Here is a 55,727-nt window from a genome sequence, read left to right on the forward strand (position 1 = left end):
ACAACGGCGCCAGCCGAGACCACTCCGCATCAGAGAGATCAACCGCCATGAGGGAGAACACTACCGCCCAACAAGATCCGTCAGACAGGCCCTAGCTCACCCTCGCGAGTGGCTTATGCCCGGTTGGCCGGGGGTATCGCGTGGTCTCCCGATGGAGAGGAACGCGCGCATGCAACCTGAAGGCGACGATTTGGCGCCCCAGGCTGACGATGATGCCCCGGCCGCCACGGAGTTCGGAAGCGGTACCGTCTCAGCCCCGCCCGCGGATGCTCCACCGCCCGCAAGCGGGGCGGCGGCTCCGGCGGTCAACGGCGCGCAATATCGGCCCGCCGGCGGCTCCTCATCGTCGCCGGCGGCGCTGGCCGGCCTGTGGAACGAGTCCGACCGGCAGCGGATCCGTGGCCGGTGGCAGGAGCTGCAGCTGCGCTTCATCGACGACCCGCACCTGGTCGCTGGGGAGGCGGAGCGGCTCGTGCAGGAGGCGGTGACCTCGCTCACCGCCTCGCTGGACGCCCGCCGGGGGCAGCTGCACCAGCAGCGGGCCGCCCGGGGCCTGGACACCGAGAACCTGCGTGCCTCCCTGCGCGACTACCGCGAGTTCCTCGACCGCATCCTCGGCCTGTAGACAGAGGAGAACCCATGAACTCCACGACGATCACGATCGGGCTGGTGGTGCTCGCCCTGGCGGTGGGCGGCTGGATCCTGCTGCGCGGCGGCAAGGACGAAGAAGAGGAGACCGAGGGTGCCGGCTCGGTCCCGGCCCAGCCGGTGCAGGCGGCCCCGGCCGCGCCGCGTCCTCCGGCAGCCGCGGGGGTGCCGCAGAGCGCTCCCATGTCGTCGGTGCCCTACGGCCAGCCCGGCATGGGTGGCGGCTACGGCGCGCCCCCCGCCGCGGCGCCCGGCACGTACGGCACCCCCAGCGGCCCGGCCGGCGGCATGTACGGCGGTGGTGGTGGCGGCGGCGGTGGCGGGCAGTTCCTGTCGTCGGCGCCGCTGACCAGCGAGGCGCACGCGTACGAGGTGCGCACCCGCTGGCAGGAGCTGCAGCTGCGCTTCGTCGACGACCCGCAGACCGCCGCCGGCGAGGCCGAGCGGCTCGTCGACGACGCGCTCGCCGGGGTGACCGCCTCGCTCAACGCCCGCAAGGATCAGCTCAGCTCCTGGCGCGTGTCCGGACGCGACGACACCGAGCAGCTGCGCGCGGCCGTGCACGGGTACCGCGACTTCCTCAACCACCTGGTCGGGACATGACGCCGGCCCTCGGCAGCGCCGGACGCTGAGGGCTCGCCCGCCGTGGGCGAGCCCTTTTCCGATCACCTACCCGGTGGTAACGTCCCGGTACTGCTGAGTACCAGTGGGCTGAGGTGACCGTATGACCCTGCATTTCGCGCGTTCGGGCTCGGGGGAGCCGCTGGTGCTGATCCACGGGATCGGGCACCATTGGCGGGCCTGGGAGCCGGTGATCGGGCCACTGTCGCGCCACCACGACGTCATCGCCCTGGACCTGCCCGGGTTCGGCCGCTCGCCCGCCTCGGAGGCGAACCGCGGGATGCCGACCGCCGTGGCCGCGCTCGGCGAGTTCTTCGCCGGGCTCGGGCTGGACCGGCCGCACGTGGCCGGCAACAGCCTCGGCGGCGCGATCGCGCTCGAACTGGCCGCCGCCGGGCTGGCCCGCTCGGTGACCGCGCTGGCCCCGGCCGGCTTCGGCACCGCGGCCCAGGTGCGCCGGGCCCTGGTCCGAAACGCGCTGCCCGCGGCCCGCCACGTGACGCTGGACGGCTGCGGCCACGTGCCGATGAGCGACGACCCGGGCACAGTGGCCCGGATCATCCTCGAGACGACCGCGGCGGTGCCCCTCAGAAGCGGATCAGCGTCCGGGCGCCTTGGCCCGACCGCATCCGGCTGAACGCCTCACCGACGCCTGCGAGGTCCGCCTCGTCGGTGACGAGCGCGGCCAGGTCGAGCCGGCCCGCCCGGTAGTGCTCCAGCAGCACCGGTACGTCCACGGCCGGGTCGGTGCTGCCGTACATGCAGCCGATGACGGTGCGGGCGAAGAAGGCGACCTCGAGCGCGTTGAACGTGACCGGGTCCTGCGCCGAGCCCAGGCCGACGACCGTGGCGGTGCCGCCGCGGCGGGTGGCCGACCAGGCGGCGCGGATCGTCTCGCCGCGCCCGACGCACTCGATCGCGTGGTCGGCGCCACGGCCGCCGGTCAGCGCCCGGATCTGCTTCGGCAGCCCGGCGTGCGGGGCCAGGAAGTGCGTGGCGCCCAGCGACAGCGCCAGCCGCTCCTTGGCCGGGGCCGGGTCGACCGCGATGATCGCCGACGCGCCGGCGATGCGCGCGCCCTGGACCGCCGCGAGGCCGACGCCGCCGAGGCCGATGACCACGACCGTCTGGCCGGGCCGCACCTTGGCCGCGTTGGTGACCGCGCCGACCCCGGTGAGCACCGCGCACCCGAGCAGCGCCGCCTCGGCGAGGGGAATGTCGGCCGGCACCGGGATGCAGGCGTGCGCGCCGACGACGGTCTCGGCGGCGAACGCCCCGGTGCCGAGGCCGGCGTAGACGGGCTCGCCGCCGCCGTCGGTGGCGAACGGCACGGCCCGGGCGTCGTCGGCGTGGGCGCACAGATACGGCTCGCCGGCCTCGCAGAACCAGCACGCCCGGCACGGCGGGGACCAGTTCAGCACCACGTGGTCGCCGGGCGCGACGTCGGTGACGCCCGCGCCCACCTCCACGACGACGCCGGCGCCCTCGTGGCCGAGCACGGCCGGCAGCGGCTGACGCAGGGTGCCGTCGGCCAGCGACAGGTCCGAGTGGCAGACCCCGGCCGCGGCGAGGCGGACCCGCACCTGGCCCGGGCCGACCGGGTTGAGCTCGATCTCCTCGACGGTGAGCGGGCCGCCGAGCGTGCGTATGACCGCCGCGAGCGTCACAGCTGGATCGCCTTCACCGTCGTGAACTCCTCGTAGCCGAACGTGCCCAGCTCGCGGCCGTAGCCGGAGGCGCCGACGCCGCCGAACGGGGCGACGGGGTTGAACGAGCCGCCGTTGATGTCGACCTGGCCGGTGCGCAGCCGCCGCGCGACGGCGACCGCACGCTCCCGCGACGCCGACCAGACCGCCCCGGCCAGGCCGTACCGTGTCGAGTTCGCGATGCGCACCGCGTCGTCCTCGTCACGGTACGAGATGACGGACAGGACCGGGCCGAAGATCTCCTCCTGGGCGATGGCGGCGTCCGGGTCCACACCGGCGAAGACGACCGGGGCGACGTAGTAGCCGACGTCCGGGACGCGGCCGCCGCCGAAGGCCATCGTGGCGCCGTCCGCGAGGCCGCGCTCGATGTGGCCGAGCACCCGGTCGCGCTGCGCGGCCGAGGCGAGCGGGCCCAGCCGGGTGGCCGGGTCCGCGGGGTCGCCGACGGTGTACTTCGCGGCCGCGGCGACGGCGAGCTCGACCGCCTCGTCGTGGCGGGACTCGTGGACCAGCATCCGGGACCAGGCCGTGCACGTCTGGCCCGAGTTGAGGTAGCAGTTGCCGACGCCGACCTTCACCGCGGCGGCGAGGTCCGCGTCGGGGAGGATCACGTTGGCGGACTTGCCGCCGAGCTCGAGCGCGACCCGGGTGACGTTGGCGGCGGCGAGCGCGGCGACCTTGCGGCCGGCGGCCGTGGATCCGGTGAACGAGATCAGGTCGATGCCGGGGTGGCCGGCCAGCGCCGCGCCGGTCGGGTCGCCGTAGCCGTGGACCACGTTGTACACCCCGTCGGGCAGGCCGGCCTGGCGTACCAGCTCGGCGAGCCGGGCCGCGGACAGCGGGGCGACCTCGCTGGGCTTGTGCACGACGGTGTTACCGGCCGCGAGCGCGGGGGCGAGCTTGGCGATCGTCTGGTGCAGCGGGTAGTTCCAGGGGGTGATCGCGCCGACGACGCCCAGCGGCTCCCGATGGATCGTGGAGTTGCCGACCGTCTCGGCGGTCTCGGGCTGTTCCAGGATGTCGATCATCGACCGCAGCACCGCGAGCGGCAGCCCGACCTGGACCTTCTTCGCGACCGGCAGCGGCGCGCCCATCTCGGCGCTGATCAGCGCCGCGAGCTCGGGCGCGGCGGCACTCATCGCGTCGAGCAGCGCGCCCAGGTGCGCGGCGCGCTCGGCACGGGGGAGCGCGGCCCAGCCGGGCTGGGCGGCGCGGGCGGCGGCGACGGCCGCGTGCACGTCGCCGGGCTCGACGGCCCCGATGACCCGCTCGGTGGCGGGATTGATGACGTCGATCACGGTGCTGCCCCTTACGCGAACGCGCTCACGCCGGGTGAGAGCGCGGCCGATGATGAGCTTCTGGATCTGGCTGGTGCCCTCGTACACGGTAGTGACCCGCGCGTCACAGGTCGACCTGCTCGGCGCGATCCCAGGCGGCGGCGTGCGGGATGATCTCGCGGTTCGTGCACTCGGCGGCCATGCGGCGAGCGGCCTGCTGCTCATCGCTGAGGGTCAGATCCATACCTGGTGTCCTTAACTAACGCTGTTAGTTTCTAGGATCGTAACCATGGTCCGTCCCCGAACGCCACTGCTGAGCCGCGAGCGCATCGTCGAGGTCGCCACCGCGATCGTCGACGCGGAGGGCCTGGACGCGCTGTCCACCCGTCGGCTGGCACGGGAGCTGGGCGTGCAGGCGCCGTCGCTGTACAACCACTTCGCCACGAAAGAGGAGATCATCGACGCGATCGGCGACGCCATCGTGGCCGGCGTGGACCTGTCGATGCTCGGCCGCGACCCGTGGCCGGCGGCGCTGAGGGCGTGGGCGCGGGCCTACCGGGCGGCGTTTCACGACCACCCCAACGTGGTGCCGTTCCTGGCCCGCGGCCCGGCGCGCCGCCCGTCGTCGCTGTGCCTGGCGGACGCGGTCTACGGCGCGCTGGTCGAGGCGGGCTGGCCACCGGCGCAGGCCACCCGGATCGGCGCGGTGATGCGGTACTTCGTGGCGGGTTCGGCGCTGGGCTCGTTCGCGCTGGGCTTCGTGGACGACCCGGCCCTGTATGCGGGCGACTACCCCCACCTGCGCGACGCCCACCGGCTCGCGGGCCGCCACGCCGAGGTCGACGAGAGCGCGTTCGAGCTCGGCCTGGACGCGCTCATCGACGGCCTGGAGCGCCGCTTCGCCGCCCTGTGACCGCCGTCCCTGTGACCGGGCACTGCGCCTATGCGGCGGTCGTCTCCGGCATGACCAGCAGCAGCTGCCCGCCCGGGCGGGTGCTCATGCGCACCGGCAGGTGCATCATGCGGCCGGCGCGGATCAGGACCGTCGCGGTGTCCAGGTCGGCGACGCGCAGGCCCGGGGAGCCGTTGCGAGCCGGGCCGGACACCATCAGCACGCCGCGCCACGCCGCCTCGGCGAGTTGCTTCGAGTGACGGACCTGGCGGGTCGAGCGCGGCTCGGCCGGGGCGCCGCACAGGTCGAGGTAGCCCTGCGCCCACGCCCGGTTCAGCAAGGCCGCGGCGTCGGCGTCGGTGAAGACGCGGAAGATCTCGTATCGGTGGCGGTTGCCCGCCGTGTAGCGGTGCACGCTCGCCTCGCGGCCGGCGGCGCTGAGCAGTTCGGCCAGCCGATGCGCGGCCACGGCCCGGTTGAACTCGGCCAGCACCCCGGACGGGGCCGGCACGGGACGTGCCCGGGCGCCCCCCAGCGCCCGGGCACGTCCTCCTCCACCACACACCCCGGTACATCGCACCAGCACGGCCGCCTCGAACGCGGCGACGGTCAAGGCGCGGTAACGCTCGCCGCTCGACACGATGCCCATACCGCACACCGTGGCAATCGCGGCCGGGCCGCGGGAACGACCGTCGCCGTTCCTTGAGGAACTCTTGAAGGTGGCGCTCCCGTACCATGAGCCCACGATGCGGGTGATGCTGGTGGAGGACGACGCACGGGTGGCGGCGGCACTGGCCGCGGCCCTGCGCCGGCGCGGGCACGAGATCGTGCACTGCCCGACGGCTCAGGCGGCGCTGGACGCGTTCGCCGGCGAGCCGTTCGACCTGATCCTGCTCGATCTCAACCTGCCCGACGGCGACGGCATCGAGGTGTGCCGCACGCTGCGGCGCAAGGACGAGAGGGTCGCCATCATCGTGGTGACGGCCCGCGCCGAGGAGCGCGACCGGGTCGTCGGGCTGCAGACCGGCGCCGACGACTACGTCGTCAAGCCCTACTCGATGGCCGAGCTCAACGCCCGTATCGAGGCCGTGCTGCGCCGCGCCTCCCGGGCACTGCCACCGCCGAGCGAGGTGCTCACGGCCGGGCCGGTGAGCGTCGACGTGGCCGCCCGGCGGGTCGTGTCCGGCGGGCGCGAGGTGGCGCTGACCCGCAAGGAGTTCGAGATCCTCGCGGTGCTGGCCCGCACGCCCGGCGTGGTCGTCTCCTACGACCGGCTGATCCTCGCGGTGTGGCAGACCAGCTTCGTCGGCCGGCACACCCTCGATGTGCACGTCGGCTCGCTGCGGGCCAAGCTCGACGTGCCGGGGCTGGTGCGGACCGTCCGCGGCGTGGGGTATCGCCTCGCGCCATGAGGGTCCGTCTCGGCGCCGTCTACCTGGTGCTGCTCCTGCTGGTGCTGGCGGCGCTCGAGGTGCCGCTGGCCACGACCATCGCCGGCCGGGACACGCAGCGCCTCGTCGCCGACCGGCTCGCCGACGCGACCCGGTTCGCCACGCTCGCCGAGCCCGCATTGCGCGCCTCCGACACCGCGGAGCTGGCCGCCGAGCTGACCCGCTACGACGACGTGTACGGCGTCGCCGCCATCGTCGTGGACCAGGACGCCCACGAGGTCGTCGCCTCCAACCCCGGCCTCCGCCTCGCCGACGCCGACGTGCTGCGCCAGGCCCACCGGGCCCTCGAAGGGCGGGAGGCCAGCGACGACGGCACGATCTGGCCGTGGCGGACCGACCCTCTCGTCGTGGCGGTGCCGGTCGGCCGCGGCGGCGAGGTCATCGGCGCCGTCGTGCTCGTCTCGCCGACGCGCCGCAACGCGGGCGGGGTCGGCACGTCGTGGATCATCCTCGCCGGCGGCGGGCTCGTGGTCCTCTTCGCCGGCATCGTGGCCGCGTGGTCGCTCGCGCGCTGGACCCTGCGACCGGTCGCCGAGCTCGACGCCGCCGCGCACGAGCTCGCCGCCGGCGACTACGCCGCGCGCGTCCCCGCCGCCGACGGCCCGCCCGAGCTGCGCCGCCTCGGCAGCGCGTTCAACGAGATGGCCGCGACCGTCGCCGACTCCCTGCAGCGGCAGCGCGAGTTCGTCTCGCACGCGAGCCACCAGCTGCGCAACCCGCTCACCGCGCTGCGGCTGCGGGTCGAGGACCTCGGCGCCGACCTCACCGAGCCGCAGGCGGTCGAGGGCCACCGGCTGGCGCTGGAGGAGGCCGAGCGTCTGGGCGACGTGCTCGACAGCCTGCTGACCCTGGCCCGCGCCGAGCGCGGCCGCTTCGAACTCGTCGACGTCGACGCCGGCGAGACCGCCTGGGCGCGCGTCGTGGCGTGGCAGCCGGTGGCCGGGAGGAAGGCCGTCACGCTGCGCTACGTCCGCCCGCCCCGCCCCCTGCGCGCCCGCGCCGTGCGCAACGCCGTCGACCAGGCGCTGGACGCCCTGATCGACAACGCGGTCAAGTTCTCCGGCCCCGAGACGACGGTGACGGTACGCCCATCGGCCGACGACGGCGGCGTGGCGCTCCACGTCGTCGACACGGGCCCGGGCCTCACCGAGCAGCAGCGCGAGCTGGCCACCGTGCGCTTCTGGCGCGCCCCCGACGCGCAGAACGTCGACGGCAGCGGCCTGGGCCTGCCGATCGTCGCCGTGCTGGTCGAAGCCTCGGGTGGCCGTCTCGACCTGCTGCCCAACACCCCGGCGGGCCTGCACGCCCGGCTGTGGTTCCCGGCCGCCCCGTAGCTCAGGCCTTCTGGGCGCGGTAGTAGCGGATCGCGCCGGGGTGCAGGGGCAGCGGCGGGGTGGAGATCGCCGAGCGGATGTTCAGGCGCGCCGCGGCCTGGTGGGTCTTCGCCAGATCGTCGCGGCCCTCGAACAGCAGCCGCGTGACGCCGTAGGCCAGCGGCTCGCTCATCGACAGGCGTACCACGAGATAGTTGGCGATGCCGATCGCCACCGTCGCGTTGATGCCGGCGTACGTGGAGGAGGGTACGACGCGCTCGGCGTAATAGTTGCCGTAGGCGTGGCGCAGCGGCTGCACCGAGTCGGCGAGGTTGAGCAGCCGGATCGGGAATTCCTTGGCCAGGTCGCCGATCGCGGAGACCGGCAGGCCGCCGGAGAAGAAGAACGCGTCGATCCGGCCGGCGCGCAGGGCCTTGACCGAGTCGTTCAGGCCCAGCTGGGCCCGCTCGACGGTGACGCTCATGACCCGCAGGACGCGGTCGGCGGTGATCGCGGTGCCCGAGCCCTGCGCGCCGACCGAGACGCGGTGGCCGCGCAGGTCGTCGAAGGACGCGATCGAGCCGCCGGCGGCGACCACGACGTGGATGTAGTCGTCGTACAGCCGGGCCAGTGCGGCCAGCTGCCTCGGATGGTTCGCCTCGTTGCCGGCGGCGATGTCGGCCTGGGTGAACGCCACGTCGGCGGTGTTCTCCAGCAGGTAGTCGACGTTGATCTGCGAGGCGGCGGTGGACAGCACGCTGGCGCGCACGCCGGGCAGGTAACGGCGGGCCAGCTCGGCGATGGCGGTGCCGTAGCGGTAGTAGACGGCGCCGGGGCTGCCGGTGGCGATGCGCAGCGTGCCGGTCGCCTCGTCGCCGTCGGACTCGCACGCGGCGAGCAGCGGCCCGCTCGCCAGGGTGGCGAGCAGCGCGCGGCGTCTCACGGGGCTACGCCGGGCAGCGGGCGCAGGGCGCCGGTGGTGGCGGCGGCGTCGCGGTGGTGGTACGCCATACCGCGCAGAGTAGTCACCCGGTGCCCCGTCGATCCAGGCCGTCGATCCGGACGGCCGTCGATCCGGGCGGTCAACCAAGGCGGTCGATCCGGTGAATCCGGGCGCTCAACCCAGGCGCGTCTCCTCGGCGAGGGCCAGCACCGCCTCCCGCTGCGAGCCGGCTCGGCGCTGGCGGGTCGCCGACGTGCCGCGTGTGCGCAGGGCGTGCAGCAGGTCCAGCGCCGTCTCCCACTCGCCGCGGGCCTCCAGCGCGGGGCGAGCGTGCGTGAGCAGCGCGTCGATGCGCACCCCGGCCGGCACGGCGGTGCGGGTGACCGGGTCGACGAGGTGGCCGCCGATGCCGGAGCGGGCCGCCCGCCACGTGGCCGCGCGCAGCAGCACCTGCGGCGCCTCGGGCAGCGGCCGCCCGGCGGCGTCCTGCTCGGCGGCGACGGTGACCAGGGCGCGGGCCAGCGCGGCGAGCAGCACCACGTCGTCGATGCGCGGGCAGGAGTCGGCGACGCGCACCTCGACCGTGGGGTAGCGCGCCGACGGGCGGGCGTCGAAGTACACCATGCCGGCGTCGCCGATCACGCCGCTGTCCACGAGCGTGGCGACGACCTGGTCGTACTCCGCGGCCGAACCGAGGTCGGGCGGCGGCCCGACGGTCGGCCAGCGTGAGGTGACGATCGTGCGGTAGGAGGCGTATCCGGTGTCCTGGCCGGCGAAGAACGGCGAGGACACGCTGAGCGCCAGCAGCGTCGGCAGCCACTCGCGGATGCGGCGCGTGATGCGTACCGCGAGATCCTTGTCGGGCACGCCGACCTGCACCTGGCACGCGGCCACCTGCTGCTCGTCGACGAGCCGGCGGTACTCCTGCGCCATCCGCTCGTAGCGCGCGTCGGGGTACACCCGGCTGGGCGTGCTCCCCGAGCCCGGCACGCTGCCGGCGGCGACGACCGCGAGGCCGAGGCGGCCGGACGCCTCGACCAGCGAGCGGCGCTTCTTGAGCAGGTCGGCGCGCAGCGCCGACAGCTCGGTCTGCACGCCGCTGGCGGTCTCGACCATCGAGCGGTGCAGCTCGGGCTCGGCGTCCGCGCCGCGCAGCACCCGGCGCGCGGCCGGCTGGAGCGCTCCGGTGCCGGCGTCGACGACGTGGAACTCCTCCTCCACGCCGACCGTGTCGCCGACGTTCACCATCGCTCGTGCACCGACCCGCGCAGCAGCTCGTCGTAGACGTCGCGGACGGCGGCGTGGGTCTCGGGCGTCAGCGGCGCCATCGCGGCCGCGCCGGCGTTGGCGCGGGCCTGCTCGCCGTCGCGGGCGCCGGGGATCACGACGGAGACGGCCGGGTGGTCGATGATCCAGCGCAGCGCGAACCGCGTCATCGTCATCCCGCCCGGCTTGAGCGCCGCGAGGCGGCGCACCGCCTCCAGCCCGGTGGCGTAGTCGACGCCGGAGAACGTCTCGCCCTGGTCGAAGGCCTCGCCGTGGCGGTTGTATGTGCGGTGGTCGTCGGCGCCGAAGGTGGTGTGCTCGTCGTAGCGGCCGGAGAGCAGGCCGCTGGCCAGCGGCACCCGGGCGATGATGCCGACGCCGGCCTTCTCGGCCGCGGGCAGCACCTCGTCGAGCGGCTTGAGCCGCAGCATGTTGAAGATGATCTGCACGCTGGCCACGTTGGGCCGGGCGATCGCGGTGAGCGCCTCCGCGGTGGTCTCGACGCTCACGCCGTACGCCTTCATCCGGCCTTCCTCGACCATGCCGTCGAGCTCGTCGAAGACCTCGTCGGTGCGGTAGACCTCGGACGGCGGGCAGTGCAGCTGCACCAGGTCGAGCGTGTCGACGCCGAGGTTCTCCCGGGAGCGGTCGTTCCAGGCGCGGAAGTTGCCGAGGTTGTACGCCGCCGGCTCCTGTGGCACCCGGCGCCCCATCTTGGTGGCCACGGTGACCCGCCGCCCCGGCGGCAGCGTCCGCAGGAACTGCCCGACGAGCCGCTCGCTGCGCCCGTCGCCGTAGACGTCCGCGGTGTCGACGAACGTCACGCCGGCCTCGTGCGCGGCGATCAGCGTCGCCAGCGCCTCGTCCTCGCCGACCCGTCCCCAGTCGGCGCCGAGCTGCCACGCGCCGAGCCCGACGACGCCGACAGGGACGCCGGTGCGCCCCAGAGTCCTCTCCCGCATGAGGTTCACCCTACGGCCGCGGCCGATCTCCCGCCGGGCGCCGCCGGCAAACGCTCAGCAGACCGTGGTGGTCAGGACGCCTCGTGGGCGTCACCGGGGCATCCGCCGACTATAGAACGAACGATCGTTCAGACACGGGTGGCGTTGAAGATCATGGTGGTCATCACCACGCCGCCGGTGTCCGCGTTCGTCAGCACCAGGCGGGGGCTCAGCGACGTGTACGGGTGGTCGGTGTCCACGAAGGTCGCCTTGCGGCCGCCGGTGGAGAACGCGGTCAGCTCGACCCCGCCGTCGGCGGCCGGCTTGCAGGTCACCTGTAGCGGCGTCGACGCCGTCGTGGGCGGTCCGGCGTTCTTCGGCCTCGCCGACGCGGCCACCCTCGGGTGCTGGTCGCCGGCGTGCTTGTAGATCTCGATGATGCCTTCGGCGGTGACCTCGAAGCTGTACCCGTTGCTCAGGTTCGCCCCGTCGTAGCACCCGGCGCCGATGCGCGCCCCGCCGGCCGACCTGCCGATCGCGGCGAACTCCAGGTCGATCGCGAACCCGCCGCCCGGCACGCTGAGCCGCTGGTCGGGACCCGGCGCGAGGCAGCGCACGCCCGGCTGCTCGGCGGTGACCCGCAGCGCGTCCGGGACCTCGATCCGGCAACCGCCGGCCGGGCCCCAGGCGGCCTTCTGCTGCAGCGCCGCCACCGTCCTGGTGCCCTTGAGCGTCCACGGGCCGACCGAGCCGAGCCAGCAGGCGATGACCGGCCGCGGCTGCCAGGCCTTGTCCAGACCGGGCGGCAGCAGCGGCGCCTCCACCGGCAGGAACGACTGGCCGAACGGCACGCCGAGGTAGTCGCCGTAGGACTGCTCGCACATGGCCCGCGACGCGGCCGCGACCGCCTTGGCGCCCGGGTCCACCGTGAACGGCAGGTGGCCCACGAACATGACCTCGCCGACGTGCGCGGCGTTGCACGGCGCCACGTAGCGCAGCTGCGAGGAGCCGCCGATCCAGTCGAAGCACTCGCCGGCCCGCAGCTCGAACTCCTCGCCGGCGTAGCTGTCGGCGGCCGAGGACGACGGCGCGGCGAGGGCCTTGGCGATGCGCTCGCCGTCGGCGTAGCCGGAGACCGGCAGCCCTTCGGCGAACAGCTGCCGCAGCGACGGCGACAGCCCGTCGACGCTCAGGCCGGTGTCGTGGACCGCCTGCCGGTGCGCCGGCGAGAGCCCGGCGACGACCACGACGTGCCCGTTCTCGGTGCGCAGGTAGTGCTCGAAGCCCAGCCAGTGCCCGGCGCCGACCGCGCCGAGCGGCACCGCGACCCCGACGGCGAGGGCGACGTAGCCGGTGGCTGTGCCCCAGGCCCGCCCGGCCGAGGCGGCGCTGACCGCGGCGGCCGCGGCGAGCACCCCGCCGAGCAGCGCGATCGCCCCGCCGCCGGACAGCACCAGGCGCAGCGGCTCGGCGATCAGGTAGCCGGCCAGGCCGCCGGCCCGGGAGGTGCCGCCGTCGAGCACGCCCGGGTTGCCGCGCACCAGCTGCAGCAGGCCGAGCGTGGCGAGCACCACGCCGGTGGCCCGGGTCAGCACCCGCTCGCGCAGGAAGGACAGCGTCGCCGTGGCGAGGGTGCGCAGCTCGCCGCCCGACCACAGCCGGCGGTCGGCGACCGGCACCAGCGGGATCCGCCACGGCCAGGGCTCCCGCGGCAGCCGGGGCAGCGGCCGGGCGAGCAGCAGCGGCAGGACCGGCAGGGCGTAGGCGGCGTAGCCGAGGAGGAACGTGGCCACCGCGCGGGCGGGGCCGTGCACCGGCAGTCCGGGTACCCACACCAGGACAGCCAGCACCACCGCGGCCGTGACGATCGCGGCCAGCCGGACCCACGACGGGCGCCGGATCTTCGGCCGCTGCGGCCGCCGCTCCTCGGCCGTCCGGGGCGGCGGCGCGGTGGCAAGGACGGCACGCCGGCGGCGGTGCATCCCGGACTCGGCGGCGGTCGCGCCCTGCCAGTCGGTGCGCGCGGCCCGCACCTGCTCGGCGGCGGCCAGGGCCAGCAGCAGCGCCACGACCAGGGTCAGCGCGATCCGCCAGGCCGGCGGCAGCGGTGCGAACCCGAGCAGTGTGGACAGACCGAGCATCGTCGCGGAAGCGAGGACCAGCAGGGCGACCGCGGGCAGAGCGGTGCGGGCTCGCCGACCGGCCTCGGGCATGGCTGGGAGCATGGCACCCGCGCTCGCGGGCTGGCAATACGCCTAAACCTGCCTTAAAACTTCCGGTCGCATCACGGCCAGCTTTCGGCCCGCACGGCCGCCGACAGGGTCTTTCGCCCGTTCGGGGTAGGTTGTGCCCCCATGGGCAGCTGGCGGGAGATCATCGACGGGATCGCCGAGGACGGGGACTTCGGCGCGGCCCGCCTGGTGCGCGACCCGCGGCGCAAGGGCGGCTGGACGCTCCTCGTCGAGGAGGTGCAGCAGTCGTACGTCGACATGCGCGACCCGACCCGCCTGTCCTTCGAGTACACCCGCCGCCTCGGCTCGATCGTCGACGCCGCCGCGCCGGCCGGCAAGCCGCTGCGGGTGCTGCACCTCGGCGGCGGGGCGTTCACGATGCCCCGCTACGTCGCCGCTACCCGGCCCGGCTCCGCGCAGGTGGTGGTGGAGCGCGACCGCCGGCTGGCCGCGTTCGTCCAGCGGGTGCTGCCGCTGCCGCCGGAGGCCGGGATCGAGCTGGTCTTCGGCGACGCCCGCGAGACCGTGGCCGAACTCGACCCGGCCGCCTACGACCTGGTGATCGGCGACGTGTATGAGGCCGCGCAGATGCCGGAGAGCGTCTCCGACGTCACGTTCGCGGCCTTGGTGGCCCGGCTGCTGGACCCGGACGGCATCTACGCGGTGAACGTCGCCGACCTCGCGCCACTGGCCTTCTCCAGGTCGCAGGCGGCCACGCTGCGCACCGCGTTCGCCGACGTGTGCCTCATCGTGCGCCCGGACCTGCTGCGCGGCCGCCGCTTCGGCAACGTGGTCTTCGCGGCGGCGGCGCGGGCCGACCGGCTGCCGCTGGACCGGCTGGCCGCGGTCGCAGCCCGCGACGTGCAGCCGGCGCGGGTCGTCAGCGGCGCCGGCCTGGATCTGCTGGCCGCGGGGGTCGAGCCCGTCCGCATCGACCCCTGAGGGCATCCGGCTCGCGTGGATCACTCACGCGGAGATCGGGCCCGATGTGTGATACATGTCACAGCCGACTGTCCGGCTTTGGTGCCCCGGGTGGGATTCGAACCCACACTGTCGGAGGTTTGAGCTCCGTTCCTCTGCCGATTGGGATACCGGGACAACTACGCCGCACCAGGGTACCCACTACTCTGATCGCGACGGTAATCGCCGTCGGACGAGTCGGATCGGATCGGGAGAGGCCAGTGGCCGAGGCACAGAGCCGTCGAGTGCTCATCGCGGAAGATGAGGCCCTCATCCGCCTCGACCTTCGGGAGATGCTCGTCGAGGAGGGCTACGACGTCGTCGGCGAGGCCGGCGACGGCGAGACGGCCGTGCGCCTTGCCGAGGAGCTCAAGCCTGATCTGGTCATCCTGGACATCAAGATGCCGATCATGGACGGGCTCGCGGCGGCGGAGAAGATCGCCGGCGGGCGGATCGCGCCGGTCGTCATCCTCACCGCGTTCAGCCAGCGGGACCTCGTCGAGCGGGCGCGGGCCGCCGGGGCGATGGCCTACCTGGTCAAGCCGTTCCAGAAGAGCGACCTGGTGCCGGCCGTGGAGATCGCGGTGTCCCGCTACGCGGAGCTGTCGGTCCTGGAGGCCGAGGTGGCCACTCTCACCGAGCGGCTGGAGACCCGCAAGGTCGTCGAGCGGGCCAAGGGCCAGCTGATGGCGACGTATGGAATGAACGAGCCGCAGGCCTTCAAATGGATCCAGCGCACGGCGATGGACCACCGCATGACGATGCGCGAAGTGGCCGATCGGATCATCGCGGAGACCAGCGGAGGTAACGGTCCGGTAACCGCGGAAAATTAACGGCAACCTTCAACGCGTATGACCGACGCCAAGGCGAAGAACATCGCCGGTGCCCACGTAATAGGTGCTGGGTAACGGTCGGATAAACGCCCCATCGAAGAATCTACCGCTCTGCCCGTGTGTGGGATAACGTCCCGCCCGCAGGCCGCAGACAACGGTTTGGCCCTTGCGTCGCGTGGTCCCGCTCACCCGCGGGAGCGAGCGCGAGGTCTTCGACGGAGGAGGGTTCGAAGCCTTGAGGCAACGACTGGTACGCGTGGTAGGTGGCATCGTGGCCGCTACGGCCATGCTCGCCGGAGCAGCTGCGTGCAACAGCACGAACGGCAACACCAGCAGCTCATCGGGCGGGGGCGACAAGTGCGGCCTTGAGCTCGCGTACTTCGGCGCGCTGACCGGCTCGGCGGCGAACCTCGGTGTGAACATCGCGCAGGGTGCCGAGCTCGCGATCAATCAGTACAACGAGAAGAACAAGGACTGCCAGGTCACCCTGAGGAAGTTCGACTCGCAGGGCAGTGCGGACGTCGCGCCCGGTCTCGCCCGGCAGGTGATCCAGAACAAGAAGATCATCGGGGTCATCGGCCCGGTGTTCTCCGGTGAGTCGGAGTCCGCCGACCCGATCTTCGAAGAGGCCGGCATCCCGCTGATCACTCCGTCGGCGACCCGGCCGACACTGTCGACCAACGGCTGGAAGGTCTTCCACCGCGCCGTCGCCAACGACCTCGCGCAGGGCCCGGCCGCCGGCAACTACATCAAGTCGGTCCTGAAGGCGGAGAAGGTCTTCGTCGTCGACGACCAGTCGGCGTATGGCTCCGGCCTCGCGGAGCAGGTCAAGAAGGTGCTCGGCGCCGCAGTCGTCGACACCGACAAGGTCCAGGGGGACGGCAAGCAGAACGACTTCTCGGCGACCGTCACCAAGATCACGTCGAGCGGCGCCACCGCGCTCTTCTACGGCGGCTACTACCAGAACGCCGGCCTGCTGCGTAAGCAGCTCACCGGCGCCGGCTGGAAGGGCGTCCTGGTCGCCGGCGACGGTGTCAACGACCCCGGCTACGTCAAGGCCGCCGGCAACGACGCCGCCGAGGGCTCGATCCTGACCTGCCCGTGCGCCCCGGCCGCCAAGGCGAGCGGCACGTTCGTCGCCGACTACAAGGCGAAGTGGAGCGTCGACGCCGGCACCTACAGCGACGTGGCCTACGACGCGGCGAACATCTTCCTGCAGGGCATCGACGCGGGCAACACCACGGCGGAGAAGCTCAACACCTACCTGGGCACCGTGAACTACAAGGGCGTCGCGAACACCTACAAGTTCACTGACAAGGGCGAGCTGGACTCGGCGCAGATCATCGTCTGGGCCTTCAAGGTCACCAACGGCGAGGTCGTCCCGGACGTCGAGGCTCCCAAGAGCTGACCTGATCGGCTGGGCACGTTTCAAACGCACGACGTCGATCGACCGGTGCGGCCGGAATCGAATTCCGGCCGCACCGACCGTTTCCAGCCGGGAGCCGTACTTGCATTACCTCTCCGAACATTTCAGCAGCCTGTTCCGGGACTTCGGACAACTGACCACCACCGGGCTGGCCCAGGGCGCCATCTATGCCCTGTTCGCACTCGGCTACACCCTGGTCTACGGCGTGCTGCGACTGATCAACTTCGCGCACTCCGAGGTCTTCATGGTCGGAACCTTCGGCGCGGTGCTGACCTGGAGCGCGCTCGGCCTGGACCAGAACTCCCACATCAACGGAGTCGGCTCCGTCGTGCTGTACCTGCTGGTGGGCCTGCTGGCCGCGGTGATCGCGTCGGGCGGCACGGCCATCGTGGTCGAGCTGACCGCCTACCGCCCCCTGCGGCGCAAGAACGCGCCGCCGCTGGTCTTCCTGATCACCGCGATCGGCGCCTCGACCGTGCTGTCCGAGCTCGTCGGCGTGCTGAGCGACCGCAGCGTGCGCAGCAGCCCGATCTTCGTGCAACCACACGAGCTGATCAGGGTCGGCAACACGTCGCTGACCAACGTGCAGCTGATCCTGATCGTCACCGCGCTGGTGATGATGGTGGCGCTCGACCTGTTCATCAACCGCACCCGGCTGGGCCGCGGCGTCCGCGCGGTCGCGCAGAACCCGGACAGCGCCGCGCTGATGGGCGTGAACAAGAACCGGGTCATCTCGCTGATCTTCCTGATCGGCGGGCTGATGGCCGGCGTCGCCGCGGTGATGTACATGATGAAGATCGGCACCACCCGCTACGACTCCGGCTTCTACCTCGGCATCAAGGCGTTCACCGCCGCGGTCCTCGGCGGCATCGGCAACCTGCGTGGCGCGCTGCTCGGCGGCCTGCTCCTGGGCCTGGTCGAGAACTACGGGTCCGGGTTCTTCGGCTCGCAGTGGCACGACGCCGTGGCGTTCGCCGCCCTCGTCCTGATTCTGCTGTTCCGCCCGACCGGCCTGCTCGGTGAGTCGTTGGGGAGGGCGCGAGCATGAGCGAGACCACCGCGGTGACCAAGGGGAAGCTGCGCAATCCGCTGCGCGGCTGGTATGCGAACCTGCCCCGGCCGGCGAGGTGGGCGGTGCTCGCCGCCGTCGCCGCGCTGGCCTACCTGCTGCCGTACGTCGCGCAGGTCCCCATCGTCGGGCCGCAGATCATCACGACCGGCATCGACTGGTCCAGCGCCCTGTTCAACATGTCGTACTACGTGCTGCTCGCCCTGGGCCTCAACGTCGTCGTCGGCTTCGCCGGCCTGCTCGACCTGGGCTATGTCGGCTTCTTCGCCGTCGGCGCGCTCACCGTGGCCGTGCTCACCTCGCCCGACAGCCAGCTGCAAACGAAGTGGCCGTGGCTGGCCGCGGTGCCGGTCGCGATCGCGCTGTCGCTGGTCAGCGGCCTGGTCCTGGGCTGGCCGACCCTGCGGCTGCGCGGCGATTACCTGGCCATCGTGACGCTCGGCTTCGCCGAGATCATCCGCGTGGCCGCGGACAGCACCGGGTTCCTGCGCGGCGACCGGGGCTTCTCCAAGCTGCCGCACCCGCCGGGCACGTACTCCGACGGCAAGCCCATCTTCGGCATCATCGACGCCACGCCGTACTTCTGGCTCGGCCTGACGCTCGTCATCCTCGTGGTGATCGGCGCGCGGAACCTCGAGCGCAGCCGGGTCGGGCGCTCCTGGCTCGCGATCCGCGAGGACGAGGAGGCCGCCGAGGTGATGGGCGTGCGGACCATCAAGTTCAAGCTGTGGGCATTCGCCATCGGTGCCTCGATCGGCGGCTTGGGCGGCGTGCTGTTCGCCGGTCAGCCAGGCTTCGTGAACTCCTCGTCCTTCCAGCTGCTGTTCTCGATCCTGGTGCTGGCGGGCGTCGTCATGGGCGGCTCGGGCAACATCCCGGGCGCCATCCTCGGCGGCGTGCTCATCTCCTACATCCCGGACCGGCTGCGCAACGTCGAGGTGTTCGGCAAGGACGCCTTCGAGTACCGCTTCCTGCTCTTCGGCCTGCTGATCATCCTGATCATGATCTTCCGGCCGCAGGGGCTGATCCCCAGCCGCCGGCGCGCCGCGGAGCTCAAGGACCGTGCGAAGGAGGTGCAGGCGTGAGCGAGACCCGGCGGGAGGAGCCCAGCGCCAGCGGGGCGGAGACCCTGATCGACTCGCCGGTGCCGACCGGCTCCAGTCCGGCCGCGTCGTTGCACGAGCGGCCCTTCAGCTCGGGCAAGCGCGGCGACGACATCCCTGACGGCGAGCCGCTGCTCGAGGTCGACCAGGTGACGCTGCGCTTCGGCGGCGTCGTGGCGCTCAACGACGTGTCGTTCACCCTGCGCAAGGGCGAGATCTTCGGGCTGATCGGACCGAACGGCGCCGGCAAGACGACCTGCTTCAACGCGATGACCGGCGTCTTTCGCCCCGCCTCGGGGCGGATCCGGTTCGCCGGCGAGACGGTCACCGGGCGCAAGAAGCACGAGATCACCCGGATGGGCATCGCGCGCACGTTTCAGAACGTGCGGCTCTTCCCGGAGATGACCGCGCTGGAGAACGTCATGGTCGGCGCCGACTCCCGGCACAAGACCAGTGTGTTCAGCGCCCTGTTCCGGCTGCCGCGGCACTGGCGCGAGGAGCGCGAGGGCCGGGCGAAGTCGATGGCGCTGCTGGAGTTCGTCGGCATCGCCGAGCGGGCGGACGACCTCGCGCGGAACCTGCCGTACGGCGCACAGCGGCGGCTGGAGATCGCCCGGGCGCTCGCCACCGAGCCGACCCTGCTCTGCCTCGACGAGCCGGCCGCCGGCTTCACCCCGGCGGAGAAGGTCGAACTGCTCGCGCTCATTCGCGCCATCCGGGCGCGCGGCGTGACCGTGCTGCTCATCGAACACGACATGCGCCTGGTCATGGGCGTCACCGACCGGATCGTGGTGCTCGAGTTCGGTAAGAAGATCGCCGAAGGCACCCCGGCCGAGGTCCGTGACGACCCGGCCGTGGTCGCGGCCTACCTGGGGGTGCCGGCAGATGCTGCTTGAGCTGGACAACGTCAGCCTGCTGTACGGCCGCATCCAGGCGCTGCACGGCATCAGCCTGGCCGTCGAGGAGGGCGAGATCGTCGCGCTCATCGGCGCCAACGGTGCCGGCAAGACCACGACGATGCGGGCCATCTCCGGGCTCCGGCCGATCCACGGCGGGGCGATCCGCTTCAACGGCGAGGACATCAGCCGGCTGCGCTCCGACCTGCGGGTCGTGCGGGGCATCGGCCAGTCGCCGGAGGGCCGGGGCCTCTTCCCCGGCATGACGGTCCGCGAGAACCTGGAGATGGGCGCCTATACACGCCGCGACGCGGCCGGCATCCGGGAGGACATGGAGCGGGTGCTGAACCTGTTCCCCCGGCTGCGGGAGCGCATCAAGCAGCCCGGCGGCACGCTCTCCGGCGGCGAGCAGCAGATGGTCGCCGTCGGCCGGGCGTTGATGACGCGGCCGAAGCTGCTGCTGCTCGACGAGCCGTCGATGGGCCTCGCGCCGATGCTCATCCAGCAGATCTTCTCGATCATCACCGAGATCAACCAGCAGGGCACCACCATCCTGCTGGTCGAGCAGAACGCGCAGCAGGCGCTGTCCCGCGCCCACCGCGCGTACGTGCTGGAGACCGGCCGGATCGTCAAGACCGGTAGCGGCGCCGACCTGCTCCACGACCCTGCCGTCGCTGAGGCGTACCTCGGCGTCGCGTGACATCGATGACGAAGAAAGAAGGCATCTCCGGATGTTTCTGACGCCCTCCCGGCGACGCGTGGCCGTCGGCCTCGCCGGCGCCGCCGCCCTCGTGCTCTGCATGGCCGCCTGCGGTGAGAAGAAGGACGAGAACACGCCCGGCGCCGGCGGGTCCGCGGCGGCCAGCGTCTCCTCCGACACCACGCTCGCCGACAAGGTGCCCGCGGCCATCAAGGCCGACGGCAAGATCACCGTCGGTACCGACTCGACCTACGCCCCGAGCGAGTTCCTCGACAACGACGGCAAGACCGTCATCGGCTTCGACGTGGACCTGTTCACCGCCGTCGCCGGCAAGCTCGGGCTGAAGGCGGAGTTCCAGTCGTCCAAGTTCGAGGACGTCATCCCCGGCGTGCAGTCCGGCAAGTACGAGGTGGGTGTCTCCTCGCTGACCATCAACGACGAGCGCAAGAAGCAGGCGCTGATGGTGAGCTACTTCTCCGCCGGCACGCAATGGGCGGCCAAGAAGGGCTCCACCATCAACCCGGACGACGCCTGCGGCAAGAGGATCGCGGTGCAGACCGGCACCGTGCAGGAGACCGACGATCTGCCCGCCCGGCAGAAGAAGTGCAAGGACGCCGGCAAGCCGGAGATCAAGGTCGACTCGTACCAGGCGCAGAGCGAGGCCACCGCGGCCGTCATCAGCGGCAAGGACGACGCGATGCTCGCCGACTCACCGGTCTGCGCGTATGCGGTGAAGCAGACCAACGGCCAGCTGGACCTCGTCGGCCAGATCTACGACTCGGCGCCCTACGGCTACGTCGTCAAGAACGACCAGCAGGCCTTCGCCGAGGCGATCCGCGACGCGGTCAAGGCGCTCATCGCCGACGGCACCTACAAGACGATCCTGGCCAAGTGGGGCGTCGACGCGGGAGCGTTGAGCACCGACCCGGCGATCAACCCGTAACCAGCGCGGATGGCACCCGATCCCGCTCCGGCGCCGGCACCGCCCGAACCTATCAAGGCGGTGCCGGTCCGGCACCCCTGGCGCTGGGTCCTCGTCGCGGTCCTGGCCGTGCTCACGGCGATGTTCATCCACCTGCTGGTCACCAACGACCGCTTCCAGTGGGCGTTCATCCTCGACAACGCGTTCCGGCCGCCGATCATCGCCGGGCTTCGCGGCACGATCCTGCTGACCATCTTCTCGATGGTCATCGGCGTGGTCCTCGGTGTGCTCATCGCGGTCATGCGCCTGTCGTCGAACCCGGTGCTGCGCGGGGTGGCGTGGATGTACACCTGGATCTTCCGGGCCATGCCCCGGCTGGTCCTCGCCGTGCTCTTCGGCAACCTGGGCATCCTGTGGGCACGGCTGGAGTTCGGTCTGCCGTTCGACACGCAGATCGGCCGGCTCTTCGGCATCGACGACCTGCGCGTGCGCATCTTCGGCGTGGACGCGCCGACGTTCCTGTCCGGCTTCGTCGCCGGCATGCTCGCCCTGGCGCTGTCCGAGGCTGCCTACATGGCGGAGATCGTGCGGGCCGGCATCCAATCGGTCGACCCGGGCCAGGCCGAGGCCGCCGAGGCGCTGGGCATGAGCCGAGGGCAGGTGCTGCGCCGCATCGTGCTGCCGCAGGCGATGCGGCTCATCGTCCCGCCGACGGGCAACGAGACGATCGCGATGCTCAAGGACACCTCGCTGGTGGCGTACACGCCGGTGACCGGTGAGCTGTTCTTCCAGCTGCAGGCGGTCGGCCACCGGACCTTCGTGGTGTTCCCGATGCTCGTCGCGGCGGCCGGCTGGTACATCCTGCTCACCAGCGTGCTGCTCGTCGTCCAGCACTACGTCGAGCGGTACTTCTCCAGGGGGTACAACCGGACCCAGAAGGCCCGCGCGCGCCTTCGTGACCTGGGCGCCGAGACCGGAGGCCGGGTGACGACCGTATGAGTACGGCGATGGTGCGGGCGGAGAACGTCCACAAGTCCTTCGGTCGCCTGGAGGTGCTCAAGGGCATCGACCTGGAGGTGCGGCCGGGCGAGGTGTGCTGCGTGATCGGCCCCTCCGGCTCGGGCAAGTCGACGTTCCTGCGCTGCATCAACCACCTGGAGCGGCTCAACGCCGGCCGGATCTGGGTCGACGGCGAGCTCGTCGGCTTCCGCGAGCGCGGCGGCCGGCTGTACGAGATGCACGACCGGGAGGTGGCGATCCAGCGGCGGAACATCGGCATGGTGTTCCAGCGGTTCAACCTGTTTCCGCACATGACGGTGCTGGAGAACGTCATGGAGGCACCGCTGCGCGTGCGCCGCGAGTCCCGGTCCGAGGTGCGGCAGCGCGCGCTGGCGCTGCTCGACCGCGTCGGGCTGGCGAACAAGGTCGACTCGTACCCGAACCAGCTCTCCGGCGGCCAGCAGCAGCGGGTCGCGATCGCGCGGGCGCTGGCCATGCGCCCGAAGCTCATGCTGTTCGACGAGCCCACGAGCGCGCTGGACCCGGAGCTGGTCGGCGAGGTCCTCGACGTCATGCAGGACCTGGCCCGGGAGGGCATGACCATGGTGGTCGTCACGCATGAGATCGGTTTCGCCCGCGAGGTCGGCGATACGCTGGTCTTCATGGACGGCGGCGTCGTGGTCGAAGCGGGCAACCCGCGCGAGATCATCGCCAGCCCGCAGCACGAGCGGACGAAGGCCTTCCTGGCCAAGGTGCTCTGAGCGCGGCCCGCCGGGCGGCACGGCACCGGCCGCGCCGCCTCGGGAGGGTTTCCGCGGCGCGGGGTCGCGGAAAAATGTCAGAGGGGGCGACTAGAGTCGCCAGGCGTGACGGGTTCGACTGACTCCAGGCTGCTGCTGCTCGACGGGCACTCGCTCGCCTACCGGGCGTTCTTCGCCCTGCCCACGGATAACTTCTCCACCGCCACGGGCCAGGTGACCAACGCCGTCTTCGGCTTCACGTCGATGCTGATCAACATGCTGCGCGACGAGCGGCCCACGCACATCGCCGTGGCCTTCGACGTCTCCCGGCACACGTTCCGGCTGGAGAAGTATGCGGAGTACAAGGCCAACCGGTCCGCCACCCGGCCCGAGTTCTCCGGGCAGGTCGACCTCATCAAGGAAATCCTCAACGCCCTGCGGATCCCTTTCGTGGAGAAGCCGGGCTACGAGGCCGACGACGTGATCGCCACGCTCGCCCGGCATGCCACCGAGCAGGGCTTGCAGACGTCGATCGTCACCGGCGACCGCGACGCGTTCCAGCTGGCCAACGACACCGTCACCGTCCTGTATCTCAAGCGCGGTGTCACCGAGATGGACCGCATGACCCCGGCGAAGGTCGAGGAGCGCTACGGGATCCCGCCGTCGCGGTATCGGGACAAGGCCGCGCTGGTCGGCGAGGACAGCGACAACCTCTCCGGCGTCCCCGGCGTCGGTGACAAGACCGCCGCCAAGTGGATCCTCCAGTTCGGCGGTCTCGACGGGATCATCGCCCGGGTCGACGAGATCAAGGGCAAGGCGGGGGAGAACGTGCGCTCCCACCTCGCCGAGGTCATGCGCAACTACGAGCTCAACCAGCTCGTCGACGACCTCGAGCTGCCCATCGGCCCGCAGGACCTGCGCTGGCACGGCTGGGACCGCGAGGCCGTGCACCAGGTGTTCGACGCGCTGGAGTTCCGGGTGCTGCGCGACCGGTTGTATCAGTATCTCGAAGCCGTCGAGCCCGAGGCCGAGTCCGGCTTCGAGCTGTCCGGCGAGGTGCTGCGCGGCGGCGTCGGGGCCTGGCTCGGCGAGCACGCCCCGCCCGGCATCCGGGTCGGCGTCGCCGTCGCCGGACGGTTCGGCCGCGGCACCGGCTCGCTGACCGGCATCGCGCTCGCCGCCGCCGACGGGCCGGCCGCCTGGTTCGACCCCACCGAGCTCGACGCGGCCGACGACGCCGCCGTCGGCGCGTGGCTCGCCGCCGATGATCGGTTCAAGGTGCTGCACGAGGTGAAGCCGGCCCGGCTCGCGTTCCTGGCGCGCGGCTGGGACCTCAACGGGGTGGCCTCCGACACCGCCCTGGAGGCCTATCTCGCCCGCCCCGACCAGCGCTCCTACGACCTCAACGACCTCGCCCTGCGCTACCTCAAGCGCGAGCTGCGCGTCGACGCGCCCGACAACGGCCAGCTCACCCTTGAGGGGCTGGGCGGTAACACCGGCGAGGCAGAGGAAAACCTGATGCTGCGCGCCCGGGCCACGCTCGACCTCGCCGAGGCCATCGACGAGGAGCTGCACCGCGACGGCGACTCCTCGGCCAGGCTGCTGGCCGAGGTCGAGCTGCCGCTGGTCAACGTGCTCGCGGAGATGGAGCGGGCCGGGATCGCGGCCGACACCGAATATCTCAGCGAGCTGGAGGCGCAGTTCGCGGCCGGGGTGAAGGGCGCGGCGCAGAGCGCCTACGACGTGATCGGGCGCGAGTTCAACCTCGGCTCGCCCAAGCAGCTGCAGGAGATCCTGTTCAACGAGCTCGGGCTGCCGAAGACCAAGAAGATCAAGACGGGCTACACGACCGACGCCGACGCGCTGCAGGGGCTCTTCGCGCAGACGCAGCACCCGCTGCTGGAGCACCTGCTGCGCCACCGGGACGTGGCCAAGCTCAAGACCACCGTCGACGGGCTGCTCAAGTCGATCAGCGACGACGGGCGCATCCACACGACGTATTTCCAGACGGTCGCCGCCACCGGCCGGCTCTCCAGCACCGACCCCAACCTGCAGAACATCCCGATCCGCACCGAGGAGGGGCGGCGCATCCGCCGGGCGTTCGTCGTCGGCGAGGGGTATGAGACGCTGCTGACCGCCGACTACAGCCAGATCGAGATGCGCATCATGGCGCACATGTCGAAGGACGAGGCGCTGATCGAGGCGTTCAACTCCGGCTTCGACTTCCACGCCGCCACCGCCTCGTCGGTGTTCTCGCTCCCCGTCGACGAGGTCGTCCCCGACCAGCGCCGCAAGATCAAGGCGATGAACTACGGCCTGGCCTACGGGCTGTCCTCCTACGGCCTGGGCACCCAGCTCGGCATCAGCCCGGCCGAGGCGACGGTGCTCATGGAGGAGTATTTCGCCACGTTCGGCGGGGTGCGCGACTACCTGCACCAGATCGTCGCCCAGGCGCGCCGCGACGGTTACACCGAGACGGTGCTCGGCCGCCGGCGATACCTGCCGGACCTCAACAGCGACAACCGCCAGCGTCGCGAGATGGCCGGGCGGATGGCGCTCAACGCCCCGATCCAGGGCTCCGCCGCCGACATCATCAAGGTCGCGATGCTGCGCGTCGACGCGGCGCTGCGCTCCAGCGGCCTGCGCTCCCGCATGCTCCTGCAGGTCCACGACGAGCTTCTGTTCGAGGTCGCCCCGGGCGAGCGCGAGGCCGTGGAGGCACTGGTGCGCGAGCAGATGGGTGGCGCCTACCCGCTGGACGTGCCGCTCGGCGTCTCCGTGGGCGTCGGCAGGGACTGGAACGCGGCCGATCACTGACGCGGGCCCCCTGCCCGCCTCCTTTGTCGGCTCTGCCGGGCAGTCGCGGGCCGGTCCGCCGGCGGCGAGTCCGGGCTGGTCCTCGCCGCGTGTGCCGCCGGCTGGTCCTCACGTGTGTGCCGCCGGCTGGTTCTTTCGTCGGGCGCGCCTCGGCTGGCCTTCGCCAGATGTGCGGTTTCGCCTTTGATCACGGAGTGCTCGTGTACCGGGGGGTACGCGAGCACTCCGTGATCATGGCAGCTGGTTCTTGGCCGGGCAGCGGCCGGTCGAGTGGCGCTTCCGGTGGGCTGGTCTCGCCGGCTGGTCGTGCTCGTGTCTTTCGCCGCCTACCCGGTGGCTTCGGCTCCGCTGTTTTCGTGTTTCGGCGGCTCGTTTTCGTGTTTAGGCGGCGGCGGACGCTGAAATTACGGTTTCATGCTGGTTTGGTGGCGACGAATATCGCCGTGCCCGGGAAGATCCGGCCGCGCAGGGGGCTCCATTGGCCCCATGTCTGCTGGTGGTGGTCGGGCCATTCCGGCTCGACGAGGTCGTTGAGCACGAAGCCGGCGGAGACCAGCTCGCGGACGCGGTCGCCCAAGGTGCGGTGCTGCTCGACGTAGGTGGCGATGTGGCGGTCATCCTCCTCGACGTACGCGCGGCGGTCGAAGTAGGAGTGGACCGCGACCAGGCCGCCCTCGCCCGGGTCGTCGAGGAACACCCAGCGCATCGGGTGGGTGACGGAGAAGGCCCAGCGGCCGCCGGGGCGCAGGACCCGGTAGACCTCGCGCATGACGCGGGCGGAGTCGGCCACGAACGGTACGGCGCCGAAGGCCGTGCAGGCGATGTCGAATACGCCCTCGGCGAACGGCAGGGCGCTCGCGTCGGCCTGCAGGAGGGGCACCTCGACACCCGATCGAGTGACGCCGTCGCGGGCGTGCCGGAGCATGCCGGCCGACAGGTCGGACGCCACGACGTCCGCGCCCTGGGTCTTGAGCCAGCGCGAGCAGGACGCGGCACCGCAGCCGATCTCGAGCACGCGCTTGCCGGCCACGTCGCCGAGCAGGTGGGCGTCGGCCTCGCGCAGCCCCTCCGGGCACCACACGAAGTCCACGTCGCCCAGGAAGGGACCGTGTTCCTCCTGGTAGGCGTCGGCGTCGTCGTCCCACCATCGCCGGCTGGCCCGGCGGCTCTCGGCGGGACTCACGGCACGTCGTGTGACGCCTGCGTCAGGTGACGATTCCATGGGGAGCAACGGTAGGCCCTGGCAAAGTCGGCAGATCGGGTCTGGGGGAGGGTTGGACCATGTGGTATTGCGCAGGGTAGGCTGATCGGTGCACTCGTGGGTTTGTGCGCCTCGGCATGGGGCAGGCTCACGGTCGCCGAACACATCCTGAGCTTCCAATGCACTGATCCTGCACTGCGACAGGCGGGTTGTGCCCGGCGACGGGTCCGCGGGAGCGCGCAGGTTCACCAGGCAAATCCACCGACCGGAGCAACAGCCCACATGACGAGCAGCATCGAGGCCACCTCGAGCGCCAGCAGCAACAAGGTCACCATCGACGACATCGGTTCTGAGGAGGCTTTCCTCGCCGCGATCGACGAGACCATCAAGTACTTCAATGACGGCGACATCGTCGAAGGTACCGTCGTCAAGGTCGATCGGGACGAGGTCCTGCTCGACATCGGCTACAAGACCGAGGGTGTCATCCCCTCGCGCGAGCTGTCGATCAAGCATGATGTCGACCCTGCTGAGGTCGTGTCGGTCGGTGACCACATCGAGGCCCTGGTTCTCCAGAAGGAGGACAAGGAAGGCCGCCTGATCCTGTCGAAGAAGCGTGCGCAGTACGAGCGCGCGTGGGGCACGATCGAGAAGATCAAGGAGGACGACGGCGTCGTCCGCGGCTCGGTCATCGAGGTCGTCAAGGGTGGCCTGATCCTCGACATCGGCCTGCGTGGCTTCCTGCCCGCCTCCCTGGTCGAGATGCGTCGGGTGCGCGACCTGCAGCCCTATGTGGGCCGTGAGCTCGAGGCGAAGATCATCGAGCTCGACAAGAACCGCAACAACGTGGTTCTGTCGCGGCGTGCCTACCTCGAGCAGACCCAGTCCGAGGTCCGCACCGAGTTCCTGCACAAGCTGCAGAAGGGCCAGGTCCGCAAGGGCGTCGTGTCCTCGATCGTCAACTTCGGTGCGTTCGTCGACCTCGGTGGTGTCGACGGCCTGGTTCACGTCTCCGAGCTGTCCTGGAAGCACATCGATCACCCGTCCGAGGTGGTCGAGGTCGGCCAGGAGGTGGAGGTCGAGGTCCTCGACGTCGACCTGGACCGTGAGCGCGTCTCCCTGTCGCTGAAGGCGACCCAGGAGGACCCGTGGCGGCAGTTCGCCCGGACCCACGCGATCCAGCAGATCGTGCCGGGCAAGGTCACCAAGCTCGTCCCGTTCGGCGCGTTCGTCCGGGTCGACGACGGCATCGAGGGCCTGGTGCACATCTCCGAGCTGGCCGAGCGCCACGTGGAGATCCCGGAGCAGGTCGTCCAGGTCGGCTCCGACGTCATGGTCAAGGTCATCGACATCGACCTGGAGCGGCGCCGGATCTCGCTGTCGCTCAAGCAGGCCAACGAGGGCTTCGTCGAGGGCGAGGAGCACTTCGACCCAACCCTCTACGGCATGTCGGCCACCTACGACGAGCAGGGCAACTACATCTACCCGGAGGGCTTCGACCCGGAGACCGCCGAGTGGATGCCCGGCTTCGAGAAGCAGCGGGAGGCGTGGGAGCAGCAGTACGCTGAGGCCCGCCAGCGCTGGGAGGCCCACACCAAGCAGGTGCAGACCGCCCGCCAGGCCGACGCCACCGCCGAGCCGGCCGCGGCCGCCCCGGCCACGGGCTCGGTGTCCACGTCGACCCCGACCGCGGCCCGCGCGCCGGAGGAGCCCTCGGGCACCCTGGCCACGGACGAGGCCCTGGCCGCCCTGCGCGAGAAGCTCGCCGGCGGCAAGAGCTGACACCAGCATCGCCATAGCGAAAAGCCCCGGCCCGCAAGGGTCCGGGGCTTTTCCCTTTCCCCGCCGCCCCTCGCCCTCGCCGGCGCCGATCGCCCCCGTGGTGGGCGGCGTGGCCGCGATGCGGCTGCGGTGCGGGCTGGGGTCGCGACGAGTGGCGGCCCTGGGCTCCGGCGCGGGGTGAGGCTATCCGCAGTGGCAGCGTGGCCGCGGCGCGGCGTCGGCCGGCTTCGGTGCGGCTGGACAGCGCGTTGACCAGCGGTGGGCCGCGGTGTTGGGGTTTGGGTCGAGACGAGCGGCGGGGCTGCGCGCATTGGCGAAACACCCGTATGTGCGTGGTTTCGCCGGACGCACACCCCAACCGCCCCGGCACCTGAGGGCGGCCGGAGGCGGCCGAGTGTGCGGATCCCTGGCGCTGGCGTGGCCCTGGTGGCCGCGCGGCGGGTGCGGTGCGCAGTTACTTCACGCCGGCTACGTCCATGGCTCGCAGTTCCTTCTTCAGTTCGGCTACCTCGTCGCGGATGCGGGCGGCCAGCTCGAACTGCAGCTCGCGGGCGGCGGACAGCATCTGCTCGTTCAGGTCCTGGATCAGGGTGGCGAGCTCGGCGCGAGCCATGCCTGCGCGGGTAGGGGCGGACTGGGCGCCGGCCGTGGCTGCCGCGCCCTTGGTGCCGCCGCCCTTCTGGCGGGCGCGGGTGCCCTCCGGGGACTTGCCGCGGCTCATCTGGCGGCCGCCGCCGATGACGACGGCGCCGCCCGGGCCGTGGCCGCTCACGGCGCCGGCCGTGTCCTCGGCCTCCCGGTAGATGTCGTCGAGGATGTCGCCCAGCTTCTTGCGCAGGGGCTGCGGGTCGATGCCGTTGGCCTTGTTGTACGCGACCTGCTTGTCGCGCCGGCGGTTGGTCTCGTCGATCGCCTTGGCCATTGACGGGGTCATCTTGTCCGCATACATGTGGACCTGACCGGAGACGTTGCGCGCCGCACGGCCGATGGTCTGGATGAGGCTGGTGCCCGAGCGCAGGAAGCCCTCCTTGTCCGCATCGAGGATCGCCACCAGGCTCACCTCGGGCAGGTCGAGGCCCTCGCGGAGCAGGTTGATGCCCACGAGCACGTCGAACTCGCCGCGGCGCAGCTCCCGCAGCAGCTCCACCCGGCGCAGCGTGTCGACCTCCGAGTGCAGGTAGCGGACCCGGATGCCGTGCTCGAGGAGGTAGTCGGTGAGGTCTTCGGCCATCTTCTTGGTCAGCGTGGTGACCAGGACCCGCTCGTCGCGCTCGGTGCGCAGCTTGATCTCGTGCATGAGGTCGTCGATCTGGCCCTTGGTCGGCTTGAGCACGATCTCCGGGTCGATCAGGCCGGTCGGCCGGATCACCTGCTCGACGAACTCGCCTTGGGTCTTGTCCAACTCCCACGGGCCGGGCGTGGCCGACAGATACACCGTCTGGCCGACTCGCTCCTCGAATTCGTCGAAGCGCAGCGGGCGGTTGTCCTGCGCGCTGGGCAGCCGGAAGCCGTGCTCGACGAGCGTGCGCTTGCGGGAGGCGTCCCCCTCATACATCCCGCCGATCTGCGGCACGGTGGCATGCGACTCGTCGATGACGGTCAGGAAGTCGTCGGGGAAGTAGTCGAGCAGGCAGTGCGGCGGGCTGCCGGCCTCCCGGCCGTCGATGTGGCGGGAGTAGTTCTCGATGCCGTTGCAGAACCCGACCTGCCGCATCATCTCGATGTCGTAGGTGGTGCGCATCCGCAGGCGCTGCGCCTCGAGCAGCTTGCCCTCCCGGTCGAGCTCGGCGAGCCGCTCCTCCAGCTCCGCTTCGATGGCGGCGATGGCCCGCTCCATGCGCTCGGGGCCGGCCGCGTAGTGCGTCGCGGGGAAGATCATCAGGGATTCGGTCTGGCGGATCTCGTCGCCGGTGAGCGGGTGCAGATAGGACAGGCGCTCGACCTCGTCGCCGAAGAACTCGATGCGGATCGCGAGCTCCTCGTAGGCCGGGATGATCTCCAGCGTGTCGCCGCGAACCCGGAACGTGCCTCGGTTGAACGCCAGGTCGTTGCGTGTGTACTGGATGTCGACCAGGCGCCGCAGCAGCTTGTCGCGCTCGATCTCCTCGCCGACGCTGACCTTCGCGGCCCGGTCCAGGTATTCCTCCGGCGTGCCCAGACCGTAGATCGCCGACACGGTCGCGACCACGATGACGTCGCGGCGGGTCAGCAGGCTCATCGTCGCCGAGTGCCGCAGCCGCTCGACCTCCTCGTTGATCGACGAGTCCTTCTCGATGTAGGTGTCGGTCTGCGGAATGTAGGCCTCGGGCTGGTAGTAGTCGTAGTAGCTGACGAAATACTCCACCGCGTTGTGCGGCATCAGATCGCGGAACTCCTTGGCCAGCTGCGCGGCCAGGGTCTTGTTGTGGGCGAGCACCAGCGTCGGGCGCTGCAGCCGCTCCACCAGCCAGGCCGTGGTCGCGCTCTTGCCGGTGCCGGTCGCGCCGAGCAGCACGGTGTGCCGGTCGCCGGTCCGCACCCGCTTGGCGAGCGCGTCGATCGCCGTGGGCTGGTCGCCGGAGGGCTTGTACTCGCTGACCACCTCGAAACGGCGGTCCAAGCGTGGGATGTCGAGCGCCATGACCCCAACCGTACGCGGGGGGTATGACACTTTTCCGGGTCCTCGCCCTGGGTGCTCGATCGTATTCAGCTTGACGATTGTGTGGGAAACATCACCGGTCTACCGTAGACGTCGTAGGCCGCTCGCGGCGGCCGACCGGAGAGCAGGCCGGCCCATCACGCCGGCCCTCCCGGCGCCCGGTTGCAGCCCCGGCCCGTCACGGCCGGCGAGCGCACCGAGGACGGATCGCGCGCAGCGCGCGACCGGCCGCCGCGAGCGCCTATGGTCTGAAGCCACACCAGCGCGTGGGGAACCACCCGAACCAGACGACGGACAGCACGCAGAGCGTGCATCACGAGGTACAACTGGCGGAAAATCGCGTCAGGCGGACCTGATGCGCTCCCACGCGGCCGCGACGGCCCGGTCCAGCTCCTCCGGCGTCCCGTCGTTGTCGATCGCGATGTCCGCGACCGCCCGGCGCTGTTCGTCGGTCGCCTGCTTGGCGATCCGCGCCATCGCCTCGTCCCGGCTCATTCCGCGCAGTCGCGTCAACCGGTCCAGCCTTGTCTCAAGCGCGGCGAAGACGACGATGACCAGCTCGTACAGGCCGGCCATGCCCTTCTCCACGATCAGCGGCACGTCGTTGACCACGACCGCGTCGCCGGGCGCCGCCGCGATGAGCTCGGCCGTGCGTTCTCGTACCAGCGGATGCGTGATCTCCTCCAGCCGCCGGCGGGCGTCGTCGTCGGCGAAGACCACCCGCGCCAGCGCGGCTCGGTCGAGGGAGCCGTCGGCGGCGAGCACCGACGGGCCGAACGCCTCGACGACCCGGGCCAGCCCCTCCGTTCCGGGCGCGACCACCTCCCGGGCCAGCCGGTCGGCGTCGACGATCACCGCGCCGAGCGCCGCCAACCGGGCCGCGACCGCGCTCTTGCCGGCGCCGATGCCGCCGGTCAGCCCAACCATCTTCATCAGGCAATCACACCGGAAGGTGAACCGGGCGCCCGCGCCGGGGTACTGCGGCGTGGTCAGCACGGATTGCAAGGTTTGTCAAGATATCTTCCGACTCTCGTGAGATCCCGCGGCCTGGGGCCTGGCGCGCCGCGACTGGGCAGGCTTCATGTCGCACGGTAGCGCTCCGGCAGCGGAAGGTCGCCGTCTCGCGCCGCGCGGCAGTGCCGCATGCGCACGAGACGGCGACCGGCCGCCGAGGCGATGGCGTTCCTCGCCACGGCGGCCGTGCTGGGCATACTCGCCGTGAGCGGCCGGTATACGGCCGCTGGCGCCACCGCGCTCATGCGGATGCTGGCACGCTGAGAGGGCCCTTTCTGCCGTGGCGCAAGCCGTGACGGTCAGCGATACTCTGCCGGGCAACTGCACATCTGCCAGGACCAGAAGGACGTGCTGCATGGAGCCGGGACACCCCCCACGGCAGGACCCGCCGACGGAGCACAGCCACGACCAGGTGAACGGTTCGCCACCCCGGCCCCCGAGCCGGCGCGGCTGGATGTCCGACTCACCGCTGGACGGGGGGTCCGGCTGGCCGACGTCGGCATATGCGGTCGTGCCGCGCCAGCCAGCCGCGCCGGTGGAAGAGGCCGCGCCGGCCCCGCCGCCGGCGCATGAGCCGGAAGCCGTGGCGCGCACCTCGCGGAAGGGGCGCATCGCCGTCCTGCTCGTCGGGCTGGTCGTCCTGGTCATCGCGGTCGCCGGTGGGGTGCTGGCGACGCGCGACGACTCCGCGAAGGACGGCACCGGCGCCGCCACGCAGTCGGAGGGCGCGACGACGGGGAAGTCGGCCGTGCCCGTGACCGACCCGGCCGCGATGCCGAGCGGCAGCGCCGAGGGCGGCGGCGTGGGTGGCGCCTCCGCGACCGCCGGCACCAGCGCGGAGCCGAGCGGCTCGGCGAGCGGCGCCGCGACGGGCCCGAGCGCGGGCGCCTCCACGCCCCCGGCCGCGCCGCTGGCCACCGGCGTCCTGCGCGCCGGGACGGCGCAGCTCGCCGTCCTGGCCGGGCGGCCCGACGAGGCGTATGACTTCGACAGCGGCAGCAAGCGGGCCGCCGGCGCGGACGTGACGGCCGGTGTCATCGGCCTGTCCGCCGTCAACGGTGCCAGGTTCGCGGTGCTGCTCACCGCCGACACCCCGTCGCTTTCCACCTGCTCGGCGGTGCCGGCGGGGCAGTGGACCGGCCAGGTGGTCCTGGCGAGCCTCCTGCCGAACTCGAAGGTCTGCGTGCGCACCAGCGAGGATCGGTATGCCTGGTTCATGACCCGCGCAGGCGAGGCGGTCAACGGCGCTGTCTACTCCGCGAACCTGGACTTCATCGTCTACAAGAAGGCCGGCGAATAGGGCTTGACCGACTAGGGCTCGACGTCGGTGAAGTGCTCCACGCGAGGCGCGCCGTCGAAGTACGGGCCGATGAGCCCGCGCCACTGGGTGAAGCGCTCGGTGGCCCGGAAGTTGTCCAGGTGCGCCTCCACCGAGTCCCACTCGACGAGCAGCACGAAGCGCGACGCGCTCTCGATGCCCCGGGTCATGCGCACCGAGCGCAGGCCGGGGGTGGTGGCGAGGATCTCGTAGGCCTTGCGGTACGCGGCGGCGAACTCGTCCTCGCGGCCTTCCTGCACGTCGATCAGAGCGACTTCCAGAACCATCCGATAAGGATAGGTCGTGCTCGACCGGCGGGCCTCCGAGGCCTGCCACGCCCTCCGGGGCGCGACTCGGCCTTCGGGGCGCGACTCGCCCGCGCCACTCGGCCCGGCGGCGATCCGCTGGCCGAGGGGTTCGATCTTGCGTCGCCGCTGCTCCCGGCCGGAGCACCCCGGAATTGTCGGGGGGTGCTGCTAACGTCCCGGCCATGACGATCGGCGGCAATATCACCTCGTTCGCGGGCCTTCCCGTGCGGCGCTTCGAGCCCGGCCCGGCGGGCCGCCGCGACGCCCGCCGGGCCGGCCAGGACGTCGCGTGGCGCATCGGCGTCGACTACGGCGACGGCGAGGAGCGGTTCGCCGCCACGCTGGATGCGCTGCTCGACGCGGTCGGCGGCGCGACGGTGCGGGCGCTGGTGATCGGGTCGTGGGGCGAGCCGCAATCCGATGGGCCGCCGCTGCGCCTGCTGATCGCCGCGCGGGACCGGCTGCCCAACCTGCGGGCGCTGTTCGTGGGCGAGATGACCTACGAGGAGTGCGAGATCTCGTGGATCAACCAGGGTGAGTACGCGCCGCTGCTGGGCGCGTTCCCGGCCCTGGAGGTGCTGCACATCCGCGGCGCCGACGGGCTGCGGCTCGCCCCGGTGCGCCACCGGCGGCTGCGCGAGCTGAGCGTGCAGAGCGGCGGCCTGCCGGCCGCGTTCGTCCGTGGCCTCCGCGACTCGTCGTTGCCGGCCCTGGAGGACCTCGAGCTGTGGCTGGGCGTGCGGGAGTACGGCGCCGACGCCACGGTCGAGGACTTCACGCCGATCCTGTCCGGCGCGGAGCTGCCCGCGCTGCGCCGCCTCGCCCTGCGCAACGCCGAGATCGCCGACCAGCTCGCGGAGGCGCTCGCCGTGGCGCCCGTCGTGGCCCGGCTGCGCAGCCTGGACCTGTCGATGGGCGCGCTGTCCGACGCCGGCGCCGAGGCGCTGCTGCTCGGCCAGCCGCTGACCCACCTGCGCTCGCTGGACCTGTCGCACCACTTCATGTCCGAGGACGTCGCCGCGCGGTTTCAGCAGGAGCTGCCCGGAGTCGCCGTCGACGTCTCCGACGAGCAGGAGGCCGAGGAGGACGGCTTCCGATACGTGTCGGTCACGGAGTGAGCATCATGACGACGCCGATGACGGTGGTCGGGGTCCGCGGCCACCAGCGGGTGGCGCTGTTCCGCGCCGCCGCCGTCGCGGCCGGGCTGCCCGAGCCCGCCTTCGTCGACTGGCGCGACGTATGCGCCGACCGGTTCGACATCGCGCCCGGCTCGACGGTCCGGCTGGAGTCGCCGGGCGAGGACGCCGAGGTCGACCGGCTGCTGCGCGGCGCCGACCGCCCGGCCGAGCACGGCGAGATCGTCGGCCTCGCCGCCTGGTATGCCGGCTTTCTCGAGGCGGCCCGGCGGGTGCGGCGCCGCGCGAGCGGCTCGCTGCTGCCGTCGGTCGGCGACCTGGCGGTCATGTTCGACAAGCGCCGCTGCCACGCGCTGCTGCGCGATCGGGGCGTGCCGGTGCCCGACGGCTTCGCCGCGCGGGACTACGAGCAGGTCCGCGCGGCCGGTTGGGGCCGGGTGTTCGTCAAACCGGCCCATGGCAGTTCGGCGTCGGGGGTGGTGGCCCTGGCCCTCGGCCCGGGCCGGGTGAGCGCCTACACCTCGGCGGCGCTGGACGGCGGCCGGCTGTTCAACGAGCTGCGGGTCCACCACTACACCGACGAGCGGCACGTCGCCGCGATCGTCGACCGGCTCGGCGCCGACGGGCTGCACGTCGAGCGATGGTTGCCGAAGGCGGCGCACGAGGGGCGGGTGTTCGACCTGCGGGTGGTCGTCATCGCCGGGCGGGCGAGCCACGTGGTGGCGCGCACCAGCCGGTCCCCGCTGACCAACCTGCACCTGGGTAACGCCCGCGGCGACCTGGCCGCGATCCGGGCCGCGGCGGGACAGCGGCGGTGGGCGGAGGCGATGGAGACCTGCGAGCGGGCCGCGGCCTGCTTCCCGGACAGCCTGCACGCCGGGGTCGACCTGATGTTCGCGCCGGGCTTCGGCTCGCACGCGGTGGCGGAGGTCAACGCGTTCGGCGACCTGCTGCCCGGCCTGCTCGTCGACGGGCGGGACACGTATGCGGCCGAGGTCGCGGCGCTTACGGCGGCGGTGGTCGCATGAGGTCGCTGCTCGGCAGCCACGACCTGCTGTTCGTCACCCTCGACACGCTGCGCTACGACGTGGCCGCCGACCTGCTCGCCCGCGGCCGCACGCCCAATCTGGCCCGGGTGCTGCCCGGCGGGGTGTGGGAGCGGCGGCACACCCCGGCGTCGTTCACCTACGCGGCCCATCACGCGTTCTTCGGCGGGTTCCTGCCCACGCCCGCCGCGCCGGGGCCGCACGAGCGGCCGTTCGCGGCGCATTTCCCGGGCAGCACCACCGTCGGCGCCGACACCTGGGTGTTCGACGCGCCGGACATGGTCACCGGCCTGCGCGCCGAGGGTTACCACACGATCTGCCTCGGCGGCGTCGGGTTCTTCGCGATGACCTCGGCGCAGGGCAAGGTCCTGCCGGGGCTGTTCGACGAGGCGCACTGGGAGGAGGCGTTCGGCGTGACCGACCCGGCATGCTTCGAGGCGCAGCTGGAGCGGCTGGCGCGGGTGCTGCCGCCGGCAGCTGGAGCCCTGCCGGTGTTCACGTTCGTCAACGTCGCCGCGATGCACCAGCCGAACCGGCACTACCTGCCCGGCGCGGTGCGGGACTGTCTGGCCTCGCACGGGGCGGCGCTGGAATACGTCGATCGGCACCTGCCGACGCTGCTGCACCTCGTCGCGTCGCGCGGCCGCCCGTGCCGCGTGATCCTCTGCAGCGACCACGGCACCGCCTACGGCGAGGATGGCCACACCGGGCACCGCTTCGCGCACGACGTCGTGTGGACCGTGCCGTATGCGGAGTTCACGCTGGAGGCCGGCGCATGGTGAAGCTCGGCTCGCCGTATCAGGGATACCTCTACGCCTATCCGCACAAGACCGCCTACCGGCCGCTCGACCCGCGGCCCCGCCTCGCCGACGTGTGGGCCGGGGAGGACACGGGCGCGCTGTTCCTCTACGCGCACGTGCCGTATTGCGAGATGCGCTGCGGTTTCTGCAACCTGTTCACGCGGGCCAATCCGCCCGAGGGACAGGTCGCCGCCTACCTGGCGCAGTTGCGCCGGCAGGCCCGCCGGGTCGCGGCCGCCGTCCCCGGCGCCCGCTACGCGCGGGCGGCGATCGGGGGCGGCACTCCGACGCACCTGAGCGCCGGCCAGTTGACCGAGCTGTTCGACCTGCTCGAGGACGCCACCGGCGCCGACCTGCGGGCCGTGCCGATGTCGGTGGAGACGTCGCCGGCCACCGCGACCGCCGAACGGCTCGCGGTGCTGGTCGAGCGGGGCGCCACCCGGATCAGCATCGGCGTGCAGAGCTTCCTCGACGCCGAGGCGCACGCCGCCGGCCGCCCGCAGCGGCGCGCCGAGGTCGACCGGGCGCTCGCCGCGATCCGCGCCGCTGGGGAGGCCGACCTCAACCTCGATCTCATCTACGGCATCCCGGGTCAGACCCGCGAGACCTGGGAGGCGTCGCTCACCGCCGCGCTGCGGTGGCGTCCCGAGGAGTTGTACCTCTACCCGCTGTACGTGCGGCCGATGACCGGGCTCGGCCGGCGCGCCGACGGCGGCGGAGACCCGCTGTGGGACGCGCAGCGGCTCGAGCTCTACCGCCACGCCGCCGCCCGGCTCGCCGGCGCCGGCTATGAGCAGCTGTCGATGCGGCAGTTCCGGCGCCGCGACACGGCGAGCGTCGAGCCGGCACCGGACGGGACCGGGTATTGCTGCCAGGACGACGGCATGGTCGGCCTCGGGTGCGGCGCCCGCTCGTACTCTTCGGCGCTGCACTACTCGTTCGACTACGCCGTCGGCGTGCGGCAGGTGCGCGGCATCCTCGAGGACTACCTGTCCCGGCCGGAGGGGGACTTCGACGTGGCCGAGGTCGGCTTCGCCCTCGACGGCGCCGAGCAGCGCCGTCGCTGGCTGCTCAAGTCGCTGCTGCGCGCCGAGGGGCTCGACGCCCATCGGTATCTGGCCCGGTTCGGCACCGCGGTCGACGACGACTTCCCGGCCCTGGCCCGGCTGCGCGACGCCGGCTATCTCGACGGGCACCGCCTCACCGCCGAGGGGCTCGCGCACTCCGACGCGATCGGGCCCTGGCTGATCTCCGCCGGTGTCCGCGCCGCCATGGCCGGGCACGTGACGCGATGAGGATGCTGTATCGGGGGCCGCTCGCGAGCTGCAACTACGACTGCCCGTATTGCCCGTTCGCCAAGCGCCGCGACCCGCCGGAGCGGCTGCGCGCCGACCGGGCCGCCCTGTCGCGGTTCGTCGCCTGGGTGCGGGACGAGTCGGCGGCGGTGGCCCGCGCACCGGTCGAGGTGCTGTTCACCCCGTGGGGGGAGGGACTCACCCGGTCGTGGTATCGCGACGCCCTCGTCGAGCTGTCCCGGATGCCGCACGTCGGCCGGGCGGCGATCCAGACCAACCTGTCCGCCCGCCTCGGCTGGGTCGCTGCCGCGGACCCGGCGAAGCTGGCGCTGTGGTGCACCTACCATCCGGGTCAGACGAGCCTCGAGCGCTTCCTGGCGGCGTGCGCGACCCTGCACCGCCACGGGATCCGCCACTCCGTGGGGATCGTCGGCCTGCCGGAGCACCTCGGCGACGCGGCCGCCCTCCGCAGGGGCCTGCCCCCCGAGGTGTACCTCTGGGTGAACGCCGCCGACGGCCACGCGTATACGGCCGCGGAGGAGGCGGTGTGGACCGCGATCGACCCGCTGTTCGGCTACAGCGTGCGACCGCACGAGTCGCTGGGCCGCGACTGCCGCACCGGCGACGACGTGATCTCGGTGCTGGGCGACGGCACGGTGCGCCGCTGCCACTTCGTGCCGGAGCCGCTGGGCAACCTGTACGACGGGTCGTGGACGGCTCGCCGCGGCGCCCGGCCCTGTCCCAACGTCAGCTGCGACTGTCACATCGGCTACGTCCACCTGCGCACGCTGCCGCTGTACGCCGTCTTCGCCGGCGGCGTGCTGGAGCGAATCCCGCACGATCGTCCACTGTGGTCGGTCCCGGCGGCCGCGCTCGCGGCTACCTCGGCGGGTCCCGGCCGATGAAGGCGAGCAGCTTCGTCTGTGGGTCGGCGTCCTCGGGCGCCTCGGCCCGTGCCGGCCCGCTGGAGCGCGGCAGGGCGTCCATCGGCAGCTTGCCCTCCGGCATCGTCGTGCACCGCCGCGGTCCAGGCGCCCGTCCTGGCCGGTGACCCGGGCGAGGTCCCACGTGTGCAGGAACACATCGGAGGTGGAGAAGGTCGCGATCGCGGCCGGTAGCGGCAGGGCGCCGGTGTGGGGGTCGGTCAACCTGACGGCGACGGCCCAGGCGTGCGTCTGCCAGGCCTCGACCGGGCCGGCGTCGAGGGGCGGCACGGCAGACGGCTCGACGCCGGCGCCGGAGCGCAGGAAGCCGGACAATCACTCGACCAGATGGCGCACCACGTCGCGGGCCGTCCAGCCGGCGCGGGGCGGGGCGGGGCGGGGCGGGGCGGGGCCTTCCAGCCGGTGGCGCCCCGCACGAGCTCGGTGCAGCGGGCGGCGGTGGTGCGGTGGTCGCCGGCGGGCGTGGCCGACTGGGCCTCCTCTGCGGACGGGTGCGACGCGGCGAGGGGCCATACTTGTCGCATGAGTTACTTGATCGCGTTCGCGTCGCGGCGGCTGGTGGAGGACGAGTCGCTGACCCCCGGATACGTGTACCACGACCCGGAGGACGCCACGTTGCCGCCCGCCCCCGACGGGCGCCGGGCCAGCGGCTGGAATCTGCTCGTCGGGGACGAGACCGACGAGCAGCTGGCCGACGCGGGGGAGCTGCTCATGCCCGACCTGGAGTGGCTCGTCGAGCGCTACCCGGCGTTCGGAAAGATCGTCAGCGCCGGCTCCGAGGGGCGGCAGTTCGAGTGGGACGCCGACGCCGGCCGTTACACCGACGTGGGCCCCTCGACGTTCGACGATCAGTAGTTGCCGGCGCGGCTGTGGTCCATCAGGTAGAGCACGTTCTGGACGTAGGTGCCGTTGGGGAAGGTGCCCATGCCGGGCTCAACGCCGCCCGTGCCCCAGTTGTAGGCTGAAATGACCGGTTTGAGGAGTTCCGGATTCAACGCGTCGTAACTGGGCGTTGTGCCGTGCTGCGTGGCGATCCTGTCACCGTAGTACGCGATGAGCCAGGCGAGGTAGTTCGCGCCGAGCATCACGTTGTCGGACGGTTTCGTGCGGTCCCAGGTGGTGCCGAAGCGGAAGTTCACGGACCCCTGGGTGTTCGGCATGATCTGCATGAGGCCCAGGCCGCCGTCGCAGGCCTTGATGTCGGACTGCCAGCCGCTCTCCTGCTCGGCGATCGCGTACAGCAGCCGCTTCGGCACGAGGATGTCCGCATACTCCACCTTGGTCTTGGTGCCCCAGAAGTGGGTGGCCGCCGCCTTGTCCAGGTAGCCCTTGACGGTCGTCTTCGGCAGCTGGTTGGGGCCCTTGCTCGGGGCGCAGCCGGGCGGGGTCGAGTGGTTCGGCGCCGGTGCCTGCGCCACCTCGGTCGCCTTCGGCTTCTTCGACGGTGACGGGGCCTGGCTGGGCGGTGCCGAGGACGTCTCGGCGAGCGCGGCCGGCGCCTCGGTCGTCGGCGGCGCGAAGGTCGACGCGATCGGCGTCGACGGGCTGCCCTTCGGTGCGCTCGCCGTCGGCGCCCGCTCGTGGCCGACGCCCTTGAGTAGCGTCGCCATCACCCCGCAGCCGACCAGGACCACGGCCATCGCGCTGGTGAGCAGGATCACGCCGAGCCGTCGCCTGGAGCGCGGTTGTTCGAACTCCGCGGCGTCATCTTCTTCGTAGAAGATGTCGTTCTCCTCGTGGAAGTCGCGGCTCATCGATATCAGTCTCCTCCCCGTGCCCATCAGGCTAGCCGTATGAGGAGACGCTCGCAGCCCCCCGAATCGATGACACGGCTCGTCAGGTCACATCGGCCGTAGCGGGGCACGGGCGGCGGAGGGTCCCTGGAACAATGGGGACATGCAGACCCGTTCAGACCTCCGCAACGTGGCCATCATCGCCCACGTCGACCACGGCAAGACCACTCTCGTCGACGCGATGTTGCGGCAGGCCGGCGTGTTCCATGCCCGCGCCGAGCTCACCGACCGGGTCATGGACTCCATGGACCTCGAGCGCGAGAAGGGCATCACCATTCTCGCCAAGAACACGGCCGTGCGCTACGTCCCGCAGGACGGCGGTGAGCCGGTGACGATCAACATCATCGACACGCCGGGCCACGCCGACTTCGGCGGCGAGGTCGAGCGCGGCCTGACCATGGTCGACGGCGTCGTGCTGCTGGTCGACGCGAGCGAGGGGCCGCTGCCGCAGACCCGGTTCGTGCTGCGCAAGGCGCTCAAGGCCCGGATGCCGATCATCCTGGTGATCAACAAGGTCGACCGGCCCGACGCGCGGATCAAGGAGGTCGTGGACGAGACGTATGAGCTGTTCCTCGACCTCGACGCCGACGAGGAGCAGATCGAGTTCCCGATCGTCTATGCCTGCGCCCGCGACGGCATCGCGTCGCTGTCCCAGCCCAAGGACGGCACCGTGCCCGAGGACAGCGACAACCTGCAGCCGCTGTTCCGCACCCTGCTCGACACCATTCCGGCGCCCGCCTACGACGAGGACGCTCCGCTGCAGGCCCACGTGACCAACCTCGACGCGTCGCCGTTCCTGGGCCGCCTGGCGCTGTGCCGGGTGCGGCAGGGCACGATCCGCAAGGGGCACACGGTCACCTGGTGCCGCGAAGACGGGGCGCAGACCAGCGTGCGGATCTCCGAGTTGCTGATGACCGAGGGGCTGGAGCGCAAGCCGGCCGAGCAGGCCGGGCCGGGGGATATCATCGCCGTGGCCGGCATCGCCGACATCATGATCGGTGACACGCTCGCCGACGCGGAGAACCCGGTGCCACTGCCGCGCATCACGGTCGACGAGCCGGCCATCTCGATGACCATCGGCACCAACACCTCCCCCCTATCCGGGAAGGTCAAGGGCGCGAAGGTCACCGCCCGGCTGGTCAAGGAGCGCCTCGAGCGCGAGCTCGTCGGCAACGTGTCGCTGCGGGTGCTGCCGACCGAGCGCCCCGACGCCTGGGAGGTGCAGGGCCGCGGCGAGCTGGCCCTGGCGATCCTGGTGGAGCAGATGCGCCGCGAGGGCTACGAGCTGACCATCGGCAAGCCGCAGGTGGTCACCCGGGAGATCAACGGCAAGATCCACGAGCCGACCGAGCGGCTCACGATCGACGCCCCGGAGGAGTATCTCGGCGCGATCACCCAGCTGCTGGCCACCCGCAAGGGCCGCATGGAGCAGATGGTCAACCACGGCACCGGCTGGATCCGCATGGAGTGGCTGGTCCCGGCGCGTGGCCTGATCGGCTTCCGCACCGAGTTCCTCACCGACACCCGCGGCACCGGCATCCTGCACCACGTCTTCGAGTCCTACGAGCCGTGGTATGGCGAGCTGCGCACTCGCGCCACCGGCTCGCTCGTCGCCGACCGTTCTGGCGTGGCCACGCCGTTCGCGATGATGAACCTGCAGGAGCGCGGATCGATGTTCATCGAGCCGGCGACCGAGGTGTACGAGGGCATGATCGTCGGGGAGAACTCCCGCGCCGACGACATGGACGTCAACATCACCAAGGAGAAGAAGCTCACCAACATGCGCTCGTCCGCGTCCGATGAGACCGAGAGGCTGATCCCCCCGCGGAAGCTGTCGCTGGAGCAGGCGCTCGAGTTCTGCCGCGAGGACGAGTGTGTGGAGATCACGCCCGAGGCGGTCCGCATCCGCAAGGTCATGCTCGACCAGAAGGACCGCGAGCGCGTGGCCCGCAAGCGGGCACACGCCTGAGGATCAGTCAGCAGGGGGTCGCTGGCCGGGCGGCTCCGCCGCGGCGTAGCGGCCGGACTCCATCGACCAGTCCACGTTGCCGCGGATCCAGTGGACCAGGTCGGCGATGCCGATGACGGCTGTGCGGTCGTCCCAGTAGCGGGTCTCGAGCCGGTCGCGGGCGACCTGAAACTCGAGCATCCGCTCGTCGTGTTCGGCGACGGCGGCGGCGACCGCGTCCGGCAGCGGTAGCCGCCGCTCGCGCTCGAACGCGAAGACGATGTTGTGGTGGTCGCCGATCGCGGCCTCCTTCGGCCACGAGATCAGGTCGTTGAAGATCCCGATGACCGTGCCGGCGGCCCGCCGCGCCGTGACGAAGTCGGGGTCGTCGAGCAGCGGCTGCGGCAGCTCGATGCCGTGCATCGGCTCGATCAGGTCGAAGAACATGTCGGTGGCCGCGCTGTGGTGGCGCATCCGGCGATACTCCTCCAGCAGCGGCGGGCGGTCCGCGGCCCGGTTGCCGGCCTCCCACAGCGTGCTGGCCAGATAGTCCGCGACGTGCGCGACGAAGCGCTCCCGCCACGCCGGGCCGACCCGCGGCTCGGTGCGCCGCCACACCTCGCCCAGCGCGCTGGCGAGCGGCCGGCCGATCGTGGTGAACAGGATCGGCGCCGGCTGCTGGTCGCGCAGCAGGCGCACGACCTCGGTGACCGCGGCCTGGGCGGGCTCGGGGTCGCGCACCAGGGCGCGCTCCAGCAGGTCGTCGAGGACGAAGATGCTGATCAGCCAGGCGGTGGCCAGGCGCAGCTCGGGCTCGCCGGCGTCCGGGTGCGCCCGGGCCATCAGGTTGGCGAACCGGGCCCGCGCGAAGGCCGCGCGGGCCCCGGGCCGGTCGAGCAGGCCGTGCCTGGTCGCCCAGTGCAGCGACCAGCGCTGCACGGCGTCGGCGTGCGGTGAGATCCGCGGCGCGAACGGGCACAACACCGCCGGGGTCGCAAGTTGGCCCCGCTGTGTCATTTCGTGCAAGATGCATCACCTGCCCGGCCGTGGTACCTCATACTCGCGCTGATTCACGCTCAGCGCGAGCCCCGACACGGCATTAGGACGGGTTGTGAGTTTTGTCGGGTTGTGCGGTCCCTGCACGCGCATCACGCTTCGACTTGACCAGCGAAGCGATGGTCGTGATTGCGAGGGTGCCGATGATGACGGCCAAAGACAGCTCGATGCCGATGTGTGGAGCCCACTCGACGGGCTCGCCGCCGTTGACGAACGGCAGGTTGTTGTCGGCCAGCGCCTCCAGGAACAGCTTCACGCCGATGAAGCCGAGCACCACGCTGAGGCCGATCGACAGGTACACCAGCCGGTCCAGCAGGCCCCCGATCAGGAAGTACAGCTGGCGCAGCCCCATCAGCGCGAACACGTTCGCGGTGAACACCAGGTAGGGCTCGGAGGTCAGGCCGAAGATCGCCGGGATCGAGTCGAGCGCGAAGATGAGGTCCGTGGTGCCGATCGCGATGAGCACCACGATCATCGGCGTCATGTGCAGGCGGCCCCGCTCGTCACGCGCCGTGAGCCGCGACTCCTGGTACTGCGCGGTCATCGGCAGCACCCGGCGCGACCACCGGATCAGCGCGTTCTCCTTGAAGTCGCCCGCATCGCTCTCGCGCTGCATGGCGAGCTTGACCGCGGTGTAGATCAGGAACACGCTGAAGATGTAGAACACCCATGAGAACCGGCTGATCGCCGCGGATCCGACCGCGATGAACCCGCCGCGCATGACCAGCGCGAGCACGATGCCGATCAGCAGGACCTTCTGCTGGTACTGCCGCGGCACCTTGAACCGCGACAGGATGATCACGAATACGAACAGGTTGTCGACGGACAGGCTGTATTCGGTCAGCCACCCGGCGTAGAACTCGCCGGCGTACTTGCCGCCCCACTCCAGCAGGACGAACAGTCCGAACGCGAGCGCGAGCCCGACGTACACCGTCACCCAGATTGTCGACTCTTTGATGGACGGCTCGTGCGGGCGGCGGGCCACGATCGCGAGATCGAACAGCAGAATGGCGCCCAGACCGATGAGAGTCGTCGTCCAGATCCAGCCGGCAACGTCCACGTGCAGAAACCTCCGGTAGGCACACCACAGACCGCGCCGACCCGCAGGGGCGCGCGGACTATGCAGTTGACACCGGAGGTCTCTTCTATCACCCGTGGTTACCGGGTGACCGACGACGCCGGGTGTGATCCCACGTCACCGTGGGGCACCGTGCTGACGACGACCGTCGCGAGGGAATACTCCCCTCCTGTTGCTTGGCAACCATTGTCCATCAGGTCGCCACGTCTGAACGCGCGGGGCCGGAAAACTGTCGTACCCCCCGTCTATCGTGCTGCCCGACAGCGGTTGATGGGGCGTTCTTTCAACGCTCACTCACGCCAGGCCGCCGAGGGGAGAGCGATCGTGTATCGGCAAGGTGACGTTCTGTTGATTCCCGTGCCTGTCGCGGAGGTGCCGGCGACCGCGGTCCCGGCCCCTCGCGACCGGGCGGGCCGCATGGTCCTGGCCCGAGGTGAGGCGACCGGCCACGCCCACGTGATCGTCGGCGCCGACACGGTCCTGCTCGCTGACCGCGACGACGTCGATCGGCTCTTCGTGAAGATCGTCAGCCGGGCCCGGGTCGTGCATGAGGAGCACGGCACGATCACCGTCCCCGCCGGGGCCTACCGCATCGTTCGCCAGCGCGAATACGTGCCGGGTGCCTACCGCTACGTGGCCGACTGATGACCGCCCCCACCGCCGCCGAGTCGCGGCCCGCCGCCCTCGGCGCCGTCTCCGCCAAGTGGCTCGCCGCCGGGCTGTCCACCGCCCCCGCCGACCGTCAGGCCGCCGCCGAGGCGGCCCGGCTGGCCTACCGCTCGGCCGGCCTGCCGGAGCCCCGCCACGTCGTCTGGTTCGCCTCGCCCCTCGCGGGCGCTCGGGCCGCGGCACTGCTCACCGGCCGCCGCGGCCTGCCCGGGGCCTCCCCCGACCCGGCCGAGGAGGCCATCGCCGCGCAGCTGCGCGGGCAGGGCTGCCCGCCGGTGATCGGCAGCGCCGGCGCCTCCGTGCGCGCGGCGGTCCGCACCGCCCCGTGGGCCGCGGCCAGGGCCGAGACCCACGACCTGCTCGGCCCCGACGGCTGGGCCGGCCTGTGGGCGGCGTGCGGGGCCGACGTCTGGCGGCTGGTCAACGACCGCATCGCGACCCCGCTGCGCACCCACCTGCGCGGCGAACTGCCCGTCCACGCCCGCGCCGTCCTGCTCGACGCCGTCGGCGGCCAGCACGACGCCGGGTGGCTGGCCGCGTTCGACGCCGCCGCCCCGGTTCCGGCCGTGTCCCCGGCCGCCGCGCACGGCACGCCCGCCGCGCACGGCACGCCCGCCGTGAACCCGGTTTTCAGTGCCGGCCCGGTGGCCGCCGCGTGGATCTCCGCCGAGGGCTCCGGCGGCGCCGATGCGGTCACTGGCTCGGCCCCGGGCTCCGGTGGGGCTCCGGTCTTCAGCGCCGGTCCGGTCGGTGCGGTCTGGGCGAACCTGGGCGCGGGGGAGGCGGCGCTGCACGCCGTCCAGCGGCTCGCGGGCCTGGCCGGGGTGGCGCGCTCCGCGTCGTGGTGGTGGCCCTACGCGAACGTGGCCATCCTGACCGACCGCCCCGACGCTCTGCACCGCGACAACATCGGTCGGCTGCACGCGGCCGACGCCCCGGCCGTGCACTACCGCGACGGCTACGCCCTGCACGCGTGGCGCGGCATGCCGATCCCGTCAGACCTGGTCGACCGGCTGGCGCACCTGACGTATCGCCAGATCGCCGACGAGCGCAACGCCGAACTGCGCCGCGTGATGCTGGAGCACTTCGGCTACGAGCGCTATCTGCGCGAGGCCGGCGCCCGCAAGGTGGCCCAGGACGAGTGCGGCGGCCTGTGGCGGCTGAACTTCGCCGACGACGAGCCGCTGACGATGGTCGAGGTCATCAACAGCACCCCGGAGCCGGACGGCACGAGCCGCGTCTACTGGCTGCGCGTGCCACCCCAGACCCGCACCGCCCGCGAGGGTGTGGCGTGGACGTTCGGCCTGACCGAGGAGGAGTATCGCCCCCTGATCCAAACCTGACCTCGGCGCGGGTGCCCGAGCCGTGCCCGATGTCACATCGTGCTGTCCGGGAGGCGGGGCAGGCGGACCTCGGCGCGGACGCCGGGGCGGGCGTCGATCAGCCGGACCGTGCCGCCGTGGCGGCGGGTCAGTTCGCGGACGATCGCCAGGCCCAGGCCGCTGCCGCCCGCGTCGCGTGCGCGGCCGTCGTCCAGGCGCGCGAAGCGGTCGAAGACGCGCTCGCGCAGCGGGGCCGGGATGCCCTCGCCGTCATCCGTCACCGTCACCAGGACCTCCGACGACCCCTCGGGGGAGGCGGCCAGGACCACGCGCGTCCGGGCGTGGCGCACCGCGTTGTCGACCAGGTTGAGCACGATGCGGTGCAGCGCGTCCGGGTCGCCCTCGGTCCACAGGGACTCGCCGGGCTCGACCGTGACAGTGTCGAACCGCTTCGCCAGCGACGTCAGCAGCGTGTGCAGTTCCACCGGCTCCAGCGCGCTGCGGCGGGGGTCGGACGCGTCCGCCCGGGCCAGCAGGAGCAGGTCGTCGACCAGGCGGCTCAGGCGGTCCAGGTCGGTGATGACGTCGTCGGAGACCGCGGCCCAGTCGCCGAGCTTCTGCGCCACCTCGATCTGGATGCGGATCGAGGCGAGCGGGCTGCGCAGCTCGTGCGCGGCGTCGGCGATGAACGCGCGCTGCCGGGCCCGGGACACGGCCAGGCGGTCGAGCATGTGGTTGAGCGTGATCGCCAGGCGCTGGATCTCGTCACTGGACGGCGGCACGGGCAGGCGCTCGTCGGTGGCGGCGCCGGTGATGCGCTCGGCGCCGAGGCGCAGGCGGTCGACCGGGGACAGGGCCGCGCCGACGACGCGCCAGGCGATGACGACGAGGACGAAGACCAGCGCGGGGTACGTCACCCACAGCGCGGTGCGCAGGAGATCCAGGCTGCGGTGGAAGTCGCCGAGCGGCACGCCGACGAGGATGATCCGGCCGTCGGTGACCTGGTGGGCGGTGACCCGCAGCATGTCGGGCTGCACGGCCCGGTCGCCGGGGACCTCGACCCGCTCGCCGTGCAGCGCCCGGTCGACCTCGGGGCCACGCAACAGCGGTACCAGCAGATCGGCGGTTTGGTCGCCCGCCTGGACGCTGCGGTGCTGCGGGTCCAGGACCTGCACGACCTGTTTTGAGGGGGCCGGTAGCGGCTCGGGCAGCCGGCCGCCCTCATCGAGCAGTGCGGCGATCTCCGTCACGGTGCCGTCGGCGGAGCGGTCGAGGGAGCCGCGGAAGCTGTACGTCATCGCGGTCGCCATGGCGATACCGGCGATGGACAGGCCGACGATGAGCCCGCTGGTGCCGAGCAGGACGAGGCGCCCGCGCAGGGAGAGTGAGGCCCACCACTTCATGTGCGCAGCCGGTATCCGGCGCCTCGGACGGTCTCGAGCAGGTCGCGGCCGAGCTTGCGGCGCAGGTAGCCGACGTACACCTCGACGGCGTTGGGTGCGGTGTCGATGCTGGCGTCCCAGACGTGGTCGAGCAGCTCGGTCTTGGACACGACCTGGCCGGGGCGGCGCATGAGGTACTCCAGCAGCGCATACTCCCGCGCGGTGAGCACGATCTCGTCACCGGCGCTGGCGACCCGGCGGCGGGCAGGGTCCAGGGTTAGCTCACCGACGGTGAGCACGCTGGGACGCTCCGGTGCCCCGCGGCGCAGCAGGGCGCGCAGGCGCGCGACGAGCACGACGTACGAGAACGGCTTGGTCAGGTAGTCGTCGGCGCCGCAGTCGAGCCCGTCGGCCTGGTCGTACTCGCCGTCTTTCGCCGAGAGCATGAGCACCGGCACCCAGTTCTTCTCCGCGCGCAGGGTCTGCACCACGCGATACCCGGACAATCCGGGCAGCATGATGTCCAGGATCACCGCGTCGTAGCCCCCGTGCCGGGCCATCTCCAGGCCGTTCGGGCCGTCGCCGGCCACGTCCACGGCGAAACCCTCCGCCTGCAGCCCGCGCTGCAGCGCGTTCGCCATGCGAATCTCGTCCTCCACCACCAGCAGCCGCACGCGATACAGCGTGGCATGGCGGCCTGTGGTGCGGCACAGGCAGTCTCAGCGATGTCACAGGCGGCTCCGAGCACCATGGTTGTCAGGAGGTGTACCAATGTCCAACTTCACGTCACGACCCGTCCTTCGGTGGGCGGTGCCCGCGGCAGCTGCGGTCGCTGTGGTCGGTGCTGGCGTGGCAGCGAAGACCCTCGCCGTCGCGGCCGAACCCGACCTGCCGGCACGCACTGCCGCGCAGCTGCTCGTCGACCTGCAGACCGCCCGCCTGGACGGGCTGTCGGGCACGGTGGTCGAGCGTGCCGATCTCGGCCTTCCGGCGATCCCGCTGCTGACCGGCGATCAGAGCGCCAAGCTCACGTCGCTGGTGTCAGGCAAGCACACCCTGCGCGTGTGGTACTCCGGCCCCGACAAGGGCCGGGTGTCACTGCTGGGCACGCAGGGGCAGAGCGACGTCATCCGCAACGGCAACGACATCTGGATCTGGGACAGCCAGACCAAGCAAGCGCGGCACTTCGCCGGGCGGCCGGACACGGACAAGGCGGGCGTCCCGGGTATCCCGGGCGTCCTCGCGTCCCCGTCCGACCTGCCGAAGTCGCCGCAGGAGGCCGCCGACCTGGCGCTGAAGGCGATCGACCCGACGACGCAGGTCACGACCGGCAACTCGGCGAAGATCGCCGGACGCGACGCCTACGAGCTCATCCTCCGCCCGCGCGACACGTCGTCGCTCGTCGGTGAGGTGCGCCTGGCGATCGATGCCGAGAAGAAGCTGCCGCTGCGGGTGCAGGTCCTGCCCCGCGGCACGGCCAATCCGGCGTTCGAGGTCGCGTTCACGCAGGTGAGCTTCGTCCGCCCGGATGACGCCGAGTTCACGTTCAACCCGCCGGCCGGGACCAAGGTCACGGAGCAGGACCCGGCGAAGGTGCTGCAGGAGCAGCAGGACAAGGCGCCGCAGCACAACGGCGGCGCCGCCGACAAGCCGAAGAGCGCCGTCATCGGTACCGGATGGGCATCGGTTCTGGTCCTTCGCAGTTCGGATGGCGCGCAGGGCTCCGGGGCCGAGGAGCAGAAGAAGGCGCAGGACGCGATCGCTCAGCTGCCCCAGGGCAACGGCGGGCGCACGTTCAACAGCAAGCTGTTGAACGTCCTGTTCACCGACGACGGCCGGGTGCTCGTCGGCTCGGTCACGCCGGAGCGGCTCACCCAGGTGGCCGCCGACCCGGCCGCCGCGCTGAAGTAGTCGCCGCTCAGCTCAGCCGGGAGGGGACCGTGGCCGCCGCGCCACGGTCCCCTCCCGCTTCCCGTTCCCGGCGCCGGTGCTCGCCCGCGCGGGCGAGCGTCGTCACGGTCCCGGCCACGCGCATGGCCAGTGACCCGGGTCGCGTGCACCGCGGTCAGCCCGAGCCCGGTCAGTACCCCCGCCAGGACCGGCAGGCGGTGTCACCGGTCGCGCGGTCTGTGCGGGTTTGCCGCTCAGCTGCCCGGGTAGGCCATGGCAGTGGAGACTGATCCTGAGGAGTACGTCACGAGGCACTCGACCATCGGCTCCGGCGCCGCGGGCCGCGCCACCGACGGGGAGATCGACGAGACCCTTGAGGCCGAGCGGGCCGCCGGGTGGATGCCCCCGGGCGGCACCCCACCCGAATCGGCCACTACACCGCCCGACATGACGCAGATGCCCGATCCCGACGGCTCCCGCCACGAGATCTGAACGGAGTGCTCAGGCCCCGTTGGAGTACAACGCCTGCTGCTGCTCCCGGCTCGGCCCCAGGTCGGGCCAGCTGCGCGCCGGCTCGGTCTCGGCGAGCTCGATCCGGTCCTCGGGCAGCACGCGATTGGGCAACTCGCCGAAGCGAACGTGGCGCAGGAATGTCAGATCCGCATCCGTGAACCGTTCTTCCGCCATGTACCGATCGTGCATCCGCCGGGCCGAGGCGCGCAAGAAGAGGAATCGGGCATGCCGGGATCGGACGGCTACGCTCGGGACGCATGAGGCTTGATCCGGTTGGTCGCTTGCTCAAACTGCCACCCGCGGTGGCCGGCCGGGTCAGGGTGACGCGAGCGATCCCGGTCCGGATGCGCGACGGCGCCATTCTCCGCGCCGAGCATTACGCGCCCACCCTGGACGCCGAGCTCCCGACCGTGCTGGTGCGCACCCCGTATGGCCGGGGCGCCCCCGTCAGTATCCTCTGCCGAGCGGTCGCCCAGCGCGGCTTCAACGTGTTCATCCAGTCCTGCCGCGGCACCGGCGACTCCGGCGGCACGTTCGAGCCGCTGCTGCAGGAGCGCGAGGACGGTCTCGACACGCTGGACTGGCTGCGCTGCCAGCAGTGGTACGACGGACGCCTGCTCACCTACGGTCCCAGCTACGTCGGCTTCGTGCAGTGGGCGCTCGCCGCCGAGGCCGGTGACGAGCTCAAGGCGATGGCCACGATCGTGACCGCGTCGGACTTCGGCCCGCCCACCTACGCCGGCGGCGCGTTCTCGCTCGACTCCGTGCTGACCTGGTCGGCGCTGCTCGAGGCGCAGCGCGGCCCGAGGCTGGACAACGCCGTCGAACTGCTGCGCGGCCAGCCCAGGCTGCAGCGCGGCCTGGCGCGCGTGCCCATGGCGGAGGCCGACCGCATCACCACAGGCGTCGAGATCGAGTTCTTCCAGCGCTGGCTCGCCGAGGCCGACCCCGCGGGGTCCTACTGGACGCAGCGCGGCCACACCCATCGCCTGCCGCACGTCACCGCTCCGGTCCTCATGATAGGCGGCTGGCACGACATCTTTCTGCCCTGGCAATTGGCCGACTACACGGCGTTACGGGCGGCGGGTCAGCAGCCGTACCTGACGATCGGACCCTGGCACCACGGCAGCGCCGCCCTGTTCCAGCAGTCCGCGGCCGAGGCCGTGGCCTGGTTCCGCGCGCACACCGGCGGCCCCGAGAGCATCCGCGAGCGCCCGGTCCGCGTGCACGTCGGCGGCGCCGACGGCTGGCACGAACTGGCCGACTGGCCGCCGCCCAAGAGCAAACCCCAGCGGTGGTACCTCGAACAGGGCGCCCGCCTCACCCCGGAGCCCGGCGCCGAGGGCACGGTGCTCGACTCGTTCGTCTACGACCCCAAGGACCCGACCCCGGCCCTCGGCGGCCCGCGCCTGGCCGGCAAGATCGCCGGTCGCCGCGACAACCGCCCGCTGGAGGCCCGCCCCGACGTGCTGACCTTCACATCCGCCCCGCTGACCGAGCCACTGGACGTGGTGGGCCCGGTGCACGCCGACATCCGGGTCCGCGCCACCAGCCCGGCCCGCGACGGTACCGAGCGGACGCCCTCCTCCCACTTCGACGTCTTCGTGCGCCTGTGCGAGGTCGACGAACAGGGGCGCTCATGGAACATCTGCGACGGCCTGGCCCGCACCGCGAGCGACCACGACCCGGACGACCCGGTGCGCGTCGCGCTTTGGCCGACGGCCCACCGCTTCGCATCCGGCCGCAGTGTCAGGGTCCAGATCAGCGGCGGTGCCCACCCGCGCTTCTCGCGGAACCCCGGCACCGGTGCGGCCCTCGGCCACGAACTGGAGCTGCGCCCGGTGCGCCAGGAGATCCTCGCCCCGTCGTCGATCACTCTCCCGCTGGTCAGCTGAGCCCACCGCAAACAGCGACCCCGCCCAGCCCGGCGGCGGCGATTGCCGGCGCATGACCGGACATGATCTCCCGAACCGCGCGGCCGCCGCGGTGGTTCCGGCCGCGTTCGCCCTTCCGCATGACGCGACGGAGGTAGATGACTCCGGTCCGTGCAACGCGCGGCCGTTCCTCCCGTGAGACAACGGGCCGGGGCCTGCCTGAAGGGCGGCCCCGGCCCTGCCGGGTCCGCGGTGCCAAGAACACGTGCCGGGTCCGCGGTGCCAAGAACACGTGCCGGGTCCGTGGTGCCAAGAACACGTGCCGGGTCCGCGGTGCCAAGAACACGTGCCGGGTCCGCGGTGCCAAGAACACGGTGCCGGGTCCGCGGTGCCAAGAACACGGTGCCGGGAACGCGAGATTGCCTGCTCCGTGGCCGCGCGGGACGCCGCAAGGCGAACGGCGGACGGCCGGTCACCCGCTGCGGGTGACCGGCCGTCGAAGTCGCTGTGGGGTTTAGTTGGAGGCGATGCCGAGCCCGCCGGCGCCGCCGGTGCCGCCGTGGAACTGGGTGCCCTGCGCGAAGGCAGTGTCGAAGCGCTGCTGCAGGGCGTTGAGCTCGGAGAAGTTCGCCTGGTGCGAGTTCTCGCTGCCCTCGGCGGCGAACACGTGGTCGTCGACCTCGGCGCTGTGGCTGTAGTTGGTGAAGTCGGTCGACTCGTAGTGCACCCCACCCGGCTGGTCGAACTCGACGTGGCGACCCGTCGAGAAGTCGGTCGACTCCGCCGCGTGGTGATCCTGCTCGTACACCCCGAACTGGCTGTTGTAGTCCGCCTCCGAACCCTGCGCCTGGTGCAGCTGGTCCAGCGCGCCGTGCTCCTGACCCGCCTCGTAGTGGCCGTAGTCCACGTCCTGACTGCCGTCGTAGCCGGTGTCGATGTCGCTCATCTGTATCCCCTTGAAGTCTTCGCTGTCGTCGTTGACAAGAACGTTAGGGCCAGCGAGATCGCGTTTGCTCCCGGAAACATGCCACCTCAACGACTACGCCACCAGGCCATTCGACACTGTCAGATGACACTGTCATCTGACAGTGTCGCGAACAGGGCGCATCGCACCCGGTCTCCGGTCTTGCGGTGCTTAGCAGGCAGTGACGTGCTGAGATCGCGCCCGGGCGTAGCGGCATCTTCGTTGACAGTGTCACGATGACAGTGTCATTATCGAAGGCATGGCCGCTACAGGATGGACGCTCGAGGAGTTGACCGGCAGGGTTGCCGCTCTGCTCGATGGAACCGCCTACGCGGGGGCGCCGAACGGGCGGGTGCAAAAGTTGCCCGACGCCCGAGCGGTTCGATGGTATTCCACCATCGGGCTCGTCGACCGACCCTACATGCGCGGGCGGACCGCACTGTACGGGCCGCGGCACCTGTTGCAGCTGGTGGCGATCAAGCGACGGCAGTCGCAGGGGTACAAGATCGCCGACATTCAGGCCGAGCTCGCCGACGCGCCGGATGACGTGCTGTTGCGCATCGCGGACCTGCCGCCGGGGGTGTCCTTCCGGATACCGCGCACTGCGACAGAACGGCTGGCGGCGATCGCGCCACACTCGGTCGACTCGCCGCCGCGGCGGTTCTGGACTGAGCTGCCGAGCGAGTATGTGCGGTCGCAGGAGCCGGTGCCAAACGCGGCGACCGAGGACGCGGGCTTGGCGACCGGGGACCCGACCGCAGACGTGGATGTGGCGGCCGGAGGCACGAGAGCGGCGACCAGGGGTGCGGGCTCGGCGACCGGGGAAGCTGGCTTGGCGACGGCAGACCTGGGGGTGGCGGCCGGAGGCGCGAGAGCGGCGACCGGAGCCGTGGGCCCGGCGACCGAGGATGCGACCGGAGACCTGGGCGTGGCGGCCGGAGGCACGAGAGCGGCGACCAGGGGTGCGGGCCCGGCGACCGGAGACGCTGGCTTGGCGACCGCAGACGTGGGCGTGGCGGCCAGGGGTGTGGGCTCGGCGACCGGGGACATGGGCGTAGCGGCCGGAGGTGCGGGTTCGGCGACCGGTGACGCGGGCGTGGCGGTCGGAGGTGCGGGTTCGGCGGCCGGAGACATGGACGCGGCGGTCGGGGGCGCCGCGAATCGGCTCCTGACCGGGGTGCCGCTCGGCGGGGGCGCGGTGCTGCTGCTGCCGGCGACGCCCGCCACGGAAGATCTGCCACTGATCCGGGCCGCGGCCCGGGACCTGATGGACCTCCTCGCCACCCGCGGCCTCGCCGGAGTGACACCCGAGCAGATCCCCGAGCGCACGGCGAGAACGAGAGAGCCGTCAAAGCCGAAAGAGCCACCGAGAGCGAGAGAGGCGCGCAAGACGAGAGAACGCACTGAGGTACAGACCCGGCCGCCGCAAGGTACGAAACCAACGGCCGAGGCGCAGCAGTCCGCGGGGGAGCACGACCCGGCCGCGACAGTGCGGAAGGCCAAGACGGCGCGGAGGGGCGAGCCGGGACAGCAAAACGGTACGCAACGGGATGACTTCGACAAAGATCCGAAACCAGCCGGTCCGACGCAGAAGAGAGGAAGCGCCGCATGAGACTCGCGACGATGACCGACGACGAGGCGCGAGTGGTCGCCGCGCCCACGGACGAGGCCGGGCTGGGTGCGCTGCGCACCGAGCGCGGCAACCTGCCGCTCGACCGGCTCGAGGTGCGGGCCTCGATCACCGGGCTGGTCGCTCACACCGACCTCACGCAGGAGTTCGTCAACGTACACCGCGAGCCCCTCGAGGCGACGTACATCTTCCCGCTGCCGGACCGCGCCGCCGTGGTGCGGATGGCGATGACGGCCGACGAGCGCGTCGTGGAGGCGGAACTGCAGGAGCGCGGCGCCGCCCGCGAGGCGTATGACACTGCCATCGCCGCCGGGCAGCGCGCCTCGATCGCCGAGGAGGAGCGGCCCGACGTGTTCACCATGCGGGTCGGCAACA

53 protein-coding genes, 1 tRNA gene and 1 pseudogene (1 of these 55 running past the window's edge) are annotated in these 55,727 nt (G+C 71.8%); 35 read left to right on the forward strand and 20 right to left on the reverse strand.

Annotated elements, in window-relative coordinates; genetic code table 11:
* Positions 1-169 precede the first annotated feature (169 nt).
* From AB0367_RS25385 to AB0367_RS25395, 3 genes are all read left to right on the forward strand, one after another.
* A complete protein-coding gene (locus AB0367_RS25385; protein ID WP_366228910.1) occupies positions 170-625 on the forward strand; it encodes a hypothetical protein in 456 nt (151 codons plus the stop codon).
* 14 nt (positions 626-639) lie between these two features.
* Positions 640-1,251: a hypothetical protein gene (locus tag AB0367_RS25390; RefSeq protein ID WP_366228911.1), complete on the forward strand. Its 612-nt coding sequence runs from the start codon at positions 640-642 to the stop codon at positions 1,249-1,251.
* A gap of 121 nt (positions 1,252-1,372) precedes the next feature.
* Complete coding sequence (locus AB0367_RS25395; RefSeq protein ID WP_366228912.1) at positions 1,373-1,906, forward strand: alpha/beta fold hydrolase; 534 nt, start codon at positions 1,373-1,375, stop codon at positions 1,904-1,906.
* Here AB0367_RS25395 and AB0367_RS25400 read toward each other — a convergent pair.
* Both AB0367_RS25400 and AB0367_RS25405 read right to left on the reverse strand, forming a co-directional pair.
* Complete coding sequence (locus AB0367_RS25400; RefSeq protein WP_366228913.1) at positions 1,857-2,936, reverse strand: zinc-binding dehydrogenase; 1,080 nt, start codon at positions 2,934-2,936, stop codon at positions 1,857-1,859. The two genes, AB0367_RS25395 and AB0367_RS25400, sit on opposite strands and share 50 nt — an antisense overlap.
* Positions 2,933-4,327, reverse strand: a complete 1,395-nt coding sequence (locus tag AB0367_RS25405; RefSeq protein WP_366229026.1) for an aldehyde dehydrogenase family protein — start codon at positions 4,325-4,327, stop codon at positions 2,933-2,935. The genes AB0367_RS25400 and AB0367_RS25405 overlap by 4 nt, the downstream gene beginning before the upstream one ends.
* 214 nt (positions 4,328-4,541) lie before the next feature.
* Between AB0367_RS25405 and AB0367_RS25410 the strand changes: the two genes are divergently transcribed.
* Positions 4,542-5,165: a TetR/AcrR family transcriptional regulator C-terminal domain-containing protein gene (locus tag AB0367_RS25410; protein WP_366228914.1), complete on the forward strand. Its 624-nt coding sequence runs from the start codon at positions 4,542-4,544 to the stop codon at positions 5,163-5,165.
* Positions 5,166-5,193: 28 nt separating this feature from the next.
* Here the strand turns inward: AB0367_RS25410 and AB0367_RS25415 are convergent, their stop codons facing one another.
* Positions 5,194-5,793, reverse strand: coding sequence for a hypothetical protein (locus AB0367_RS25415; RefSeq protein WP_366228915.1), 600 nt, complete (start codon positions 5,791-5,793; stop codon positions 5,194-5,196).
* A 97-nt stretch (positions 5,794-5,890) separates the two neighbouring features.
* Here AB0367_RS25415 and AB0367_RS25420 point away from each other — a divergent pair, with 97 nt between their 5' ends.
* Positions 5,891-6,556 carry a response regulator transcription factor gene (locus AB0367_RS25420; protein ID WP_366229027.1) on the forward strand — a complete coding sequence of 222 codons (666 nt, stop codon included), beginning with the start codon at positions 5,891-5,893 and terminating at the stop codon, positions 6,554-6,556.
* Positions 6,553-7,929 (forward strand): HAMP domain-containing sensor histidine kinase, encoded by a 1,377-nt coding sequence (locus AB0367_RS25425; protein WP_366228916.1) that lies wholly within the window; start codon positions 6,553-6,555, stop codon positions 7,927-7,929. Before AB0367_RS25420 ends, AB0367_RS25425 begins: the two co-directional genes overlap by 4 nt.
* 1 nt (position 7,930) lies before the next feature.
* Here AB0367_RS25425 and AB0367_RS25430 read toward each other — a convergent pair whose 3' ends face one another.
* From AB0367_RS25430 to AB0367_RS25445, 4 genes are all read right to left on the reverse strand, one after another.
* Positions 7,931-8,851, reverse strand: coding sequence for a TAXI family TRAP transporter solute-binding subunit (locus tag AB0367_RS25430; protein ID WP_366228917.1), 921 nt, complete (start codon positions 8,849-8,851; stop codon positions 7,931-7,933).
* 174 nt (positions 8,852-9,025) lie between these two features.
* On the reverse strand, positions 9,026-10,099 hold the full coding sequence (locus AB0367_RS25435; protein ID WP_366228918.1) for a glutamate--cysteine ligase: 1,074 nt from the start codon (positions 10,097-10,099) through the stop codon (positions 9,026-9,028).
* A complete protein-coding gene (locus AB0367_RS25440; RefSeq protein ID WP_366228919.1) occupies positions 10,093-11,079 on the reverse strand; it encodes an aldo/keto reductase in 987 nt (328 codons plus the stop codon). The genes AB0367_RS25435 and AB0367_RS25440 overlap by 7 nt, the downstream gene beginning before the upstream one ends.
* 128 nt (positions 11,080-11,207) lie before the next feature.
* A complete protein-coding gene (locus tag AB0367_RS25445) occupies positions 11,208-13,271 on the reverse strand; it encodes a hypothetical protein (protein ID WP_366228920.1) in 2,064 nt (687 codons plus the stop codon).
* A gap of 141 nt (positions 13,272-13,412) precedes the next feature.
* Between AB0367_RS25445 and AB0367_RS25450 the strand changes: the two genes are divergently transcribed.
* Positions 13,413-14,231, forward strand: a complete 819-nt coding sequence (locus AB0367_RS25450; RefSeq protein WP_366228921.1) for a fused MFS/spermidine synthase — start codon at positions 13,413-13,415, stop codon at positions 14,229-14,231.
* A 79-nt stretch (positions 14,232-14,310) separates the two neighbouring features.
* Here AB0367_RS25450 and AB0367_RS25455 read toward each other — a convergent pair.
* A tRNA-Leu gene (locus AB0367_RS25455) sits at positions 14,311-14,387 on the reverse strand.
* Positions 14,388-14,470: 83 nt separating this feature from the next.
* Here AB0367_RS25455 and AB0367_RS25460 point away from each other — a divergent pair.
* The 10 genes from AB0367_RS25460 to polA all read left to right on the forward strand — a co-directional run bounded on the left by AB0367_RS25460 (position 14,471) and on the right by polA (position 25,754).
* On the forward strand, positions 14,471-15,082 hold the full coding sequence (locus AB0367_RS25460; protein WP_366228922.1) for a response regulator: 612 nt from the start codon (positions 14,471-14,473) through the stop codon (positions 15,080-15,082).
* A 235-nt stretch (positions 15,083-15,317) separates the two neighbouring features.
* Positions 15,318-16,490, forward strand: coding sequence for a branched-chain amino acid ABC transporter substrate-binding protein (locus AB0367_RS25465; protein ID WP_366228923.1), 1,173 nt, complete (start codon positions 15,318-15,320; stop codon positions 16,488-16,490).
* Between the two features lie 100 nt (positions 16,491-16,590).
* Positions 16,591-17,556, forward strand: a complete 966-nt coding sequence (locus AB0367_RS25470) for a branched-chain amino acid ABC transporter permease (RefSeq protein WP_366228924.1) — start codon at positions 16,591-16,593, stop codon at positions 17,554-17,556.
* The gene (locus AB0367_RS25475; protein WP_366228925.1) at positions 17,553-18,662 is read left to right on the forward strand and encodes a branched-chain amino acid ABC transporter permease; all 1,110 of its coding nucleotides are present in this window, start codon (positions 17,553-17,555) and stop codon (positions 18,660-18,662) included. The genes AB0367_RS25470 and AB0367_RS25475 overlap by 4 nt, the downstream gene beginning before the upstream one ends.
* A 131-nt stretch (positions 18,663-18,793) precedes the next feature.
* Positions 18,794-19,576, forward strand: a complete 783-nt coding sequence (locus tag AB0367_RS25480; protein WP_366229028.1) for an ABC transporter ATP-binding protein — start codon at positions 18,794-18,796, stop codon at positions 19,574-19,576.
* Positions 19,566-20,276, forward strand: a complete 711-nt coding sequence (locus AB0367_RS25485) for an ABC transporter ATP-binding protein (RefSeq protein ID WP_366228926.1) — start codon at positions 19,566-19,568, stop codon at positions 20,274-20,276. The genes AB0367_RS25480 and AB0367_RS25485 overlap by 11 nt, the downstream gene beginning before the upstream one ends.
* A 31-nt stretch (positions 20,277-20,307) precedes the next feature.
* Entirely contained in the window at positions 20,308-21,219 is a 912-nt protein-coding gene (locus tag AB0367_RS25490) for an ABC transporter substrate-binding protein (RefSeq protein WP_366228927.1), read from the forward strand.
* Positions 21,220-21,228: 9 nt separating this feature from the next.
* Positions 21,229-22,197, forward strand: a complete 969-nt coding sequence (locus tag AB0367_RS25495) for an amino acid ABC transporter permease (RefSeq protein WP_366228928.1) — start codon at positions 21,229-21,231, stop codon at positions 22,195-22,197.
* A complete protein-coding gene (locus AB0367_RS25500; protein WP_366228929.1) occupies positions 22,194-22,958 on the forward strand; it encodes an amino acid ABC transporter ATP-binding protein in 765 nt (254 codons plus the stop codon). Before AB0367_RS25495 ends, AB0367_RS25500 begins: the two co-directional genes overlap by 4 nt.
* Positions 22,959-23,063: 105 nt before the next feature.
* Positions 23,064-25,754 (forward strand): DNA polymerase I, encoded by a 2,691-nt coding sequence (polA, locus tag AB0367_RS25505; RefSeq protein ID WP_366228930.1) that lies wholly within the window; start codon positions 23,064-23,066, stop codon positions 25,752-25,754.
* A 412-nt stretch (positions 25,755-26,166) separates the two neighbouring features.
* Here polA and AB0367_RS25510 read toward each other — a convergent pair whose 3' ends face one another.
* Complete coding sequence (locus AB0367_RS25510) at positions 26,167-26,976, reverse strand: class I SAM-dependent methyltransferase (protein WP_366228931.1); 810 nt, start codon at positions 26,974-26,976, stop codon at positions 26,167-26,169.
* A gap of 261 nt (positions 26,977-27,237) precedes the next feature.
* On the opposite strand from AB0367_RS25510, the gene rpsA reads away from it, so the two are divergent.
* The gene (rpsA, locus tag AB0367_RS25515; protein WP_350552708.1) at positions 27,238-28,734 is read left to right on the forward strand and encodes a 30S ribosomal protein S1; all 1,497 of its coding nucleotides are present in this window, start codon (positions 27,238-27,240) and stop codon (positions 28,732-28,734) included.
* Between the two features lie 454 nt (positions 28,735-29,188).
* On the opposite strand, the gene uvrB is transcribed toward rpsA, so the two are convergent.
* Together uvrB and coaE are read right to left on the reverse strand one after the other, a co-directional pair.
* Positions 29,189-31,354: an excinuclease ABC subunit UvrB gene (gene uvrB, locus AB0367_RS25520; protein ID WP_366228932.1), complete on the reverse strand. Its 2,166-nt coding sequence runs from the start codon at positions 31,352-31,354 to the stop codon at positions 29,189-29,191.
* Between the two features lie 381 nt (positions 31,355-31,735).
* Positions 31,736-32,305 (reverse strand): annotated as a pseudogene (coaE, locus tag AB0367_RS25525) (dephospho-CoA kinase); the annotation flags it as partial.
* 210 nt (positions 32,306-32,515) lie between these two features.
* On the opposite strand from coaE, the gene AB0367_RS25530 reads away from it, so the two are divergent.
* Both AB0367_RS25530 and AB0367_RS25535 read left to right on the forward strand, forming a co-directional pair.
* Entirely contained in the window at positions 32,516-32,650 is a 135-nt protein-coding gene (locus tag AB0367_RS25530) for a hypothetical protein (protein ID WP_366228933.1), read from the forward strand.
* 91 nt (positions 32,651-32,741) lie between these two features.
* Positions 32,742-33,686, forward strand: a complete 945-nt coding sequence (locus tag AB0367_RS25535; RefSeq protein ID WP_366228934.1) for a hypothetical protein — start codon at positions 32,742-32,744, stop codon at positions 33,684-33,686.
* 11 nt (positions 33,687-33,697) lie between these two features.
* Here AB0367_RS25535 and AB0367_RS25540 read toward each other — a convergent pair whose 3' ends face one another.
* Positions 33,698-33,991, reverse strand: a complete 294-nt coding sequence (locus AB0367_RS25540; protein ID WP_366228935.1) for an antibiotic biosynthesis monooxygenase — start codon at positions 33,989-33,991, stop codon at positions 33,698-33,700.
* Positions 33,992-34,194: 203 nt separating this feature from the next.
* Between AB0367_RS25540 and AB0367_RS25545 the strand changes: the two genes are divergently transcribed.
* The 5 genes from AB0367_RS25545 to AB0367_RS25565 are packed head-to-tail and all read left to right on the forward strand — an operon-like array spanning position 34,195 to position 39,194.
* Positions 34,195-35,130: an STM4015 family protein gene (locus AB0367_RS25545; RefSeq protein WP_366228936.1), complete on the forward strand. Its 936-nt coding sequence runs from the start codon at positions 34,195-34,197 to the stop codon at positions 35,128-35,130.
* Positions 35,131-35,135: 5 nt separating this feature from the next.
* Positions 35,136-36,176, forward strand: coding sequence for an STM4014 family protein (locus AB0367_RS25550; protein WP_366228937.1), 1,041 nt, complete (start codon positions 35,136-35,138; stop codon positions 36,174-36,176).
* Positions 36,173-36,976: an STM4013/SEN3800 family hydrolase gene (locus AB0367_RS25555; protein WP_366228938.1), complete on the forward strand. Its 804-nt coding sequence runs from the start codon at positions 36,173-36,175 to the stop codon at positions 36,974-36,976. Before AB0367_RS25550 ends, AB0367_RS25555 begins: the two co-directional genes overlap by 4 nt.
* Positions 36,970-38,289 (forward strand): STM4012 family radical SAM protein, encoded by a 1,320-nt coding sequence (locus AB0367_RS25560; RefSeq protein ID WP_366228939.1) that lies wholly within the window; start codon positions 36,970-36,972, stop codon positions 38,287-38,289. Before AB0367_RS25555 ends, AB0367_RS25560 begins: the two co-directional genes overlap by 7 nt.
* Complete coding sequence (locus tag AB0367_RS25565; protein WP_366228940.1) at positions 38,286-39,194, forward strand: STM4011 family radical SAM protein; 909 nt, start codon at positions 38,286-38,288, stop codon at positions 39,192-39,194. The genes AB0367_RS25560 and AB0367_RS25565 overlap by 4 nt, the downstream gene beginning before the upstream one ends.
* Here the strand turns inward: AB0367_RS25565 and AB0367_RS25570 are convergent.
* Entirely contained in the window at positions 39,169-39,297 is a 129-nt protein-coding gene (locus AB0367_RS25570; protein ID WP_366228941.1) for a hypothetical protein, read from the reverse strand. The genes AB0367_RS25565 and AB0367_RS25570 overlap by 26 nt on opposite strands.
* A 458-nt stretch (positions 39,298-39,755) precedes the next feature.
* On the opposite strand from AB0367_RS25570, the gene AB0367_RS25575 reads away from it, so the two are divergent.
* On the forward strand, positions 39,756-40,088 hold the full coding sequence (locus AB0367_RS25575; RefSeq protein ID WP_366228942.1) for a hypothetical protein: 333 nt from the start codon (positions 39,756-39,758) through the stop codon (positions 40,086-40,088).
* Here AB0367_RS25575 and AB0367_RS25580 read toward each other — a convergent pair.
* Entirely contained in the window at positions 40,082-40,987 is a 906-nt protein-coding gene (locus tag AB0367_RS25580; RefSeq protein ID WP_366228943.1) for a transglycosylase SLT domain-containing protein, read from the reverse strand. The two genes, AB0367_RS25575 and AB0367_RS25580, sit on opposite strands and share 7 nt — an antisense overlap.
* 142 nt (positions 40,988-41,129) lie before the next feature.
* Here AB0367_RS25580 and typA point away from each other — a divergent pair, with 142 nt between their 5' ends.
* Positions 41,130-42,995, forward strand: coding sequence for a translational GTPase TypA (typA, locus tag AB0367_RS25585; RefSeq protein WP_366228945.1), 1,866 nt, complete (start codon positions 41,130-41,132; stop codon positions 42,993-42,995).
* Between the two features lie 3 nt (positions 42,996-42,998).
* Here typA and AB0367_RS25590 read toward each other — a convergent pair whose 3' ends face one another.
* Both AB0367_RS25590 and AB0367_RS25595 read right to left on the reverse strand, forming a co-directional pair.
* Positions 42,999-43,991, reverse strand: coding sequence for a hypothetical protein (locus tag AB0367_RS25590; RefSeq protein ID WP_366228946.1), 993 nt, complete (start codon positions 43,989-43,991; stop codon positions 42,999-43,001).
* 82 nt (positions 43,992-44,073) lie between these two features.
* Positions 44,074-45,090 carry a TerC family protein gene (locus AB0367_RS25595; RefSeq protein ID WP_366228947.1) on the reverse strand — a complete coding sequence of 339 codons (1,017 nt, stop codon included), beginning with the start codon at positions 45,088-45,090 and terminating at the stop codon, positions 44,074-44,076.
* 375 nt (positions 45,091-45,465) lie between these two features.
* Between AB0367_RS25595 and AB0367_RS25600 the strand changes: the two genes are divergently transcribed.
* Positions 45,466-45,753 carry a hypothetical protein gene (locus tag AB0367_RS25600; RefSeq protein ID WP_366229029.1) on the forward strand — a complete coding sequence of 96 codons (288 nt, stop codon included), beginning with the start codon at positions 45,466-45,468 and terminating at the stop codon, positions 45,751-45,753.
* Positions 45,753-47,120 (forward strand): DUF6745 domain-containing protein, encoded by a 1,368-nt coding sequence (locus AB0367_RS25605; RefSeq protein WP_366228948.1) that lies wholly within the window; start codon positions 45,753-45,755, stop codon positions 47,118-47,120. The genes AB0367_RS25600 and AB0367_RS25605 overlap by 1 nt, the downstream gene beginning before the upstream one ends.
* 32 nt (positions 47,121-47,152) lie before the next feature.
* Here the strand turns inward: AB0367_RS25605 and AB0367_RS25610 are convergent, their stop codons facing one another.
* Positions 47,153-48,502, reverse strand: coding sequence for an ATP-binding protein (locus tag AB0367_RS25610; protein ID WP_366228949.1), 1,350 nt, complete (start codon positions 48,500-48,502; stop codon positions 47,153-47,155).
* Complete coding sequence (locus AB0367_RS25615) at positions 48,499-49,155, reverse strand: response regulator transcription factor (RefSeq protein ID WP_366228950.1); 657 nt, start codon at positions 49,153-49,155, stop codon at positions 48,499-48,501. The genes AB0367_RS25610 and AB0367_RS25615 overlap by 4 nt, the downstream gene beginning before the upstream one ends.
* A 97-nt stretch (positions 49,156-49,252) precedes the next feature.
* Between AB0367_RS25615 and AB0367_RS25620 the strand changes: the two genes are divergently transcribed.
* Together AB0367_RS25620 and AB0367_RS25625 are read left to right on the forward strand one after the other, a co-directional pair.
* A complete protein-coding gene (locus AB0367_RS25620) occupies positions 49,253-50,392 on the forward strand; it encodes a hypothetical protein (RefSeq protein WP_366228951.1) in 1,140 nt (379 codons plus the stop codon).
* A gap of 258 nt (positions 50,393-50,650) precedes the next feature.
* Positions 50,651-50,863, forward strand: coding sequence for a hypothetical protein (locus tag AB0367_RS25625; RefSeq protein WP_366228952.1), 213 nt, complete (start codon positions 50,651-50,653; stop codon positions 50,861-50,863).
* A gap of 9 nt (positions 50,864-50,872) precedes the next feature.
* On the opposite strand, the gene AB0367_RS25630 is transcribed toward AB0367_RS25625, so the two are convergent.
* Positions 50,873-51,058 carry a hypothetical protein gene (locus AB0367_RS25630; protein WP_366228953.1) on the reverse strand — a complete coding sequence of 62 codons (186 nt, stop codon included), beginning with the start codon at positions 51,056-51,058 and terminating at the stop codon, positions 50,873-50,875.
* Between the two features lie 83 nt (positions 51,059-51,141).
* Between AB0367_RS25630 and AB0367_RS25635 the strand changes: the two genes are divergently transcribed.
* Both AB0367_RS25635 and AB0367_RS25640 read left to right on the forward strand, forming a co-directional pair.
* Entirely contained in the window at positions 51,142-52,779 is a 1,638-nt protein-coding gene (locus tag AB0367_RS25635; protein ID WP_366228954.1) for a CocE/NonD family hydrolase, read from the forward strand.
* 137 nt (positions 52,780-52,916) lie between these two features.
* Positions 52,917-53,276 (forward strand): DUF3060 domain-containing protein, encoded by a 360-nt coding sequence (locus AB0367_RS25640; protein WP_366228955.1) that lies wholly within the window; start codon positions 52,917-52,919, stop codon positions 53,274-53,276.
* On the opposite strand, the gene AB0367_RS25645 is transcribed toward AB0367_RS25640, so the two are convergent.
* On the reverse strand, positions 53,273-53,704 hold the full coding sequence (locus tag AB0367_RS25645) for a hypothetical protein (protein ID WP_366228956.1): 432 nt from the start codon (positions 53,702-53,704) through the stop codon (positions 53,273-53,275). The genes AB0367_RS25640 and AB0367_RS25645 overlap by 4 nt on opposite strands.
* Positions 53,705-53,981: 277 nt before the next feature.
* On the opposite strand from AB0367_RS25645, the gene AB0367_RS25650 reads away from it, so the two are divergent.
* Both AB0367_RS25650 and AB0367_RS25655 read left to right on the forward strand, forming a co-directional pair.
* On the forward strand, positions 53,982-55,334 hold the full coding sequence (locus AB0367_RS25650) for a MerR family transcriptional regulator (protein ID WP_366228957.1): 1,353 nt from the start codon (positions 53,982-53,984) through the stop codon (positions 55,332-55,334).
* Positions 55,331-55,727 carry the 5' end (the start) of a VIT domain-containing protein gene (locus tag AB0367_RS25655; protein ID WP_366228958.1) on the forward strand. The gene runs 1,985 nt beyond the window's last position, so 397 of the gene's 2,382 nt are visible here — the first part of the coding sequence; it begins with the start codon at positions 55,331-55,333; its stop codon lies beyond the right edge, outside the window. The genes AB0367_RS25650 and AB0367_RS25655 overlap by 4 nt, the downstream gene beginning before the upstream one ends.

Origin of the sequence: Dactylosporangium sp. NPDC051484 (genome assembly GCF_040689395.1) — a bacterium.
Classification (GTDB): Bacteria; Actinomycetota; Actinomycetes; order Mycobacteriales; family Micromonosporaceae; genus Dactylosporangium.

Coding starts and splice junctions, on each gene's coding strand:
- AB0367_RS25440 (WP_366228919.1), bottom strand. CDS start 11,079: ATGCGGGAGAGGACTCTGGGGCGCACCGGCGTCCCTGTCGGCGTCGTC.
- AB0367_RS25395 (WP_366228912.1), top strand. CDS start 1,373: ATGACCCTGCATTTCGCGCGTTCGGGCTCGGGGGAGCCGCTGGTGCTG.
- AB0367_RS25570 (WP_366228941.1), bottom strand. CDS start 39,297: ATGCCGGAGGGCAAGCTGCCGATGGACGCCCTGCCGCGCTCCAGCGGG.
- rpsA (WP_350552708.1), top strand. CDS start 27,238: ATGACGAGCAGCATCGAGGCCACCTCGAGCGCCAGCAGCAACAAGGTC.
- AB0367_RS25540 (WP_366228935.1), bottom strand. CDS start 33,991: ATGGTTCTGGAAGTCGCTCTGATCGACGTGCAGGAAGGCCGCGAGGAC.
- AB0367_RS25500 (WP_366228929.1), top strand. CDS start 22,194: ATGAGTACGGCGATGGTGCGGGCGGAGAACGTCCACAAGTCCTTCGGT.
- AB0367_RS25590 (WP_366228946.1), bottom strand. CDS start 43,991: ATGACACAGCGGGGCCAACTTGCGACCCCGGCGGTGTTGTGCCCGTTC.
- AB0367_RS25385 (WP_366228910.1), top strand. CDS start 170: ATGCAACCTGAAGGCGACGATTTGGCGCCCCAGGCTGACGATGATGCC.
- AB0367_RS25630 (WP_366228953.1), bottom strand. CDS start 51,058: ATGGCGGAAGAACGGTTCACGGATGCGGATCTGACATTCCTGCGCCAC.
- AB0367_RS25605 (WP_366228948.1), top strand. CDS start 45,753: ATGACCGCCCCCACCGCCGCCGAGTCGCGGCCCGCCGCCCTCGGCGCC.
- AB0367_RS25620 (WP_366228951.1), top strand. CDS start 49,253: ATGTCCAACTTCACGTCACGACCCGTCCTTCGGTGGGCGGTGCCCGCG.
- AB0367_RS25560 (WP_366228939.1), top strand. CDS start 36,970: ATGGTGAAGCTCGGCTCGCCGTATCAGGGATACCTCTACGCCTATCCG.
- AB0367_RS25645 (WP_366228956.1), bottom strand. CDS start 53,704: ATGAGCGACATCGACACCGGCTACGACGGCAGTCAGGACGTGGACTAC.
- AB0367_RS25580 (WP_366228943.1), bottom strand. CDS start 40,987: ATGAGCCGCGACTTCCACGAGGAGAACGACATCTTCTACGAAGAAGAT.
- AB0367_RS25610 (WP_366228949.1), bottom strand. CDS start 48,502: ATGAAGTGGTGGGCCTCACTCTCCCTGCGCGGGCGCCTCGTCCTGCTC.
- AB0367_RS25445 (WP_366228920.1), bottom strand. CDS start 13,271: ATGCCCGAGGCCGGTCGGCGAGCCCGCACCGCTCTGCCCGCGGTCGCC.
- AB0367_RS25450 (WP_366228921.1), top strand. CDS start 13,413: ATGGGCAGCTGGCGGGAGATCATCGACGGGATCGCCGAGGACGGGGAC.
- AB0367_RS25650 (WP_366228957.1), top strand. CDS start 53,982: ATGGCCGCTACAGGATGGACGCTCGAGGAGTTGACCGGCAGGGTTGCC.
- AB0367_RS25545 (WP_366228936.1), top strand. CDS start 34,195: ATGACGATCGGCGGCAATATCACCTCGTTCGCGGGCCTTCCCGTGCGG.
- AB0367_RS25640 (WP_366228955.1), top strand. CDS start 52,917: ATGACTCCGGTCCGTGCAACGCGCGGCCGTTCCTCCCGTGAGACAACG.
- AB0367_RS25495 (WP_366228928.1), top strand. CDS start 21,229: ATGGCACCCGATCCCGCTCCGGCGCCGGCACCGCCCGAACCTATCAAG.
- AB0367_RS25510 (WP_366228931.1), bottom strand. CDS start 26,976: ATGGAATCGTCACCTGACGCAGGCGTCACACGACGTGCCGTGAGTCCC.
- AB0367_RS25490 (WP_366228927.1), top strand. CDS start 20,308: ATGTTTCTGACGCCCTCCCGGCGACGCGTGGCCGTCGGCCTCGCCGGC.
- AB0367_RS25565 (WP_366228940.1), top strand. CDS start 38,286: ATGAGGATGCTGTATCGGGGGCCGCTCGCGAGCTGCAACTACGACTGC.
- AB0367_RS25415 (WP_366228915.1), bottom strand. CDS start 5,793: ATGGGCATCGTGTCGAGCGGCGAGCGTTACCGCGCCTTGACCGTCGCC.
- AB0367_RS25550 (WP_366228937.1), top strand. CDS start 35,136: ATGACGACGCCGATGACGGTGGTCGGGGTCCGCGGCCACCAGCGGGTG.
- AB0367_RS25475 (WP_366228925.1), top strand. CDS start 17,553: ATGAGCGAGACCACCGCGGTGACCAAGGGGAAGCTGCGCAATCCGCTG.
- AB0367_RS25390 (WP_366228911.1), top strand. CDS start 640: ATGAACTCCACGACGATCACGATCGGGCTGGTGGTGCTCGCCCTGGCG.
- AB0367_RS25435 (WP_366228918.1), bottom strand. CDS start 10,099: ATGGTGAACGTCGGCGACACGGTCGGCGTGGAGGAGGAGTTCCACGTC.
- AB0367_RS25425 (WP_366228916.1), top strand. CDS start 6,553: ATGAGGGTCCGTCTCGGCGCCGTCTACCTGGTGCTGCTCCTGCTGGTG.
- AB0367_RS25555 (WP_366228938.1), top strand. CDS start 36,173: ATGAGGTCGCTGCTCGGCAGCCACGACCTGCTGTTCGTCACCCTCGAC.
- AB0367_RS25410 (WP_366228914.1), top strand. CDS start 4,542: ATGGTCCGTCCCCGAACGCCACTGCTGAGCCGCGAGCGCATCGTCGAG.
- AB0367_RS25575 (WP_366228942.1), top strand. CDS start 39,756: ATGAGTTACTTGATCGCGTTCGCGTCGCGGCGGCTGGTGGAGGACGAG.
- uvrB (WP_366228932.1), bottom strand. CDS start 31,354: ATGGCGCTCGACATCCCACGCTTGGACCGCCGTTTCGAGGTGGTCAGC.
- AB0367_RS25420 (WP_366229027.1), top strand. CDS start 5,891: ATGCGGGTGATGCTGGTGGAGGACGACGCACGGGTGGCGGCGGCACTG.
- AB0367_RS25530 (WP_366228933.1), top strand. CDS start 32,516: ATGCGCACGAGACGGCGACCGGCCGCCGAGGCGATGGCGTTCCTCGCC.
- AB0367_RS25485 (WP_366228926.1), top strand. CDS start 19,566: ATGCTGCTTGAGCTGGACAACGTCAGCCTGCTGTACGGCCGCATCCAG.
- AB0367_RS25635 (WP_366228954.1), top strand. CDS start 51,142: ATGAGGCTTGATCCGGTTGGTCGCTTGCTCAAACTGCCACCCGCGGTG.
- typA (WP_366228945.1), top strand. CDS start 41,130: ATGCAGACCCGTTCAGACCTCCGCAACGTGGCCATCATCGCCCACGTC.
- AB0367_RS25535 (WP_366228934.1), top strand. CDS start 32,742: ATGGAGCCGGGACACCCCCCACGGCAGGACCCGCCGACGGAGCACAGC.